Here is a 54,307-nt window from a genome sequence, read left to right as displayed (position 1 = left end):
TGGGCGCCCTGCTGCTCGGCCTGATCGTCAGCCCGATCTGCGTGATCTTCTGCTCGGCGATCAAGAACGCGCTGAAGTACGACGACAGCCTGGACGCCTTCGGTATCCACGGCATCGGCGGCATCGTCGGCGCCCTGGCCACCGGCCTGCTGGTCAACCCCGCCTGGGGCGGCGCGGGCGTCGTCGACTACACCACCTGCGCCGCGGACGGGGTCATCGCGACCTGCGACACCGCCGCCTATGTGTTGTCGACCCAGTTCACCGCCCAGTTCAAGGCGGTCCTGGTCAGCGTCGCCTGGTCGGCTGTCGCCAGCACGATCGTCTTCTTCATCATCAAGTTCACGGTCGGCCTGCGCCCGAGCGCTGACACCGAGGAAGAAGGCCTCGATATCGTCGAACACGGCGAACGCGCCTATCACAGCTAAGCGCGACTGCGATCCGGCCGCTTCGGCGGTCGGCATCCGGAACGGGGGTCCTTCGGGGCCCCCGTTTTTCGTTGCGGGCTACGGCTCGATCCGGCCGGGCGGTGTTCTCAGCGCTCGTCCGGCCAGGGGCCGCCAAGGCGGCAGCGGCGCACCCACCAGTGCGGCGCCATGGCCTCGAGCCGCTCGGCCAGGCCCTCGGCCTCGATGTCGCCGCCGCAGAGCGCGAAACAGGTGCCGCCCGACCCTGAGACGCGCGCCAGCAGAGTCTCGCGCTCGCCCGCCAGGGTCTCCAGCACGGCGCCTACCTCCGGCGCCGTGGCGACCGCCGGCCGCTCCAGGTCGTTGCGCTGGCTCGACAGCCAGCCGGCGAGCTCGGCGGCGGTCTCGAAGGCCTCGGGCATCGACGGTCGCGCGACCTCCCCGAAGCGCCCCGAGGCGTCCAGGGCGCGATAGACCGCCGGCGTCGAGACCGGAACGCCCGGATTGACCAGCACCGCGTCCAGCACGGGCAGCGACGGGGCTCGGGACAACCGCTCGCCCCGCCCCTCCGCCACCACCGGCCGGCCCCACAGGCAGGCTGCGCCGTCCGCGCCCAGCTCGGCCGCAAGGCGCTCCAGATCCGCGTCTTCGATGGCCAGGTCCAGGGCCTCGCGCAGCAGCCTGAGCGCCGCGCCGGCGTCGCTGGAGCCGCCGCCCAGGCCCGCGGCCACGGGCAGCATCTTCTCCAGAACCAGTCCGATCGGGGCGACCGGTCCACGCGCACGCGCCAGCAGGGCGTGGGCCGCGCGCAACACCAGGTTCTCAGCGGTCGCCGGCGCGCCGGCGGCGAACGGGCCCCGAACGTCGAGCCGCAGAGCCACCGCCTCGCGAAGCGTCAACCGGTCCCCGACGTCGGCGAAGGCCATCAGGCTGCAGATCGGATGGTAGCCGTCCGCGCCGGGCGCCCCGACGTGCAGGAAGAGGTTGACCTTGGCGGGCGCGAAAGCCGTGCGCGCCAGCACCCTACTCGCCGGCCATCTTCGCGGGCGGCCCCTCCGGCCCCAGCGGCGAGGCGATCTTGGCCTCCACCACGGCGCGCGCCTTGTCGCTGGGCTTCAGGGTCAGGACCCTGCGCCACTGGAACAAGGCCTCGTCCCGCCGGCCGACCTTCCAGTAGGCGTCGCCCAGGTGGTCGTTGACGTCCGGATCCCCGGCCTCCAGCTCGACCGCCAGCTCCAGCTTCTCGACGGCCTGCTTGTAGTCGCCGAGCTTGAAATAGGCCCAGCCGAGGGAATCAATCATGGCGCCGGAGCGGGGATTGGCCGCGACCGCCTTCTCCACCATGGCCATGGCTTCCTTCAGGCGCACGCCGCGGTCGATCCAGGAATAGCCCAGGTAGTTGAGCAGTTCCGGTTCGTCCGGCCGCAGCTTCAGCGCCGCCTGCAGGTCGGTCTCCGCCTCCGGCCAGCGGCCCAGCTTCTCGAGCGAGACCGCGCGGCCGAAGTAGAGCCGCCAGTCCGCCGGCGACCGCTGGATCAGCTGGCCGACGATCTCGGCGGATTCGGCGTAGCGGTCGTTGGCTCGCAACAGGTCGGCGTAGGTCAGCCGGGCGTCGGCGTCGCCCGAGGCGGCGGCCGCCTGGGCGATCTTCAGCGCCGTGACGTGGTCGTCGGCCTGTTCGTAGGTCCAGGCGAGCTTGCCCTGGGCTTCGAGATATTCCGACGAGCTGGGACGGGGGCGCGCGTAGGCTTGCCGCGCCGCCTCGCTGTCGCCGTCGGCCTGCATGATGTCGCCGACCATCACCCAGGCGTCGTCGCGCCCCGGATCAAGCCGCAGCAGCAGCCGCAGATAGGCGAGCGCGATCTGGTTCTGCTTGGCCGCGACCATGGTCGCGGTCGGCGCCAGCAGCGCCTGGGCCGCACCCTGCTTGATCGTCGGCGCCGCCGGGGCGGGCTTGCCATTGGCCGCACGGGCCTTGGCGAGCGTCATCGCCTCGCTGGGCGCCTCGCCCAGAGCGGATTCGTAAAGCGCCACCGCGTCCAGCCTGCGGCCGCGCCGCTCGAGGAAGGCGCCATAGGTCAGGATGGCGATCTCGCTAGGGGTGTCGCCGCTGGCGGCCGCCTTGAGCTCGGTCTCGGCCTCGTCGTAGCGCTTGGCGCGCTCGAACAGCAGCCCTCGGCCGATGCCGCCGAAATAGTCGACCAGCTTGTCGCCGCGCACCTGCGGTTGCGACAGCGAGCCGGCCACGTCCCCAGCCTGGGCCGCCGCCCATGGCGCGAGCAGGGCCGCGGCCGACTTGTGCGGAAAGGCGATGGCGCTGGAGGTGAGGTCGACCACCGCCTGCTTGCCGCGATCCTCGGCCATGGCCTCGACGCCGCGAACCAGCGCGCCCAGACGCCGGGCCGCCTCGGACGCGTCGGGACCGCTGGGCGCGAGCATCGCCGCGCGCGAAATATCGCCGGAGAGAACGGCTGCGGTGAAGGCCCGTTCGGAGATCAGCACGTCCGCGCCCGGCTGGGCGCGGGCGGCGTCGAAGAAGCGCGCGGCGTCCTGGCTGCGCCCGTGGTTCAAGGCGCCCTGCCCCGCCAGGAACATGCCGTAGGCGGACTCGGCCGGGGGCCCCGCGGCGTCAGCCCCGAGCGGGGTCCGCCCCTGCCCGGCGCACCCGGCGAGGAGCACGAGCGGGCTTACAAACAGGAGAAGCGAACGGCGCATTCAGGGACCTTCGGCGCTACGGCGCGCCGCGGCAAGCGCGGCGGCCGGTCACAGGTTCGGACGGTGTCACATGTTCGGGTAGTTCGGGCCGTCGCCGCCCTGCGGCGTGGTCCAGTTGATGTTCTGCGACGGGTCCTTGATATCACAGGTCTTGCAGTGGACGCAGTTCTGGAAGTTGACCTGGAACCGCGGGTTCTGGCCGGCTTCGTCGTAGAGCACCTCGTAAACGCCCGCCGGACAGTAAAGCCGGGCCGGCTCTCCGTACTTCGGCAAATTGACCGAAATGGGGATGGTCAGGTCCTTCAGCTTCAGGTGCGCCGGCTGGTTCTCGTCGTGGTTGGTGTTCGACAGGAAGACGGACGACAGCTTGTCGAAGCTGAGCACGCCGTCAGGCTTCGGATAGACCAGCGGCTTGTAGTCCTTGGCCAGGCCCGTGGACGCCGCGTCGCTCTTTTCGTGGTGCAGGGTGCCGAAGACCGAGAAGCCGCCGGTCAGCTTGGTCACCCACATGTCGAACATGCCGACCGCCCCGCCGAGGAAGGTGCCCAAACGGCTGATCAGCGGCTTGGCGTTGCGCACCAGCTTCAGCTCCTTGCGGATCCAGGAGGTGTTGAAGGCGTATTCGTATTCCTTCAGCTCGTCGCCGGAGCGGCCCGCCTGGATGGCGGCGAAGGCGCTCTCGGCGGCCAGCATCCCGCTCTTCATGGCGTTGTGGCTGCCCTTGATGCGCGGCACGTTCACCAGGCCGGCGCTGTCGCCCAGCAGAACACCGCCGGGGAAGTAGAGCCGCGGGATCGACTGCAGCCCGCCTTCGGAGATGGCGCGCGCGCCGTAGGCGATGCGCTTGCCGCCTTGTAGGTGCGGGGCGACCTCCGGATGGTGCTTGAAGCGCTGGAACTCGTCGAAGGGCGAGAGCCAGGGGTTCTTGTAGTTCAGGTGCACGACGAAGCCGACGGACACGTAGTTGTCGCCGAAGTGGTAGAGGAAGCTGCCGCCGCCGGTCTTGTCATCGAGCGGCCAACCGGTCGTATGCTGGACAAGCCCCGGCTTGAAGACCGCGTCCGGCACCTGCCAGAGCTCCTTGATGCCGATGCCGAACTTCTCCGGGTCGCTCTTGTCGCCGAGCCCGAACTTCGACTTCAGCACCTTGGCCAGCGAGCCGCGCACGCCTTCGCCGATGAAGACGTACTTGCCGTGCAGCTCCATGCCCGGCTGGTAGTCGGCGCCAGGTTCGCCGTCCTTGTCGAGGCCGAACACCCCGGCCACCACGCCCTTCACGACGCCTTCGGGCGTCATGACCAGGTCCGACACCGACATGCCCGGGTAGATCTCGACGCCCAGGGCCTCGGCCTGCTGCGCCAGCCAGCGGCAGACGTTGCCCAGGCTGGCGATATAGTTGCCGTGGTTGTGCATCATGCCCGGCAGCAGGAACATCGGCAGCTTGGCTGCGCCCTGCGGGCCGAGCAGGTAGAACTTGTCCTCGGTGACCGCGGTCTCCAGCGGCGCGCCGAGCTCCTTCCAGTTCGGGATGAGCTCGTTGAGGGCGATCGGGTCGATCACCGCGCCGGACAGGATGTGCGCGCCGACTTCCGAGCCCTTTTCGAGCACGGCCACGGAGATCTCCGTCCCGGCCGCCTCAGCCAGCTGCTTCAGGCGGATCGACGCCGCCAGGCCCGAGGGACCCGCGCCGACGATGACGACGTCGTACTCCATGGATTCGCGTTCGACGCCTTCGCTCATGCCCCGTAGCTCCCTTGCAGCATTTCCGGCGCCACGCCTTTTCACTGCATGCCGTTGATCAATCGCGGGTCTTATCGGAATGTCACCTAGCGGCGGTCAAGCACGAACCCCGGCCGTATGCGGATTTCCAGGTCCCTGATGAACCCAAGCCAGACTGCGCAGTCCACCGCCGCGATCGAAAGCCTGCTCGCCTTCTGGGCGGACGGGGGCGTCGACGCCATGCTGCTCGACGTCGCCGTAGACCGTATCGAGGCCGGAAAGTTTGTTCCCCCGCCGCCGCCGGCTCGCCTGCCCGCCGTCGCGCCAACGCCGATCCGGCCCGGCCAGCCGGACGTCGGGGTCGCGCTCGCCAAGGCCCAGGCCGCCGCCGCGGCCGCCCAGGACCTCGCCCAGCTGGCCGAGGCGATCTCGGCCTTCGACGGCTGCTCGCTGCGCTTCGAAGGCGCCGCGCGCCAGGCGGTCTTCTATCGCGGCCGGCCGGACGCCCCGCTGGTGGTGGTCGGCGAAGGCCCCGGCGCCGAGGAAGACGCCCAGGGCCTGCCCTTCGTCGGCCGCGCCGGCCAGCTGCTCGACCGGATGCTGGCGGCCGCCGGACTGACCGACCAGGTCTTCATCACCAACACCGTCTTCTGGCGTCCGCCCGGCAACCGCACGCCGACGCCGGCCGAGCAGCTTATTTGCCAACCGTTCGTCGAACGGGCGATCGCCCTGGTGAAGCCGAAGATGTTGCTGCTGGTCGGCGGGGCCTCGGCCAAGTCGATGCTCAAGAAGGAAGAAGGCATCCTCTCCCTGCGCGGCCGCTGGTTCGAGTGGCGCTCCACGACAGGGGAGATGGAGCTGCCGGCCATGCCGACCCTGCATCCCGCCTTCCTGCTGCGCCAGCCTGCGGCGAAGAAGCGCGCCTGGAGCGACCTGCTTACCTTGGCTGAAAGGCTTGATCGCCCGGAGCGGCCCGCCTAGCCTCCGGACCAGCGAGGGGCGCGCTGCGATTCGGGGGACTTAAGGTCCGTATGAGGCTTGCGACGCGTCTTAGGCTCGCGACACGTCATGGGTTCGCGACAGCGGCGCTCGTCTGCGCCCTGGGCATGACCCAGGCCGCGGTCGCCGCCCCGGCCCTCCAGCCGCTTTCCACCGCCGACGCCGCCCGTTACGCCGCCGCCTTCGCCGCCTGCGCGCGCGGCGACTTCATCGACGCCCAGATGCAGGCGGTGGAGATCCAGGACCGCTCCCTGGTCGGCTACCTGGCCTACGACCAGCTGATGCACCCGACGGCGCACAAGGCGAGCTTCGACGAGCTGACCGGGTGGCTGGGAAAATTCCGCGACCTGCCGCTGGCCAACCGCATCTTCGGCCTGGCGGTCCGCCGCAAGCCCGCCGACGCCGTCGATCCTCCCATTCCCTCGGTGGCCGGGCCCGTGGCAGCCGGCCTCGGGCCCGAGACGCGCGGCGTCGCGGCCGCGCCCCTCTCCGACCGGGCCCGCCGGGCGCGGGCGGCCTTCTACGCCGGCGATCTCAAGCGAGCGACGACGCTCGCCTCCGCCGCCGGCGACCGTTGGATCGTCGGCCTCTCCGCCTACCGCCGGCAGTCCTACGACCAGGCGCTCACCGCCTTCCGCAGCCTGTCGCGCGACGAGGGCCAGGACGCCTGGGTGCGCTCCGCCGCCGCCTTCTGGAGCGCTCGCGCCGCCGGCGCCCTCGGCCAGACCGCCGACGCCGTGGACGAGCTGCGGCTCGCCGCCGCCGCGCCGCAGACCTTCTACGGCATGATCGCCGCGCGCCAGCTGCGCGCCCAGCGGGTCGCCGACCGCGAGGCCGGCGGTCCGGCCCGGCTGATGCTGGCCAGTTTCGTCCCGGCCTCCGGCGACGGGGCCGCAAGCTTCGTCGTCAGCGACCCCCGGGCGCACCGCGCCGCGGCCCTGGCCCAGATCGGCCGCCTGTCCGCCGCGGCCGAGGAGCTTCGGGCCGGCCTCACTCTCGCCCGCAGCGCCGCCGAGCGGGAGCGCTGGATCGCGCTCGCGCTCGCCATCGGCGCGCCGCTGACCGCCGCCGCCCCGGCGCTGGCCGCCGCGGCGGAGGACTATCCGACGCCGCTGCTGCAGCCGAAGGACGGCTTCACGGTCGACAAGGCCCTGGTCTACGCCATCGTCCGCCAGGAGAGCCGCTTCAACCCCGAGGCCGTCTCCGGCCGGGGCGCGGTCGGGCTGATGCAGCTCATGCCGGAGGCCGCCGCCCACGCCGCCGGCGACGACAAGCTGAAGGCCGACATGCGGCCGCTGTTCGACCCGGCCTTCAACCTGCGCGTCGGCCAGGACTATGTGACCTGGCTGATGGACCGGGCCGTGGGCTACGACCTGCTGCGCATCGTCGCCGCCTACAACGGCGGCGCCGGCATGGTGCAGCGGACGGCGCAGATGCTCGGCCCCGAGGCCGCCGACCCGTTCCTGCTGCTGGAGGCGCTGCCGCCGGCGGAGACCCGCGCCTACGTCCAGAAGGTGCTGGCCGGCTACTGGACCTACAAGACCATGTTCGGCGAGGAGACGCCGAGCCTCGACGCCCTGGCCGGCGGCGCGCAGGCCGCGGACGCCCGGCTCGACCTGACCGAGCCGGCCCTAACCAATACGAACGGCGCGGCGACCCAGCTTTCGGGCCAGCTCCTGCAGCCCGCCTTGCGCTGAGGCCGCCTTGGCGCGGCCGACCACCACGCCCTGAGCCACCGGACGCAGGAAGCCGTCGCTCGGCCCCTGGAGCCGCGCCTCGCCGCGGCCGTCGCGCAGGTGATCGCCGAGCCGTTCCACCCAGCCGTCCTTCAGCCGCAGCTCCGGCGGCACGATCATCAGCCAGTCGCTGCGGGCGTGCGCCACCGCCTGACCGAAGTCGTCCGCCAGCTTGGCGCCGGTTTCCTCGCACAGGGCGTCCAGCAGGCCAGGGTCGTCGCCGGCCAGCAGGGTGACGTCGCGCACCAGCCCCTCGACCGCGGCCCCGGTCAACGCCGCCAGCAGGCCCGCGAGCCGGGCCGGGTTTCCGCGCGTGACGATCACCGAGAGCATGGAGCTGATAGAGCCGGTTCGCGGGCTGACGGCAAGGTGGTCGAGAGGGCGGAGACGCCGCAACGCCCCCTCAGTCGCTACGCGACAGCTCCCGCGCTGCGCGGTAGAGCATCTACAACCCAGATCCTCCACCGCAACGCGGGGGAGGTGTCGGCGAAGCCGACGGAGGGGGCGTTCGGCGCATCAGTGACCACGCTCCCGCAAAGCCTTCGCCCCGACCTCAGAACAGCGACATCTGGCTCCCCGGCGCCGGCGGGACCGCGAACTGGCTGAGGTCCAGCGGCGGCAAGCGGCCTTCGAGGCCGAAGCGCTTCCGGGCCAGGGCGAAACGCTGGCGCATGGCGTCGGCCACCGGCCCTTCCCCGGTCATCCGCCTGCCCCACTCGGACTGGTAGGCCGCGCCGCCGCGCATCTGCCGCACGAGCGACATCACTCGTTTCGCCCGGTCCGGATGGTCGGTCTCCAGCCACTCCTCGAACAGGTCCTTGATCTCCAGCGGCAGGCGCAGGGCCACATAGCCGGCGCCGATCGCGCCGGCCTCGGCCGAGCGCTGCAGCACCGCCTCCATCTCGTGGTCGTTGAGCGAGGGAATGGCGGGGGCGAACATGACGACGGTCGGTACCCCCGCCTCGGTCAGCCGCCGCACGACCTCGAGCCGGCGTTCGGGCGTCGCCGCCCGGGGCTCCATGCTGCGCGCGAGCTTGCGGTCGAGGCTGGTGATCGACACGGCCGCGCGCGCCAGCCCTGCCCGCCCCATCTCGCCCAGCACGTCGAGGTCGCGCAGGATCAGGGTCGACTTGGTGATGATCGAGAAGGGATGGCGGAACCGCTGGAGGGTCTCGATCACCTCCCGGGTGACGCCCAGCCGCTTCTCGTCCGGCTGATAGGGATCGGTGTCGCCGCCGATATGGATGACGCCGGGCTTGTAGCTGGTCTTCGACAACTCGGCCGCCAGCAGCTTGCCAGCTTCGGGCTTGAAGAACAGCCGGCTCTCGAAATCCAGCCCCGGCGACAGGCCGAGAAAGGCGTGGGCGGGCCGCGCGTAGCAGTAGATGCAGCCGTGACTGCAGCCCCGGTAGGGATTGATCGAGCGGTCGAAGCCGACGTCGGGGCTGGTGTTGCGCGCAATGATGGTTCGCGACTTCATCGGCTGGACCGTGGTGGCGATCTGCCCCGGCTCCTCGTCCTCCTCCCGGACCCAGCCGTCGTCGAAGGCTTCGCGCGCCTGGGATTCGAAGCGGCCGGAACGGTTGGAGCGCGCGCCGCGGCCGCGCGGGACAGGCCCTGATCTGGCGGGTGACGACATCGGCGGACTATGGCTCGCCCACGAGAACATTACAAGAACATGCGGCATCGGGCCGCCGCGTCCCCGCGAGCTCCCACTTAAGCCGTCGCTAAGGGTTGTTCGTCACACTGGAAACAATAAGCAAGAGAGGAACCCCATGGACAGCCTTGGCGAGGTTTTCCCGATCCTGAAGACGGCCAACCGGGCCGAGCGCGCCATTCTGCGCGGCGATCGCGCCATGGCCTATCGCCAGAACCGCGAAGCGCGCGTGGCCCATATCGAGCTGAAGGACGGGCTGGCGATCACCGTGCCGGAACTCGAGCGGCTCACCACCTGCCATCGAATTCAATACCGCCGGCTGGACTGGCGGGCGATCGCCGCGCGGCCCCTGGCGGCGACGCCGGTGCGCGCCCATGAGGACCTGGCGGCCTTCCAGCAAGCCTGCACGGCGGTGGCGATCCACAACACCGAGGTGCTGACCGCACGAAAGCTGCTCGACGGCGACGCCATCGCCACCCGCGAGGTGATCGTGCTCAACACCCGGCTCGCGGAATTGCGCGACGGCATGAACAGCCTGGGCATTGCGGTGCCCGAGGAAGACCGGCTGGTGGCCGTCGTCGACGCGATCGAAGAGGGCGATGTGCCCTATGAGCGGATCACCGACGGCGATCTGCGCACCGCGCGGCGCGAGCCGATCCCGCTGGCCGAGCGTCGGCAAATTCATCTGGCCGCGCTCTGCGCCGCCGCGCTGCGGGTCGGCGCCGAGCTCGTCGGCGTGCTGCCGGAAGAAGCGATCGAGGTCGTCGTCCACGTCGAAATGCTCAGCGACGACAGGACGGAGTCCCTGCCTAGGCCGGTCCTGCAGCTCCTGATGACCACCGAGGCGCTCAAGGATCTCGACTGGAAAGCCGGCGACGCCATCACGCTCGCCACCTCGCTGGGCGCGCGGATGGACTGGTCGATCGAGAGAGGCTTCGCGCCGATCTCCATCGCCCCCCTATCGAGCCTCGGCCGGCCGCTGGCGAAGTCGGCTTAGGTAAAAACCCCGTCATTCCGGACGGCCTGCAACCGATCCGGGACCCAGGGCGGCGCCACGACCCTGGGTCCCGGCTCTACGCGTAGTTTATCCTCGGGCCGGCCTACGGCCGGACCCCGGGGCTTCGGCCGGAATGACGACTGGATTTGATTCCGCCTGGGCCAGTCCGTCGCGGACCTCCGCCAGGATCTCGTAGGAGCGCACCCGCGCGGCGTGGTCCCAGATCTGCGAGGTGACGATGACCTCGTCGGGCTGGTGCCGGGCGATGAAGGCTTCCAGCCCCTGGCGCACGGTCTGCGGCGAGCCGACCACGGCGCTGGCCAGGGGACCGTCGCGCATCGGCTCAGCCTCGGCCACGCGGTCCGCCGGCGGCGGCAGGCGGCCGGGAAGGCCGCTGCGCAGGTTCTGGAAGGCCTGTTCGATCGAACTGAACAGTCGTTTTGCCTCCGCGTCGGTCTCCGCCGCCACCAGGTTCAGGCCCAGCATCACATAGGGACTGGCGAGACGCTCAGACGGTTTGAACTGGGCGCGATAGAGGGCGATCGCCTCCTCCATCTGCGCCGGGGCGAAGTGGGAGGCGAAGCCGTAGGGCAGGCCCAGCATGGCGGCGAGCTGGGCGCCGAACAGGCTCGAACCCAGGATCCAGACCGGGACGCGGGCGCTCTCCCCCGGCACGGCCTGCACCGACTGACCCGGCCGGGACGGCTGCAGGTAGTGCATCAGCTCGACCACGTCCTGCGGGAAGCGGTCGACGTCGCCGACCAGGGTGCGCCGCAGCGCCCGGGCGGTCATCTGGTCGGTTCCTGGAGCCCGCCCCACGCCAAGGTCGATCCGCCCCGGAAAGAGCGCCTCCAGCGTGCCGAACTGCTCGGCGATCACCAGGGGCGCGTGGTTGGGCAGCATGATCCCGCCGGAGCCGACCCGAAGCGTCGAGGTCGCCGCCGCGACCTGGCCGATCACCACCGCGGTCGCCGCACTGGCGATCCCCGGCATGTTGTGATGCTCGGCCAGCCAGTAGCGCTGGTAACCCAGCCGCTCGGCGTGACGGGCGAGGTCGAGGGTGTTGCGCAGCGCCTGGCCCACATCGGAGCCTTCGGGGACGGGCGCGAGATCGAGGACGGAAAGCGGGATCATCCAGCCCATATGGGGATCCGCTCAGACTTGGCCATGCCGCGCACGGGCTCAGCGCTGGAACACCGCCGCCAGCTCGATATGCGACGACCAGAGGAACTGGTCGACCGGCAGCAGTCGCTCAAGCCGGAAGCCCGCGTCGACCAGTTTGCGCGCGTCGCGCACGAAGGTCGCCGGGTTGCAGGAGACGGCGATCACCCGCGAGACCTTCGACCGGGCGAGCTCGGCGGTCTGCTCGGCCGCCCCGGCGCGCGGCGGGTCGAAGACGGCGACGTCCACCTTCTTCAGCTCTTCGGCCAGGACCGGCCGGCGGGTCAGGTCGCGGGCTTCGGGGGTGACGCCCTTGAGGCCCGGCGCGGTCGACATCGCCCCGGCGAGCGCCTGGATGGCGTCGGCGGCGAAGTCGACGGCGTAGACCGGCGCCACCTCGGCCAGACGGAAGGTGAAGGTGCCCACGCCGCAGTAGAGGTCGGCGATGCGCGCAGCGCCGGCTGCCGCCTCGGTGACGAAGGCCGTCAGCGCCGCCTCGGCGCCGGCGGTGGCCTGCAGGAAGGCGCCCGGCGGCAGCCGCACCATGGCCGCCCCCAGACGAACCTGCGGGACCCGCGCGCCGTAGGCGGTCTCGCCGTCCAGGGTGACGCGGGCGAAGTCCGCCGCCGCCGCGCGTTCGGCCAGCTGCATGCGCGCGTCGGCGGAGAGGCCGCCGCTCTTGCGCTCCACCCCGGTGATGTCGATGTCGAGCCCGTTCTCGGTCAGGGTGACGTGCAGGGTCGGGGCGGATTTCGGATGTTCGAACAGCGGGGCGGCCAACCGCTTCAAGGCGGGGATCGCCGCCTGGATGCGCGGATCGGAGATCGTGCAGACGTTGATGTCGACCAGGTCCCACGCGTTGCGGATCTTGTAGCCGAGCCGGGCTGCGTCGCGGGTCCCCCGCCGGGCGTGCAGGGCGACCCGCCGCCGGGTTCCGGGCGCCGCGGCGTAGGCCGGCAGGAAGTCGATCTCCAGCCGCTCTCTGGCGAGCGTCCCGTGCAACCTTTCCAGCTTCCACGCCAGATAGGGCTCGAGCGCCCAGTGCTGCAGGGTGCAGCCGCCGCAGATCCCGAAGTGCGGACAGGGCGGCTCAACCCGGTCCGGGCTCTCCTCCAGCACCTCGACGAGGTCGCGCTGGCCGCCGTCACCCGCCGCCAGCACCCGCTCGCCCGGGAGGGTGAAGGGCACGAAGACCGGCCCGGCGGCGACGCCGTCGCCGTCGCCGCCCACCTGGTCGATGACCAGCTCGACGGGCGGACCTTGCGGCTTCGGTCTGGGCGCGGGACGCGGACGGCGCATGCGGGGGGTATCCGTTTAAGATCTGAGGCGCGGCGGAAGACCCTGACGCCCGAAAGCCGCCGCGAAATGAACGAAGATGAACGGCTTGATCAACGGACGTTCAGCTAGGTCGGCCGATAGTCCAGGTGTCGACGCCGGCCTCGTGGCCGTCGACATACGTCAGAGGGGATACGATGTCCAAACCGTCCACCATCGCTCGGAGCGCGCTGGCCGCCGTCGCCGGCGTCATGGCGCTGAGCGCCCTGGCCGCGCCGCAGATGGCCGCGGCCCAGCCCTACGGCTATTCAGGCCAAGGGGGCTACGGCGACTCCTACTACGATCCCTGCCGTCGCTCCCAGTCCAACCGCAGCGTGGTCGGCGGCCTGCTGGGCGCCGGCATCGGGGCGACCGTGGGCTCGCAGATGGCCGCGCGCGGCCACCGCACCGACGGTTCGGTCCTGGGCGGGGCGTTGGGCGCCGTCGCCGGCGCCGTGGTCGGCAACAAGACCGCCGCCTGCGACTCCAGCTCGCAATATTACGGCTCCCAATCCTATGGCTCGCAGTACCGGGCGCCGCCCCCGCCTCCCCCGCCGCCGGAGGCCTACTACGACCGTGGCTATGCGCCGGCCCAGTACGGCAGCCGCCATGACGACGACGATCGCTGGGCCTACGGCCGTGGCGGCGAACGCTTCCGCATCGCCGAGCGCGAGGTCGGCGCGGACGGCTGCACCCTGGCCGAAAGCCCGATCTATCTGCCGGATGGCCGCGTCCAGAAGCGCTTCGTGCGCGTCTGCCAGGACTCGTCGGGGCGCTACCAGGTCGTCGACTAAGCGCCCGACGCCGCCTTCGAGCATCAACTGGCCGCCCGTCTCCCCGCGGGCGGCCTTTTCTTGTGGATCCTCCCCCTCCGGCAGAGGGGTCGCCTATGCCGCGAACGCCCCCTCCGTCGGCTTTCCCCCGCTACGCAGTGGAGGATCTGGGCCGAAGATGCTCCACCGCTTGCGGGGGAGCTGTCAGCGAAGCTGACTGAGGGGGCGTTCGGCGCAAGCTAAGCCTTCCGCGCCCAGAGCAGGAATTCGCGGTTGCCGTCGCCGCCTTCGATGGGACTCTCGGCGGCGGCCTGCACCGCCCATCCCGTCGCGCCCAGGAAGCTGGTGACGCCCTCGAGCGCCTCGACGCGCGCGGTCTCGTCCTTCACCAGGCCGCCCTTCCCCACCCGTTCGGGCCCAACCTCGAACTGCGGCTTCACCAGGGCGACCAGGTCGGCCTCGTCGGCCGCCAGCGCCAGGGCCGGCGGCAGGGCCTTCTCCAGGCTGATGAAGCTGACGTCGCTGACCACCAGCTGCGGCGGCTCGGGGATCAGCTCGGGGGTCAGCGCGCGGACGTCGGTCGCCTCCAGGCTGACCACCCGCGGATCGGCGGCGAGCCTGGGGTGCAGCTGGCCGCGGCCGACATCCACGGCGTAGACCTTGGCCGCCTCGCGGGCGAGACAGACCTCGGTGAAGCCGCCGGTGCAGGCGCCAACGTCGAGCACGACGCGCCCCTGCACCTCGACCGGCCAGGCGTCCAGGGCGTGGGCCAGCTTCAACGCGCCGCGGCCGACCCAGGGATGGGCCGGGGCCGCGACGATCTCGGCGTCGCGCTTGAGGGTCTCGGACGGCTTGGCGACCAGCCGGCCGTCCGCCGTCACCCCGCCGGCCTCGATCGCCGCGCGCGCCTTGGCCCGGCTCTCGAAGAAGCCGCGCTCCACCAGGAGGACGTCGGCGCGCTTGCGGGGCATGGGGGCTCCGGAGCCAATCCTGACAATTCTGACGCCATCATCACCCTTCTCCCCTTGTGGGAGAAGGTGCGCTTGAATCTACCCGGCGCCGCCCAGCCGCGCGAGCGCGGCTTCGAGCTTGGCTTTCGCGGCCTGGGCCTCGGCGAGGCGTTCGCGGTTCTCCTCGACCACCTCTTCCGGCGCCCGGGCGACGAAGTCGGGGTTGCCGAGCTTCTTGGCCAGCTTGTCGGCTTCCGAGGCGAGGCTTGCGACCTCTTTCGAGAGCCGCGCGCGCTCCGCGGCGAGGTCGATGAACTCGGCGACCGGCAGGGCCAGGGTCGCGCCGGCGACCACATAGGGGATGGCCCCTTCCGGAACCGCGCTCTCGAAGCGCACCTCGGCCACCCGCAGCAGCTGGGCGATCAGCGGCGCGTTCGCCTCCAGCACCTGGCGCTGGGCGTCCGAGGCCTCGACCACCAACAGCGGCGGGCGCGCCGACGGCGGCACGTTCAGCTCCTGGCGCACCGACCGGCCTTCGGAGATGGCGTCGATGATCAGGCCGATCTCCGCGTCTGCGGCGGCGTCGATCAGGCGGTCCGGCAGCTCCGGCCAGCGGGCGGTCATCAGGAAGCCGTCGTGGGCCCGCGCCGCGCCCAGGTCGGCGGTCTGCGCCCACAGCTCCTCGGTCAGATAGGGCATGACCGGGTGCAGCAGCTTGAGGATGACGTCCAGCACCCAGGCGGCGGTCGCCCGGGTCTCGTCGCGGGCGGCCTCGTCGCTCCCGTTGAGGATCGGCTTGGCCAGTTCGACGTACCAGTCGCAGTAGACGTTCCAGATGAAGCGGTAGAGGCTGCCCGCCGCCTCGTCGAAGCCGCAGTCGGCCAGGGAGGCCGTGACGGCTTGCGCCGTCCGCGCCGTCTCGCCGACGATCCAGCGGTTCAGGGTGACCTGCACCTTCGCCGGATCGAAGCCTTCCGCCCGTGCGCAGCCGTTCATCTGGGTGAAGCGGGTGGCGTTCCACAGCTTGGTGCCGAAGTTGCGGTAGCCCTCGATTCGCGGCTTGGAGAGCTTGATGTCGCGCGCCGCCCCGGACATGGCGGTCAGGGTGAAGCGCAGGGCGTCGGCCCCGAACTCGTCCACCAGCTCCAGGGGGTCCATGACGTTGCCCTTGGACTTGGACATCTTCGCCCCGGAGGCGTCGCGCACCAGGGCGTTGATGAAGACCCGCTTGAACGGGACCTCGTCCATGAAGTGGATGCCCTGCATCATCATCCGGGCGACCCAGAAGAAGATGATGTCGAAGCCGGTGATCAGGGTGTGGGTCGGATAGAAGCGCGCGACGTCCGCGGTCTTCTCCGGCCAGCCCAGGGTCGAGAACGGCCAGAGCGCCGAGGAGAACCAGGTATCGAGGACGTCCTCGTCCTGGCGCAGCGGTTCGTCGCGGCCGTAGTGCTCGCGGGCTTTCGCCTTGGCCTCGTCCTCGGTCTCCTCGACGAAGACTGCGCCGTCGGGTCCGAACCAGGCCGGGATGCGGTGGCCCCACCAGAGCTGGCGCGAGATCGTCCAGGGCTGGATGTTCCGCATCCACTCGAAGTAGGTCTTCTCCCAGTGCTTGGGGACGAAGACGGTGTCGCCTTCCTCCACCGCCTTGATGGCGGGCTGGGCGAGCACCTCGGCGTTCACGAACCATTGGTCGGTGAGATAGGGCTCGACGACGACGCCGGAGCGGTCGCCGTGCGGCACGGTGTGGCGGGTCTTTTCGATCCCGCGCAGCAGGTCCTGGGCCTCGAACGCCTCGACGACCTTCTTGCGAGCGACGAACCGGTCGAGGCCGCGATAGGCTTCCGGAACCTCGTCATTGAGGCGCCCGAAGTCGTCCAGGATGTTGATCATCGGCAGGCCGTGCCGCTTGCCGACCTGGAAGTCGTTGAAGTCGTGGGCCGGGGTGATCTTCACCGCGCCGGAGCCCTTTTCAGGATCCGCGTACTCGTCGGCGACGATCGGGATCAGCCGGTCGACGATCGGCAGGCGCACCTGTTTGCCGATCAGGTCCTTGTAGCGCTCGTCATCCGGGTGAACCGCGACGGCGGTGTCGCCCAGCATGGTCTCGGGCCGCGTGGTAGCCACCACGATCTCGCCGGAGCCATCTTCGAGCGGATAGGCGAAGTGCCAGAAGTGGCCCTCCATCTCCCGCTGCTCGACCTCGAGGTCGGAGATGGCGGTCTGGAAGTGCGGGTCCCAGTTCACCAGCCGCTTGTCGCGGTAGATCAGCCCTTCCTTGTGGAGCTGCACGAACACCCGGCGGACGGCGTCCGAGAGGCCCTCGTCCAGGGTGAAGCGCTCGCGGCTCCAGTCGCAGGAGGCGCCCAGCCGCCGCAGCTGGTTGACGATCTGCCCGCCAGACTCGGCCTTCCACTCCCAGACCTTGGCGACGAAGGCTTCGCGGCCCATCTCGCGGCGGCCGACGTTCCCCTCCTGGGCGAGTTTGCGCTCCACCACCATCTGGGTGGCGATGCCCGCATGGTCGGTGCCCGGCAGCCACAGCGCCGCCTTGCCGCGCATCCGCTCGAAGCGGATCAGCACGTCCTGCAGGGTGTTGTTCAGCGCATGGCCGATATGCAGCGAACCGGTGACGTTCGGCGGCGGAATGACGATCGAGAACGGCTCGGCGGCCGGATCGTCGATCGGCGCGAACGCGCCCGAAGCTTCCCACGCGGCGTAGAGGCGCGGCTCGGCGGTCTTGGGGTCGAAGGTTTTTTCAAGCATGGCGAGGTGAGCGGTCCTTACCTTCCCGCTCGGTCGCGCGAAAGCCTGTAACTGTCGATGGGTCGGGAGCGTGGCTCGCGCCTAACGCCCCCTCCCCCCTACCCGCCGCGGGCGATCCGGGAGACCTCGGCGTCGACGGCGCGCTGGACGATGCCCGGCAGGTTTTCGTCGAGCCAGTTCTGCATCAGCGGCCGCAGCAGCTCGCGCACCACGTCCTCCAGCGTCCGGCCGGCCGCCGGCATCAGCATCTTGCCGCTGAGCTGGCCAAAGGCGGCGGCCGCGGCGGCGGCGGCCGGAGCGCTGACCAGGGCGCCCATGACGGCGGCGTCGAGGGTTTCAGCAGGCTCGGGCGCGACGCTCGGTGAATAGACGTCCAGGTCGCCGTGGCTCTCGACCTTCTCGGTCAGCTCCAGCTCATCCTCGTCATCGAAGCTCGAGGCGGCGGCCACCGGCTCCTCCTCCTCGGGAATCGGCAGCTCCTCCGGGACGCTCTCGGCGACCGGCGGCTCTTCCGGCGGCGGCGGCGCGGGCGCGCTCTCGGCCGCCTCCGGCGTGTCGTCCTCGGAGATGATTCGCCGAATGGAGGCGAGAATCTCCTCCATCGTCGGTTCTTGCGAAGAGTCGGACATGAGAGCTGACCGCCGAGTCGATAAGAGAATCCCTATGCGCAGCCTAGGCGGACGGCGGCCATCCTGCAATTTCCACCATGGCGAAGATTACGCCTGACGCGCGAACGCGACGTTTGGTCCGGAAACGGACCGTCGGGGCCCTGGCGACTGCAGGCCTAGTTATACAGGCCTAGCGGAGCCCGCTTGACCGTCGGCGGCTTGGCTTTCGACGGCTGGGCGTCCGCAGGCTGCGCCGGCGCGGCCGCGCCGGGCAGGCCAGGCGCGATCGCCGGTTCGCGGGCGAGATCATGGCTGCGCGGAATCGTCGGGAAGGCCAGGGCGCCGTCGAGCGCGCTGATCGGCTCCTCCCACGGCGTCCATCCCCAGGTGATTCGCAGCTTCCGGAAGTTCGAGCGCGGATCATACTGCGGCTCGCGCGGGATCAGGTTGCGCGCTTCCAGCCGCCCCATGGCGGTCAGGACGGCGGCGGCGGCGGTGTATTCGTCGTGGCGCGCGCTCACCTGGCTGAGCTGCGCGGCGCGAAGCTCCTGCTCGGCGTTCAGCACGTCGAGCGTCGAGCGCAGGCCGACCTGCTCTTCCTGGTGGGTGCCCTCGGCGGCGATCTTGGCGGCGCGCACCTGCTCGTCGGTCGAGACGATGTTGGAGCGGGCGGCGAGCAGCTGGTTCCAGGCCTGGGTGATGGTCTGCAGCACACCGCGCCGCTGAGTCTCAACCGTGATCCGGTCGACGTTGTTGCGCTCGATGGCCTGGCGGATGCGCGAGGTGGTGAGCCCGCCGTTGAACAGCGGAACGGTCACGCCGACGGCGGCGGTGGCGTCACGTCGATAGAGTCCCCGGTCAAAGTTGTCGATCGGGCCTTCGCTGTAGAGGCCGCTCGCCTGGAGGGTCACGTTCGGCATCCGCTCCGCGCGCGCGCCGGCGATCCGGGCCCGGCTGGCCTGCTCGGCGAACAGCTGGGCCCGAAGCAACGGGCTGTTCTGCTCGGCGATGTTGAAGGCGTCGTCGACGTTGCCCGGCATCAGGTAGGCGAGCGAGGGCTCGGGCGCGAGGTCGCCGGGATTGCGGCCGACGAGGGTCGCATAGTTCGACCGGCTGATGGCGAGCTGGGCCTGGGCGCTCTGCAGCAGGGATTGCGAGGCGGCGAGCCGGGCCTGGGACAGGGCGACGTCGGTGCGGGTGATCTCGCCGACGTCGAAGCGCGCCTGGGATTCCTCCAGCTGGGCCTGCAGGACCTTCACGTTCTCCTGCCGGATCAGCAGGCTCTCCTGGTCGCGCCGGACGTCGACATAGGCCTGGATGACCGCCTGCATGACCTGGCTTTCCAGGCGGCGCAGGTTCTCGCGGCCCTGCAGCACATCGGCGTTGGCCGCGGTCACCGCCGCGGCCGTACGGCCGCCGGTCCAGATCGGCTGTCGGAAGGTGAGCTGAAGGGCGCCGCTATTGCCGCGCTCGATCTCGCTCTGGCCGAACGAAAGCGCGCGCGGCGGGGTCCGCCGTTCCTGGTAGGTGGCGCTCGCGTCCAGGGTCAGCGTCGGGCGCCAGCCGGACCGCGCCTGGGCGTAAGTCTCGTCGGTCACCCGCTGGCTGGCGCGCTGGGACTGCAGGTTGGGATTGTTCTGGTAGGCCTCGGCGATGGCGTCATAGAGGGTCTCGGCCGCCGCCGGCGCGACATGGGCCGTCGCGAGCCCAAGGCCCAGGCTGGCGGCCAGCAACCGGTGGTGGCGAAGGCTCTGCGGCATGAACACTTATCCCGAAGCGACTGGAGCGCGTCGAGCCAAGCTTAATAGCCCGGCGCGCGCGTTCACATCACCCCTATAAGGCGAATCCGTGGTGAGTCGCGAAGCCGGCGTTGACCGGCGGGAAGGCGTCGAAGAGGTCGCGGCGGCCCAGGCCGTCTTCCGCGCACACATAGAGCACCGCCTGGCCGACGGCGCCGTCGCGCTCGACCACGCCGAGGCGGCCGCCCAGAGCCAGGCCCGCGAGCCAGGCCGCCGGCGCCCGGCCGACCGCGCCCTCGACCACGATCAGGTCATAGGCGCCCGGGGTCACTTGCGAGAGATCGTCGCCGTCGAGGCGCTCGACCGTGACGCCAAGGGTCTCGATCACCGCCGCGGCGTAGGGCGCGCCGATCGCCAGGCAGCGCTCGCCCGGCATGGGCTTCAGCGCCTGCAGCAGCTTGGAAACGTCGCGCGGCTTCAGCAGCCAACGCCCCGGCGCGTATTCCACCTCCATGTCGGCATAGGCCAGGTAGGCCTTTCCAGGCGGCATGAAGCTCTCGCGCGGGATCGCCCGCATGGCGTCCTGGATGCGCACGTCCGTCACATCCTGGGTGCGCACCTGACTTTCCACCATGTTCAGGCGGGCGGCGGAGAGGTCAGCCATCGAGTCCTCTGGGTTGCGTGTCGCCGGCTTATAGGTCCGCGGCGCAGCCTTAGGCAATCAGCCGCTGCGCGAAGAGGTGATTGCCCCGCAGCGATCGTTCTGTTAGCCATCGCGCCCTCCGGCGGCCTGATGGCGGAGTGGTGACGTAGCGGACTGCAAATCCGTGCACCCGGGTTCGATTCCCGGTCAGGCCTCCAAATCCCCTTCAAGCCCGAAATCCCTCTCCGAAGGCCTGCGCCCGACGCGGGTCGGTCAATCCAGGCGAACCGTCATGGAGAAGGCTTCGGCGGCGCCTGGCGCGAGCTGGAGCAGGTCCGGCCTGTCCGTCAGGGCGCTTGGCGCCTGCGCTTGCGCCGACATGCCATGCCAGGGCTCGATGCAGATGTAGGGCGCGCCCGGCTTGGTCCAGATCCCCAGGTGCGGCAGCCCGGTCCAGGAAATCGCCAGCGACGGCCCGCCCGCGCCGCCGTAGCGCAGGCTTCGGCTGCGCGGCGCTTCGAAGATCAGGGCGTCCTCGACGAACAGCTCGTCGCGCAGCGGCAACAGGCGACCGTCGGTGGGCGCCGGCATCCGCTCGGCGCCGAGCAGGCCGGCCGCGTCGACACGGCGTAATGGCCCCGGCTCCTCATCCGCGAAGGTGATCGCATGGTCGCTGCGTTCGCCGGCGCCGGGCAGCGGCCAGCGAAAGGCCGGATGGAAGCCGAAGGTCGCCGGCATGGGCTCAGCCCCGCGGTTGGCGATGCTCACCGTCGTGCGCAGCTCGGCGTCCTGGATCTCGAACTCCACCTCAAGCACGAAGTCGAAGGGGTAGGCCTCCCGCGTCTGCGCGTCGGCGGCCAGGCGAAACCGCGCCAGGGCGGGCTGCTGGCGGACGACCTCGAAGGCGCGGCGCCGGGCGAAGCCGTGCCGGGGAAGCTCGAAGGTGCGGCCCGCGTGCGTATAGCGGTTGTCCGGCAGGCAGCCGACGATCGGGAACAGCAGCGGCGCACGGCCGGCCCACCAGGCGGGGTCTCCGTCCCACAACAGGTCCCTGCCCTCGCCGTCCTGCAGCCGCCACAGCTCCGCGCCGAAGGGGTTGATCTGCGCGCTCAGCGCGGGCGAGGCGATACGCACCAGGTCCGAAGTCATGGGTGTAGCGATCACGCCGCAGCGGCGAAGGCAAGACGAGGCGCGCAGGTGCGTCCCTCCCAACCTCCGCTCGTCCCCGCGAAAGCGGGGATCCAGGCTTTTTTTGTTCAGCCCTGGAGCCGGCTTCGGCGCCGAAACGAAAAACACCTGGGTCCCCGCTTTCGCGGGGATGACCGGTCGGAGGGGAAATTGGCTCACCGCCGCTCGCGCAGGATCTGCAGCGCCAGCCGCGGCCTAATCAGGAACAGCGCCGTCCACAGCGCATAGGCGGCTGCGCGGCGCGCACGGCTGGCGACCTGGCGGCGCGGGCGGATCTCGGTCTCGAAGACTTCGGCGTAGTCGGCGCAGATGGACATCGGGATCTCCTCGTTCACGAGGAGAGGGTCTAGAGCCCCGCTGCGTCAGAAACGGACGCATGCGCGCGGCGGGCGGTCTCGATCTCGTCGATCAGCGTGCGACGCAGGATCTCCGGCGCCAGCACCCGCACCCGATCGCCCCAGGTGAACAGGTGCCAGGCGAGCTCGCGCATGCCGCTGGCGCGGAAGCGCACGACCACCGAGCCGTCGGGCCTCGGCTCGATCTGCTGGTTGGCGTGGAAGCGCCAGCGCAGGGCGTCGTCCGCTCCCTCCGGCGTCACCGCCAGCACCACGTCCTCCACCGCGTCATGATAGATGCCGAAGCTCTCGTCGGCGTAGTCCTGTAGCGAGAAGCCTTCGAGACGCACGGCGGGGATGCTGAGCACCTCGACGTCATGGATGCGGTCGAGCCGCCAGTTGCGCGGGCCGGACTCCGCATCCTCCTGGGCCACCAGATAGTTGGAGCGCCCGAACAACAGGCCGAAGGGCGCAACCTCCCGCACCCGCCCGGGCGTCGAGCCGCCCTCGTAGCGGAACCTCAGGCCCGACATCGACTTCAGCGCCTCGCGGACGCCCGAGAGCACCGCCTCGTCCTCGAACGGCCGCGGACCGGCGCTGACGGCGATGGTCTCGGCCTGCAGCAGGGCCTCCAGGTCCGGGGCCAACCGGCGCCGGGCCGCGGCGCGGGTGGCCGACAGCACCTTCTGCTCCAGGCTGCGCAGCGCGCCGGCGCGGACCTGCGCGCCCTGGGCGCCGAGCATTTCAGCGGCGGCTTTCAGCGCCGCCAGCTCCTCGGCGGTCGGCGCCTGGAAGAGGCCGTCGAGGCCTGCCGGAATGCGGAAGCGGCGGGTCGGCGGGTCGTCGACCTCCTCCAGCTGCGGAAAGACCTCCCGCACGGCGTCGCGCATCCGCTCGGCGGTGCGCCGGCCGACCTCCAGCCGCTCGGCCATCTCGTCGAGGGTGAGGCCCTCGGCGGTGCTCGCCAGCATCCGCGCGAGCTCCAGCAAACGGCCGGCCTTTTCATGGCGCATCAGGTCTACGTCCGATTCTGTCGCACCGAGGGATCAGAACGGAAACAGACCCGATCTGCAACGGAGATCCCCGATGCGCCGCCGTTTCTCGTCCTCCCGCTCGTTTGCTCCGAAGATGGGCGCCTCGAAGACCGCCCGCGTGGTCCGCTCCACGGCTCAGGCGAGCGCGCCCCTCCCCGGCGCCATCGTCGACGCGGTCCTGCGCTACCACGACGAGGTGCAGGACCAGGGCGGCGGCCGTTCCCTGCTTCGCCTCAGCAAGCGCCGCCTGCACGACGCCGAGGTCGAGGCCGCCCTGGGCGACCTCGCCGACCGCGCCGCGGGCGTGGCAATCCTCTGGAACGAGCGTGAGGGCGAGATCATCCGCGTGCTCGAAACCGCCGCTGCGCGGATGGCCGCCTGAGCCGTCTGGGCGCTACGCCGCCGCTTCCCGCGCCGCGTAGAGGGCGTCAAACGCCCGCGGCAGGGCTTCCGGCAGGCCGAGCAAGGGGCCGGAGGAGAGCAGCAGCACCGCCTCGTCGCCCCGCAAGACGCTGAGCTGGCCGATCGCCTCGTCGGAAGAGCCGACCCCCGCCACCGGGACGCCCGTGGCGGCGGCGCGATCGAGGATCTCCTGGAAGCTCGACTGGTTGTGGCTGCCGGCCCCATGGCTGGGCGGCGGCGCGATCAGCACGCGCGCGGCGCCTTCGAACACGGTGTCGTACCAGGAGAGCGCGTCGCGGCTGCGCCAGGAGAAGGTGTGCGGCTCGAACACCACCACCAGCGGCCGGTCCGGATAGTGCAGCAGCATGGCCTCGATGGCCGAGCGGGCCTTCTCGTAGGAGGAGCCGAAGCCCTCGATCACCGGCACCCGGCTGGCGGTCGTCAGCCGATCGAGCCGGCGGCGAATGCCGCCGAAGCTGGCCACGGCGCGCGCCAAGGCCTGTTCGGTGACGAGGCCGCGCTCCAGCAGATAGGCCGAGACCCCGATGATATTCTCGATGTTGTGTTCGCCGAGCAGGCTGGTCGCCAGGGCGAGCTTGCCGCCGTCGGGCGCGACGAGGGTGAAGCGGGTCGTCTCGCCGAACACCACCTTCTCGCCGTGCCAGCGGGGAGCCTGGGCGCCGGCCGCCTGGGTGTCGTACCAGACCGCCCGCGCGCCGGTCTCCGCGGCGATCGCGCGGATCGCCGGATGGTCGCGGGCCACCAGCAGCCCGTCGGCGGGGATCATCCGCAGCAGTTCGCGGAACGGCGCCTCGTAGTCCGCGAAGGTCGGAAAGACGTTCACGTGGTCGTGGACAAGCGAGGTCAGCAGCACGTCGCGCGGGTGATAGAGTACGAACTTCGAGCGATGGTCGGACGGACCGACGATGTATTCGTCGCCCTCCAGCACCACCTGGGGCGCCTGGCCCCAGTGGCCGGTCGCCGGCAGCGAGGGCGAGATGGCCCCGATCATCCAGCCGGCGTCGACGCCGGCCTCGCGCAGGATATGCGCCATCAGCGCGCTGCAGGTGGACTTGCCGAACGAGCCGGCGACGACGGTGTTGTGTCGGCCTTCCGTCGCTTCGCCGACCAGTTCAGGGAAGGTGGTGATGCGAACCGCGCGGCGGCGCGCCTCGGCGACTTCCGGGTTGGCCTCGCCGCCCAGCTTGGCGCTGGCGCCCAGCACCAGGAGATCGAGTCCCTCCGGCAGGTTGGCGGCGTCGAACCGGCGGCTGAAAGGGAAGCCAAGGGCTTCGACATAGGTCGACATCGGCGGGAAGACGTCCTCGTCCGAGCCGGAGACCTCATGGCCTGCGTCGCGCATCATCAGGGCCGCGGCGCTCATGCCGGCGCCGGCGATCCCGGTGAAGTGGATGCGCATTCGAAGACCCTCCCTGGTCTGACGAAGTCCTGACTACCCTAAACGCGGCTCGCGGCCAGCGCGACGCGCCGCCAAACGGATTTGCATTTCGCCATGAGTCGCGCGGCAGGCGTGACGTGTGCGGAATGAAAATGCGCGACGAACAGGCGCGGCCGCTAGACCTTCTCGTCGAGCAGGTCCTGCACGAAGGGCGGCAGCCACGGGTTCCGACCGGGCTTCATCCGTTCGGCCCGATAGATGTGGACGAGGTCCGCATAGGCCCGGTCGAAGTCCTTGTTCACGACGACGTAGTCGTAAGCGCTCCAGTGGGTGATCTCGCGCTTGCCGAGCGCCAGGCGCGCCTGGATCACCGCCTCGCTGTCCTGGGCCCGCGCATGCAGCCGGCGCGCGAGATCGGGCCAGGACGGCGGCAGGATGAAGATGCGGACGCAGTCGTCCGGCGCCTGGGCCGCCATCTGCTCGGCGCCCTGCCAGTCGATGTCGAACATCATGTCCTTGCCGGCCTCGAGCGCGGCCATCACCGGCGCCTTCGGGGTGCCGTAAAGGTGACCGTTCACCTCCGCCCACTCGAGGAAGTCGCCCGCGGCGATCATGGCTTCGAACTCAGCCCGGCTCTTGAAGAAGTACTCGCGCCCTTCCTCCTCGCCCGGCCGCGGCGCGCGGGTGGTCGCCGACACCGACAGGATCATGTCGGCGAAGTCCGCCACGAGGCGACGCGAGAGCGAGGTCTTGCCGGCGCCGGCCGGACTCGAGACCAGCATCAGGAGTCCCCGGCGCACGGTCTCCCAGGGCTTGGCGTGATGATCGTCCGAGGTCATTCCGCCCTACTCCACATTCTGCACCTGTTCGCGGAACTGCTCGATCACCGCCTTGAGGTCGAGGCCGACGGCGGTCAAGCCGGACAAAGCCGACTTCGAGCACAGGGTGTTGGCCTCGCGCATGAATTCCTGGGTCAGGAAGTCGAGCCGGCGGCCGACCCCGCCGTCCGAGGCCAGCAGGCCGCGGGCGGCGTCGATATGCCCCGCCAGCCGGTCCAGCTCCTCGCGCACGTCGGCCTTCACGGCCAGCGCCGCGGCCTCCTGCAGGATGCGGTCCTCGCTGACGGCGTCGCCGGCGAGCTCCGTCATCCGGCGCTCGAAGCGCTCCTTGATCGCCACGGGTTGGCCGCCGGCGAGATCCTGCGCCTGACCGACCAGCTGCTCGATGCCGGCGACGAGGCCGCCGAGAATACCCAGCAGGGCCGCGCCCTCCTCGCGCCGGGCGGCCAGCAGGCCGTCGAGCGCGACCGCGATGGAGGCGGCCATGGCGGCCTCCAGCTGCGCCTGGGCTTCCGGATCTTCCAGGGCGTCGGCGGCTTCGATCACGCCGCGCAGGGCCAGCAGGCCGTCGAGGCGCGGCGCCACGGCCATGCCGGTCGCCACATAGGGCGCGCCGGCCGCCAGATAACGCTCGAGCTGGTCGATGTTGACCTTCACCGCCGCGGCGGATTCCGTGCGCTTGGCCTGGACGCCGATGGTCACCTGGCCGCGCTGGAAGCGGCTCTGGGCGCCGTCGCGCGCGGCGCGCTCCAGACCCTCGAACCCCGGCGGGCCGCGGAAGCGGACCTCCATGTTGCGGCCGTTGACCGAGCGGGCCTCGACCGCCCAGCTCCAGGCGCCGGACGCCCCTTCCGCCCGACCGAAGCCGGTCATCCCCGAGATCGCCATCAGCCAGCCTTCCCCCGCACGGCATTCCCCTGTGCGCCGCCTAGGGCGGCGGCGCCCGCTTGCACCGCCAGGCGCTGGCGCTCGATCTCGCGCCAGCGGGCGACGTTCCTCTGGTGTTCGGCGAAATTCGCGGCGAAGGCGTGGCCGCCCTGGCCGTTGGCGACGAAGAACAGTTCGTCGGTCTTCGGCGGATCGAGCACCGCCGCGATCGCCGCCTTGCCCGGGTTGGCGATCGGCGTCGGCGGAAGGCCCGCCACCTGGTAGGTGTTGTAGGGCGTCGCCGCCATGAGCTCCGCACGCGTGATCCCGCGCCCCAGCGGGCGACCGGCGGATATGCCGTAGATGGTGGTCGGATCGCTCTCCAGCCGCATGCCGGCGCGCAGGCGGTTGATGTAGACCGCCGCGATCCTCGGCCGTTCCTCCGGCAGCGCCGTCTCCTTCTCGACGATGGAGGCGAGCGTCATGGCCTCCTGCGGCGTCGTGAACGGAAGGCCCGGCTGGCGGCCCGGCCAGAGCTCGGCCAGCAGCTTGACCTGGGCCTCGTGCATGCGGGCCAGAACCGCCGCCCGCGCTTCGCCGCGACGGACCTCGTAGGTCTCGGGCAGGATCGAGCCCTCCGGCGGCGGAACCGCCAGGCCGGTCAGCACCGGCGAGCGGGTCACCGCCGCCGTGGCCATCTCGCTGGTCCAGCCCTCCGGAACGGTGATCAGGTGGCGCACCACGCGGCCGGCGCGCAGCTGCGCCAGGACGCCGGCCATCGAGGCCCGCGACGGGATCTCATACTCGCCGGCCTTCAGCGTTCCCCCGCCGAGCTTGGCGGCCAGCAGGAACAATGGCTTGGAACGGATCACCCCGGCTTCGGCGAGCTGGTCGGCGATCGCCGCGACGCCCGCGCCCCGCGGCAGGACCACGGTCACCGCCCCGGCCTTGGCCTCAGGCCCGGGCCCGGCATAGGTCCAGATCGCCCAGCCCGCGCCGGCCGTCACCAGCAGCAGCAGGACGAGCGCCCCCAGGCCTCCGCCGGCGCGCCGCGCCTTCTTGGGCGGCGCGCTTCGGCGAGGGCGGCGCCTGGCCGTCACGCGACCTTCTTGAAGACCACGGAGGCGTTGGTGCCGCCGAAGCCGAAGGAGTTGGACATGGCCACCTCGATCTTCATCGGCTTGGCCTTATGCGGCGTGAGGTCGATCTCGGTCTCCACCGACGGATTGTCGAGATTGATCGTCGGCGGCGCGATCTGGTCGCGGATCGCCAGGCAGGTGAAGGCCGCTTCGATCGCGCCCGCCGCGCCCAGCAGGTGGCCGGTGGCGCCCTTGGTCGAACTCATCACCATCTTGGCCGCCGCATTGCCGAGCAGCCGCTCGACCGCGCGCAGCTCGATCTCGTCGCCCATCGGCGTCGAGGTGCCGTGGGCGTTGATGTAGTCGAGGTCCTCGGCGACGACGCCGGCGTCCTTGATCGCCGCGCGCATGGCGCGATAGCCGCCGTCGCCGTCCTCGGCCGGCGCGGTGATATGGTAGGCGTCCCCGGCCATGCCGTAGCCCAGCACCTCGGCGTAGATCTTCGCGCCGCGCGCCTTGGCGTGCTCGTATTCCTCGAGCACCAGGACGCCGGCGCCCTCGCCCATGACGAAGCCGTCGCGGTCCTTGTCGTAGGGGCGGCTGGCCTTCTCCGGCTGGTCGTTGAAGCCGGTGGATAGGGCGCGGCAGGCGATGAAGCCGGCGATGCCGACCTTGACCACCGCCGATTCCGCGCCGCCGGCGACCATCACGTCGGCGTCGCCGTACTTGATGATCCGGGCCGCGTCGCCGATGGCGTGGGCGCCCGTCGCGCAGGCGGTCACGACCGCGTGGTTGGGTCCCTTGAAGCCGTGGCGGATCGAGACCTGGCCGCTGGCCAGGTTGATCAGGGCCGAGGGGATGAAGAAGGGCGACACCCGGCGGGGGCCCTTCTCATGCAGCTCGATCGCCGTCTCGGCGATGGGGCCCAGGCCGCCGATGCCGGAGCCGATCATGACGCCAGTGCGCTCGCGCCCCTCGTCGTCCTGCGGCGCCCAGCCAGAATCACGCACGGCCTCGTCGGCCGCCGCGACCGCGTAGAGGATGAAGTCGTCGACCCGCCGGCGATCCTTGGACGACATGGTCTGGTCGGGATCGAACGAGCCGGGGGTGTCCGGACCGCCGCCGCCGCGACCGTCGACGCGCGGCACTTCGCAGGCGACCTTGCAAGCGTAGTCCGTCGGATCGAAGGCGGTGATGGTTCCGGCCCCGGACTTGCCGGCCAGGATCTGTTTCCAGCTGTGCTCGGTCCCCTGGCCCAGGGGGGTGATGAGACCGATTCCAGTGACGACGACACGACGCATGCGCGTTCCTCAAACGAAAGCCGCCGCGGCCAGGGATGAAAGCCCAGCGACGCGGCGGCCAAAAGCTTAAGCGAATCAGTGCGCTTCTTAAGCGCCCAGGCGCTCCTGAATGAACTTCACGGCGTCGCCGACGGTCTGGATGTGCTCGGCGGCGTCGTCGGGGATTTCGATGTCGAATTCCTCTTCGAAGGCCATGACCAGCTCGACGTTGTCGAGGCTGTCGGCGCCCAGGTCGTCGATGAAGCTCGCCTTTTCGGTGACCTTCTCCGGATCGGCGTCGAGGTGCTCGATGACGATCTTACGGACGCGTTCTAGAACGTCGGACATTCGGTAGGTCCCTCAAGGCTTGGTAGTGCGTTTGCATCGGCGACGAAGACGGTGAAGTCAACTGCCGCGGTGATCTAGCGGTTTCGGGCCGCCGGGTAGCATGTTCCTCTGAGGTAGGCGAGCCTCAGATGGCGGCCCCTAGAGCATGGCCTTAAATCATCGCCATGCCGCCGTTGACGTGCAGGGTCTGGCCGGTGACGTAACCGCCCTCCGCGCTCGCCAGATAGACGCAGGCGGCGGCGACATCCGCGCCGCTCCCCAGACGCCCCGTCGGGATGGTCGACAGGATTTGGGTCTTCTGCTGTTCGTTGAGCGCGTCGGTCATCGGGCTTTCGATGAATCCCGGCGCCACGCAGTTGATGGTGATTCCCCGGCTCGCGACCTCCTGGGCCAGCGCCTTGGAGAAGCCGATCATCCCGGCCTTGGACGCGGCGTAGTTGGCCTGGCCGGGATTGCCCGTGACACCCACCACCGAGGTGATGCCGATGATCCGGCCGGTCCGGCGCTTCATCATCCCCTTCACCGCGGCGCGGGAAAGACGGAAGTAGCTCTCCAGGTTGACCTTGATCACCTGCTCCCAGTCGTCGTCCTTCATGCGCAGCAGAAGGCCGTCCTTGGTGATGCCGGCGTTGGCCACCAGCACATCGATCGGCTGGCCGGCGGCGGCTTCGGCCGCGGCGATCAGTCCGTCGACCGCGGCAGGGTCGGAGAGGTTGGCGGCCACCGCCGACGTGCGCTCGCCGAGGCTCGCCGCCAGCTCCTGCAGCACCCCCTCGCGGGTGCCGGACAGCACCACATGGGCGCCTTGAGCATGCATCGCGCGGGCGATCTCGGCGCCGATGCCGCCCGTGGCGCCGGTGACGAGGGCGGTCTTGCCGGTCAGGTCGAACATGACGGCGCTCCTTATAGAGTCTTGGCGAAGGCTTCGAGATCGGCCGGCGTGTTGACCGCCAGCGCCTCGCAGTCGGGCGCGAGCCGTTTGACCATGCCGGTCAGCACCTTGCCGGTCCCGACCTCGGCGAACCGGGTCACCCCGCCGTCGCTGGCCATCCATTGGACGCTCTCGCGCCAGCGGACCCGGCCGGTGACCTGCTCGACCAGCAGGCGGCGGATCGCTTCGGGATCGTGCACCGGCCGGGCCGTCACATTGGCCACCACCGGCGCGCGCGGCGCGACGATCGCGGCCGCGGCCAGGGCCTCGGCCATCTCGTCGGCGGCGGGCTGCATCAGCGGACAGTGGAAGGGGGCGGAGACGTTCAGCGGGATCGCCCGCGCGCCCAGCTCCTTGGCTTTCTCGATGGCGCGATCGACCGCGGCCTTGTCGCCGGAGATGACGACGTTGCCGGCGTTGTTGTCGTTGGCCACCACGCAGACGCCGAGCTCGGCGCCGGCGGCGGCGGCCTGTTCGGCGAGCGCCACGTCGGTCTTGGGCCCGATCAGCGAGGCCATGGCGCCGGCGCCCACCGGCACGGCGCGTTGCATGGCCTGGCCGCGCAGCTTCAACAGTCTGGCGGTGTCGCCCAGGCTGATGGCGCCGGCGGCGGCCAGGGCGGAATATTCCCCGAGGCTGTGGCCGGCGACGAAGGCGGCCTTGTCGATGGCCAGGCTGAACTCCCGGTCCAGCACCCGCATGACCGCGACGCTCACCGCCATCAGGGCGGGCTGGGCGTTCTCGGTCAGGGTCAGCTGGTCTTCAGGACCGTCGCGCATCACCCGGAAGAGGTGCTGGCCCAGCGCGTCGTCCACTTCCTGGAAGACCTCGCGGGCGCTGGCGAAAGCCTCGGCCAGGTCCTGGCCCATGCCCACGGTCTGGCTGCCCTGTCCGGGGAAAAGGAAGGCAAGGCTCATGGGGCGTGCTCCGAACCGGCGAATCCGAGGGGCGAGGGTTAGGGAATTTGTTTCGCGGCCGCAAGGCGGCGGCGGCGGGCGACAGCCGGGTCGCTGTAACTGAGGCGCTGCATTCCGACGGCGCGGAGGCTATCGTGGCGCGGTTCCTTGGGAGGATCTCCATGAAGAAGCGCGTCATCGCCTGCGCCGCCGTCTCAGCCCTGTTCGCCTCGGCGCTGCTCGCGGGGGCGCCCGCCTGGGCGGACCTGCAGCCGGGCGCCAAGGCCCCGGACTTCCAGGCCCAGGCCTATCTGGCCGGCAAGCCGTTCAACTATCGGCTGGCCGATGCGCTGAAGCGCGGCCCGGTGGTGGTCTACTTCTTCCCTTCGGCCCACACCGCCGGCTGCAACATCGAGGCGCGGCTGTTCTCGGAAGCCATCGACCAGTTCAAGGCGCAGAAGGCCTCGGTGATCGGCGTCACCGCCGGCAAGGTCGACGAGCTGGCCGACTTCTCCAGGGAGACCGAGCATTGCGGCGGCAAGTTCCCCGTCGCCGCCGACCCCGGCGCGAAGATCGCCAAGACCTATGACGCGCCGCTGAAGATGGCCGGCGTCAAGGTCCCGAAGGATCTCTCGGCGCGCACCTCCTATGTGATCGCCCCCGACGGCAAGGTGGTCTTCGCCTATTCGGACATGGCCCCCAACGGCCACGTGACCAAGACCCTGGACGCGGTGAAGGCCTGGCGGGCCAAGCATCCTTAGGCGGAGCTAAACGCCCCTGACGGGGTTATCGGCACAACCCACCGTCATCCCGGCCGAAGCGCAGCGTAGAGCCGGGACCCAGGGGCCGTGCGCACGGCCCCTGGGTCCCGGATCGGCCTTGCAGGCCGTCCGGCATGACGGGGATTGTTCAAACACACCTCCCCACCCCCAAAAACCCTTGCTCCAGAAGGCGTTTTCGCCTATGGCCCGCGCCTTCACGGAATGCGGTCTCACGCGGAACGCGAATGGGTCGGGAAACCCCCGGCCGCCGCGCTGAGAGCCATCGCATCCAGGGGACCTTCCGCCCCCGGACGCGCCGCATCCACACAGGAAGAAGGAAATTATGGCTCTATACGAACACGTGGTCATCTCGCGGCAGGATATCTCGCCGCAGCAGGCCGAAGCGCTCAACGACACCCTCAAGGCGCTCATCGAGGCCGGCGGCGGCGCCGTCGCCAAGATCGAGTACTGGGGTCTGCGCAACCTGACCTACCGGATCAAGAAGAACCGGAAGGGTCACTATTCCCTGCTCGCCATCGACGCTCCCGCCGAGGCGGTGAAGGAAATGGAACGCCAGCTGTCGCTCAACGAAGACGTGCTGCGCCACCTGACCGTCCGCGTCGAAGAGCTGGACCTCGAGCTCTCCCCCATCCTCGCCCGCCGCGATCGCGAACGCGAACGCCCGCGCGACGACAACAGCTTCCAAGCCTAAGAAAGGGAGGATCATCGCATGACCGACGAAACCTCCACGGCCGCGGCCCCGGCCGCCTCGGGCGGCCAGCGCCGTCCGTTCTTCCGCCGCCGCAAGGTCTGCCCGTTCTCCGGCGCCAACGCTCCGAAGATCGACTACAAGGACGTGAAGCTGCTGCAGCGCTACGTCTCCGAGCGCGGCAAGATCGTGCCCTCGCGCATCACCGCGGTGTCGGCCAAGAAGCAACGCGAGCTGGCCAAGGCCATCAAGCGCGCCCGCTTCCTCGCCCTCCTCCCCTACGTCGTGAAGTAAGGGAGCCAGGCACATGAAAGTCATTCTGCTCGAACGGCTCGAGGGCTGGGGTGGTCTGGGCGACGTCGTCACCGTCAAGGACGGCTTCGCGCGCAACTTCCTCCTGCCGCGCCAAAAGGCGCTGCGCGCCAACAACGCGAACCTGAAGGTTTTCGACGCCCAGCGCGCCGAGATCGAAGCTCGCAACGCCAAGACCAAGGAAGCGGCGGGCAAGGCCGGCGAAAAGCTGGACGGCACCTCCTACATCCTGATCCGTCAGGCGGGCGAAAGCGGCCAGCTGTACGGTTCGGTCTCCGGCCGTGACGTCAGCGACGCGATCAGCGCCGAAGGCGGCAAGATCGAACGCTCGATGGTCGCCATGGACAAGCCGATCAAGACGATCGGCCTCCACGAGGTGAAGGTCCGCCTGCACCCGGAAGTGACGGTCACCGTCTCGATCAACGTGGCCCGGAGCCAGGACGAAGCCGAGCGCCAGGCGCGCGGTGAAAACGTCATCTCCAGCCAGTTCGAAGAAGAACGCGTCGCCGCCGAAGAGGCCGCGGCCGACCTGCTCGAAGGCGGAGCGGGCCAGATCGAAGGCGACTACTCGCGCGAGTAGTCCAACCTCTCGAATGCAACGATCAGCGGCGCGGGAGCCATCCCGCGCCGTTTTTCTTTGCCGGGTGAGTCGGCGCTTCGACCGGAGCGTTTCGACGAAAGCGCCGGCCAAGCCGCCCGCAGAACGGCCTCGAACGGCCGCAGCCTGCACGCGAAACGGTCAAGCCGGGCCCACGGCTCCTCGCCGCCGCACTGCGCCTGCCGTCCCGGCGCGCTTTGCGGGCCAACTGGCGCCGCTCGCGCCGCCGCTTCGCGCGCGGGGCGAACGAGGACCAGGTCGATGGAGTTCTGTTGAGATGCGATCGGGCGACGGGGGGCCCACGCGGCGTCAGCTGCTGACGGCGATCGGCATGATGGGCGGGACGGTCGCGCTGTACCAGGCGATGACCGCCATGGCGCACGCGGCCGAGACGCAGTTCACCGGGCCGCCAAATCTTTCGGGCGCGCGTCCGGGCGCCTCGGTGATCGTGCTGGGGGCCGGGCTGGCGGGGATGCTCGCCGGCTACGAGCTCAACAAGGCCGGCTACAAGGTGCAGATCCTCGAGTACCAGCAGCGCGCCGGGGGGCGGAACTGGTCGCTGTACGGCGGGGACACCTATACGGAGCTTGGCGGTGCGACCCAGAAGGTCGGCTTCCAGCCGGGCAACTACCTCAATCCCGGCCCCTGGCGCATCCCGCACCACCACGCGACCTTGCTCCACTACTGCAAGGCCTTCGGGGTCGCGCTGGAGCCCTTCATCCAGTTCAACCACGCCGCCTACGTCCACCAGACCGATGCGTTCGGCGGCCGGCCGCAGCGGTTCAGGGCGCTCGCGGCCGACTTCGAGGGCAATGTCGCCGAACTCCTCGCCAAGGCGATCAACCAGAAGGCGTTGGATACGGCCGCGACGACCGAGGACCTCGATCGGCTCCGGGAGGGCCTGCGCGACTGGGGCATGCTCGACAAGGACTTCCGCTATGTGAAGGGCCTGCGGTCCTCCGAGCATCGCGGCTTCGAACGGCCAGGGGGCGGCGGGGTGAACGGCGCGCCGATCCCCTCCGAGCCCTTCGCCCTGCACGACGTGCTGGATTCCCGCATCTGGACGCAGATGTCGTTCTTCATGAACCACGAATTCCAGACGACCATGTTCCAGCCGGTCGGCGGCATGGGCATGATCGGCAAGGCCTTCGCCCGGCAGGTCGCGCCGCTGCTCACCTTCGGCGCCAAGGTGTCCAAGATCCTGCAGGACAAAAAGGGCGTCACCGTCAGCTACGCCGACGCCGCCAGCGGCGAGGCGCGCGAGGCGCGCGCCGACTTCTGCGTCTGCACCATCCCGCTCGGCGTGCTGAACCAGATCGAGAACAACCTCAGTTCCGAAAAGCAGGCGGCCATCGCCGCCGTGCCCTATTCCAGCGCGGTCAAGATCGGCCTGGAGATGCGCCGGCGCTTCTGGGAGGAGGATGCGGCCATCTACGGCGGCCACAGCTTCACCAGCCAGGAGATTTCGCTCATCTCCTATCCCAACTCCGACTATTTCAAGAACAAGCCGGCGGTGCTGCTGGGCGCCTTCGCCGGCGGGCCCAACAGCTACCGGCTGACCGGCATGACGCCGGAGGAACGGATCGAGACGGCCTTGGCGCAAGGGTCGGTCTTCCATCCGGACAGCTACCGCAAGGAGTTCATGACCGGCGCTTCGGTGGCCTGGAGCCGCGTGCCCTGGACCCTGGGCTGCTGCGCGATGTGGAACGAGGAAACCCGCAAGGCGCATTACCAGACGCTGGTGGCGATGGAGGACCGGGTGGTGCTCGCCGGCGAGCACGCCTCCTACGTCGGCTGCTGGATGGAGGGCGCCCTGCTCTCCTCGATCGACGCCATCACGCGCCTGCACCAGCGCGCCCTGGAGGCCTGACCATGATGACCCGGGCCTCCCTTCCGCTGGCGGCGCTGACGCTCGGCGCATTTCTCACGGCCGGCGTCGCGCGCGCCGACGAACCCGGTCCCGGCGGCGTCAGGCCGGTCAAGCCGGCGAACGGCGAGCAGGTCTACCGTTTCGTCTGCCAGGCCTGCCACATGGCCGACGGCAAGGGAGCCACCGGCGCCGCGACGATTCCGGCGATCGCCAGCAACCCCCGGCTTGTCAGCACACCCTACCTCGTCATGACGATCGCCGGTGGGCGCGGCGCCATGCCGCCGATGGCCGGGATGCTCACGTCCCAGCAGATGGCCGAGGTCGCGACCTACGTCCGCACACACTTCGGCAACAGCTACCGCACGCCGGTCACCCCCGCCGAGGTTGAGACGTTCACACCCCGCACGGGCGCGTCTGGACACTAAAACTCCGCTCAGCGCTCCTCCCAAAGCCTCCGCAGCACCTGCGGCGCCAGGCCCGGCAGGTCCTCCGAGATCAGCCCGGGCCCGTGCATCTCGCCCGCCTCGGCGTGGATCCAGGCCGCCGCGCAGGCGGCCTCGAAACTCTCCATGCCTTGGGCGATCAGACCGCCGATGAAGCCCGCCAGGACGTCACCCGAGCCGGCGGTCGCCAGCCACGGGACGCCGTGGATATTGACCGCGGCGCGGCCGTCCGGGGCGGCGACCACCGTGTCGGGCCCCTTGAGCAGGACGACGGCGCCGGCCCGCTGGGCGGCCTTGCGCGCGGCGGTGATGCGGTCCGGCGTGGCCGCCAGCAGTCCCCGGAACAGCCGCTCGAATTCGCCCGGATGCGGGGTGAGCACGTCGTCGCGGTCGAGCACCGAGAACAGCTCCTCCGGATCGTCGCGGAAGACGCTGATGGCGTCGGCGTCGATCACCAGGGCCGCCCCGGTGCGCGCCAGGGCCAGGACGTTGAGCAGGGTGGTCTCGGTGACGCCCGCGGCCGGGCCGATGACGGCGACGTCGACGTGCTCGGCGCCTTCCTCCAGCTCCAGGTCGGTGTCGAAGCCGCGCAGCATCACCGCCTCCAGATGGGCGGCGTTGGAGACCAGGGCTTCCCGGGGGGAGAAGATGGTCACCAGGCCCGCGCCGATGCGCAGGCCGCCGCGCGCGGCCAGACGGGCCGCGCCCGTGCTCCAGGCGTCGCCGCTGACCACGATCAGACGCCCGCGGGCGTGCTTGTGGGCCGTCGCGGCGGGCCAGGGAAAGCGCGGCAGCCAGAGCTCCGGGCCGTTTTCGAACAGCTGGGACTGAGTGGCGCCCAGGCCGATGTCGGCGATCACGATCTCGCCGCAGCGCCCTCGCCCCGGCTCCAGCACGTGGGCGGGCTTGCGGGCGTGGAAGGTGACGGTCAGGCCCGCGCTGACGCTGGGACCGCTCGCCTGGCCGGTGTCGCCCTGGACGCCGCTCGGAATGTCGACCGCCACCACCTTCTCCGGCGTGCTCGCGAGCCGCTGGGCCGCGACGGCGGCCGCGCCCTCGAGCGGACGGGCGAGGCCTGCGCCGAACATGGCGTCGACGAACAGCGCCGGCGGCAGATCGCCCGACAGGTCGCCCACCGGTCCATCCCATTGGTCGCGCGCGGCCTTGGCGTCCTCGCTCGAAGGCGCCGAGAGCGCCTGGACCTCCACCGGCCAGCCCCGCGTCTTCAGCAGGCGCGCGATCACATAGCCGTCCCCGCCATTGTTGCCCGGGCCGCAGAGCACGATCGCCGGCTGCGAGCGGAAGCGCGCGCTGATCGCGTCGGCGACGGCCGCGCCGGCGCGCTCCATCAACACCGTCCCTGGCGTGCCCGCCGCGATGGCGGCGGCGTCGGCCCTGGCGGTTTCGCTGACGGTGAGGATCTGACGCGCGGCCAAGGACAGCCCTCCACAATGGTCGCTCGAAGGATAAGCCGCCCCGCGCCCCACGGCGCCGCCGCCCCGATCGAGGTCTTCTCTTCCGATGCCATCCGCGGCGTCCGGGGGAAAGCCCCCTTTGTCCGGGCCCGTCAGGCACGTTTTCGCCACAACTTTCAGCACGGACGCATAATTATCACCCGCGCCGTGAAGCTTGAGAACGCACCGGAAACTCAGTTTTTTCGAGATTTCAGTGCTGACACGGGCTGCGCCAGTCAATTCGCACCGAGCTAACGTCGATCCGGGAGCGCTGCCGGCGCCAACCGACGCTCCACCCGCCAATGATGCGTAATTGTGCTTGTCGTGCCGATTAAATGGGCGCCGGCATATTCGCATCGCCTGAGGCCGTTATGGAGCAAGAGACACCCTTGCGGCCGCCCCGCCGGGCGTGCTCCGTCCGGCCGCGACCGCCGGGGCTGGCGCGCCCATAAAGCCGACGAGGCCATGAAAAAGATCGAAGCCGTCATCAAGCCGTTCAAGCTCGACGAAGTGAAGGAGGCCCTCCAGGAGTTGGGCGTCCAGGGCATGACGGTGATCGAGGCCAAGGGGTACGGCCGCCAGAAGGGCCAGACGGAACTCTACCGCGGCGCCGAGTACGTCGTGGACTTCCTGCCCAAGATCAAGATCGAGGTCGTCATCGCCGACGATCAGCTGCAGCCCGCGCTCGACGCCATCGCCGGCGCCGCGCGGACCGGCCGTATCGGCGACGGCAAGATCTTCGTCTCAGACGTCATCGACGTGATGCGCATCCGGACCGGCGAGACCGGCCCGGCCGCCATCTGACACCCACACCACCATCGAGATCGTAAAGGGGATCCATACTATGGCCACTGCCCAAGATATCCTGGCCCTGATCAAGGAAAAGGACGTCAAATACGTCGACGTGCGCTTCACCGACATTCGCGGCAAGATGCAGCACGTCACCTTTGATATCGATCTGGTCGACGACGACTTCCTGACCGACGGCACCATGTTCGACGGCTCCTCGATCGCCGGCTGGAAGGCGATCAACGAGTCCGACATGAAGCTGCGTCCGGACCTGGACAGCGCGATCATCGACCCCTTCTACCAACAGACCACGCTGGCGCTGTTCTGCGACGTCGTGAACCCCGACACGGGCACGCCCTACAACCGCGACCCGCGCTCGATCGCCAAGGCGGCGCTGAACTACACCAAGGCCGCCGGCATCGGCGACACGGTCTACTTCGGCCCGGAAGCCGAGTTCTTCATCTTCGACGACGTGCGCTGGAACACCGCGCCGCACGACACCTCCTACTCCTACGACGCCAGCGAGCTGCCGGTGAACACCGGCCGGGTCTATCCGGAAGGCAACATGGGCCACCGGCCCGGCCCGAAGGGCGGCTACTTCCCGGTGAACCCGGTCGACTCCGCCCAGGACCTGCGCGGCGAGATGCTGGCGGTCATGGGCGAGCTCGGCATGAAGCCGGAAAAGCACCACCACGAAGTGGCGCCCGCCCAGCACGAGCTCGGCCTGAAGTTCGACACCATGATCGTCATGGCCGACCGTCTGCAGCTCTATAAGTACGTGATCCACAACGTGGCGCACGCCTACGGCAAGACCGCCACCTTCATGGCCAAGCCGATGTTCGGCGACAACGGCTCTGGCATGCACGTGCACCAGTCGATCTGGGCCGACGGCAAGCCGCTGTTCGCCGGCGACAAGTACGCCGGCCTGTCGGACATGTGCCTGTGGTACATCGGCGGCATCATCAAGCACGCCAAGGCCATCAACGCCTTCTCGAACTCGACGACCAACTCCTACAAGCGCCTGGTGCCCGGCTACGAAGCCCCGGTGAAGCTGGCCTACTCGGCCCGCAACCGTTCGGCCTCGATCCGCATCCCGCACGTGGACAGCCCCAAGGCCAAGCGTCTGGAAGCCCGCTTCCCCGACCCGATGGGCAACCCCTACCTGACCTTCGTCGCCCTGCTGATGGCCGGCCTGGACGGGATCGAGAACAAGATCGATCCGGGCGCGCCCGCCGACAAGAACCTCTACGACCTGCCGCCGCGCGAACAGAAGAAGATCCCGGAAGTCTGCGGCTCGCTCCGCGAGGCTCTCGAGAACCTCGACAAGGACCGCGCCTTCCTCAAGAAGGGCGGCGTCATGGACGACGACTTCATCGACGCCTACATCGAGCTGAAGATGGAAGAAGTCATGCGCTTGCAACTCCACCCGCACCCGGTGGAATTCGACATGTATTACAAGTGCTAGTCGAACGCTCTTAAGCGAAGAGACGAGGGCCGCGGATCACTCCGCGGCCCTTTTTCTTTGCACCCGTCCCATGGAGTCAGGCGCAGCCTCCGGCCTCCGGCGCGCCTAACGGACGCGGCTGTAGAGGGTCGACAGGGCCGGGCTGTTCACCTGGCCCAGCGCGCCTTGGATCGCCTCGGTCTTGCAGCGCTCGTAGTCCCGGAAATCCGGGATGTTCTTCATGTCCGCCACGGGCGTGCAGACCTCCTCGGAGGCCTGGCGGATGCGGCCCAGCAGGGCCTGGCCGCCTTCGGACGTGTTGATGTTGAGATCGCGGAAGTTCACGACCTTGCGCCTGATCTCGACGTTCGGCTGTGGGCGGGCGCGGACGGTGACCTCACTGACCGTCGGCTGGGCGGCCGCCGGCGGCGCCGCCGCCATGGCGGCGGCGAGACCGAGAGCCGCGGTGGACAGCACGGGGAATTTGAACATGGTCGAGCTTCCTCTCGCACCCGAGGTGGCCAGCGCATCCCGTCGCGCCACACGCCGAGGCCACTGGGGATTGAGCCAGATCTCCAGCGCGCCGTCCTTGCTCTCGGTTAAGTGCGACGGCCGAGCCGGCCTTCCGAATGTCCTCGCCGCGGCCCAGCCCTTTGCGCCGGGCCGGCGGCGCGGCTAGATGGCGTGACGGTTACACTCTCCCTATCCGCGAGATTCGCCCCCTTGCAACGCGCCCTCCTCGTCCTCGCCTCGAGCCTGATCCTCGCCGGCGCCGCCCTGGCTCAGCCCTCTTCCGGCCCCCAGCCCCTCGCCCCGCAACCGCCGACCCCGGCGGCCCAGGATGTGGCCTATCCAGGCGTGATCCGGCTCACGGTCGATGCGACCGACCTCGACCGGCGGATCTTCCGGGTGCGGGAAACGATCCCGCTCGCCCCCAATGCACGAGGCGAGGCCGGGCCGGTCACCCTGCGCTATCCGAAGTGGCTTCCGGGCAACCACGCGCCGAACGGGCCGCTCAACGACTTCGCGGGCCTGGTCATCCGGGCGAACGGACAGCTCGTTCCCTGGCGGCGCGATCCCGTGGACGTCTTCGCCTTCCATCTCGACCCGCCGGCCGGGGCGACCAGCCTGGAGATCGAGTTCCAGTTCGTCTCGCCCACGGCGCGCGACCAGGGGCGGATCGTCGTCACGCCCGAGATGCTGAACCTGCAGTGGAACCAGGTGGTGCTCTATCCCGCCGGCTACTTCACCCGCCGCATCACGGTGGAGCCCGGCGTGCGCCTGCCCGCCGGCTGGAAGTTCGCCACGGCGCTGGACGGCCCGAGCCGCTCCGGCGACGAGGTGAGGTTCAAGCCGACCGACCTCGAGACCCTGGTGGACTCGCCGATGTTCGCCGGCCGCCACTTCAAGCAGATCGACCTCGACGCCGGCGCCCGCGCGCCGGTGCGGCTGAACGTCGTGGCCGACAGCCCCGACCTGCTCGACGCCCGGCCCGACCAGATCGCCCTGCACAAGGCCATGGTGGTCCAGGCCGACAGGCTGTTCGGCGCGCGCCACTTCGACCACTACGACTTCCTGTTGGCCCTCACCGACCGGATGGGCGGCATCGGCCTGGAGCACCATCGCTCCAGCGAGAACGGGACCACGCCGCGCTATTTCACCGACTGGAGCAAGAGCGCGCCTGGCCGGGACCTGCTGCCGCACGAGTTCGTCCACTCCTGGAACGGCAAGTTCCGCCGGCCCGCAGACCTCTGGACCCCCGACTACGCCACGCCGATGCGCGACAGCCTGCTCTGGGTCTACGAGGGCCAGACCCAGTACTGGGGCCAGGTGCTGGCGGCGCGCTCGGGCCTGTGGTCGCGCCAGGAGGCGCTGGACGCCTTGGCCATGACGGCGGCCCTCTACGGCCAGCGGCCCGGCCGGTCCTGGCGCTCGGTCGAGGACACCACCAACGATCCGATCATCAACGCGCGCCGGCCGGTCCCGTGGCTCAGCTGGCAGCGGTCTGAGGACTATTATTCGGAGGGCCAGCTGGTCTGGCTGGACGCCGACACCCTGATCCGCGAGCGCTCTGGCGGAAAGCGCTCGCTCGACGATTTCGCCCGCGCCTTCTTCGGCGTGAACGACGGCAGCTGGACGCCGGTCACCTATCGGTTCGACGACGTGGTGGCGGCGCTGAACACGGTGGAGCCCTACGACTGGGCGGCCTTCCTGCGGGCCCGCCTGATCGACGTCGCCCCCCAGCCGCCGCTCGACGGCCTGGCCCGCGGCGGCTGGCGGCTGACCTTCAGCGACAAGCCCAGCGAGTTCTGGAAGGACAACGAGGCGCGCCGGCGCAACGCCGATTTCAGCTATTCGCTTGGCCTGTCGATCGGCCGCGACGGCATGATCGACGGGGTTCTCTGGGACGGCCCGGCGTTCAAGGCCGGGCTGACGACGGGGGGCAAGCTGCTGGCGGTGAACGGCGTGGCCTACGAGGCCGACGACCTGAAACAGGCGATCCGAGACGCCAAGACCGGGACCGAGCCGATCCAGCTGCTGGTGCAGACCGGCGACCGCTTTAGGACGATCCCGATCGATCACCACGGCGGACTGCGCTACCCGCGGCTGGAGCGCATCGAAGGGACGCCCGACCGCCTCTCGGCGATCCTGGCGCCGCGCAAATAGGACCGAAGGACCGCCCGGCTCAGAGCCGCTGGTCGATCCACCAGTAGACGGCGAAGGCCACGGCGGCCGGCGCGCCGTAGGCTGCGGCGAAGAGCCAGGGCGAAACCGACTCCGGCAGGGCGGCGGAAATGCCGGCCCCGGCCGCCACCACGGCCAACAGGGCGCCGCAGGTTCCCAGGATATTCGCCAGCTCGGCCGGAATGGCGCGGCGGCGCCCCGCCCTGCTTGCCGCAGCGTCGCGCGGAACGGCAGATAGGGTCCGCATGTCGTCTCTCTCCCATCGCGCACTCGCCTGATCTTCGTCGGCGAGCATCGTTCTATGGCGAAGCTCGCGCTAATTTCAGGCCATGGCAAGCGACCCGCTGTGGGGGGCCGCCTGCGCCGCATTGCCTTAAGCGCGCCAGGAACCCATACGAGGCTCCAGAATCGCCCCATTTTCCCAAGAGCCATGCCCAGCAAAGCCACCGCCCAAGCTTCGCTCTTTGACGACGCGCTGAACCCCGCGCCGGCCTCACCCCTGGCCGAAACGCACGAACCGCGTCCAGATCCCGCCGTCCTAGGCCTGAAACCTGCCGTTTCGGGCTATTCCGCCGCCGACATCGAGGTGCTCGAAGGCCTCGAGCCCGTGCGCAAGCGCCCCGGCATGTACATCGGCGGCACCGACGAGCGGGCGATGCATCACCTGTTCGCCGAAGTGCTCGACAATTCGATGGACGAGGCCGTCGCCGGTCACGCCAAGGTGATCGAGGTGACGCTCGACGCCGACGGCCTGCTGACGGTCCGCGACGACGGCCGCGGCATTCCGGTCGATCCGCACCCGAAGCATCCGGGCAAGTCGGCGCTGGAGGTCATCATGACCGTCCTGCACTCCGGCGGGAAATTCTCCGGCAAGGCCTACGAGACCTCCGGCGGCCTGCACGGAGTCGGCGTCTCGGTGGTCAATGCGCTGTCCGAACACGTCGAGGTCAACGTCTGGAAGGACGGCTTCGAGTGGCGCCAGACCTTCAGCCGCGGCAAGCCTCTGGGCGCCATCGAGAAGATCGCGCCCACCAAGAAGAAGGGCACGGCGATCAGCTTCCGGCCGGACCCGGTGATCTTCGGCGACGCCTGCAACTTCAAGCCCGCCCGCCTCTACCGGATGGCCCGCTCCAAGGCCTACCTGTTCGGCGGCGTCGAGATCCGCTGGAAGTGCGACCCCTCGCGGATCCATGACCAGACCCCGCCCGAGGCGGTGTTCCGCTTCCCCAACGGCCTGGCCGACTTCCTGGCCGAGCGGGTCAAGGACATCGAGACCGTCACTCCCGAGCCCTTCGCCGGCCGCTACGCGCGTCCCGGCGAGGCCGGCAAGGTCGAGTGGGCCATCACCTGGACCCCCGCCGGCTTCGGCGAGGCCGACGGCTTCATGCAGTCCTACTGCAACACCGTACCCACCCCGGAGGGCGGCACCCACGAGGCCGGCCTGCGCGCCGCCCTGACCCGCGGCCTTAAGGCCTACGCCGAGCTCTCCGGCGAGAAGCGCGGCGCGCTGATCACCGCCGAGGACGTGATCGCCCAGGCCGGCGCCCTGATCAGCGTCTTCATCGCCAATCCGGAATTCCAGGGCCAGACCAAGGAGAAGCTCTCCACCGCCGACGCCGGCCGCCTGGTCGAGAAGGCGCTGGCCGACCCGTTTGACCACTGGCTGACCGCCCAGCCCAAGGCCGCCACCGCCCTGCTGCAGTTCGTCATCGAACGCGCCGAGGAGCGTCTGAAGCGCCGCAAGGACAAGGAGGTCGCCCGCGCCAGCGCCACCCGCAAGCTGCGGCTTCCCGGCAAGCTGGCCGACTGTTCGGGCAACGCCATCGACGGGGCCGAGATCTTCCTCGTCGAAGGGGATTCGGCCGGGGGTTCGGCGAAACAGGCGCGCAACCGCAAGACCCAGGCGATCCTGCCGCTGCGCGGCAAGATCCTCAACGTCGCCTCGGCCTCGCTCGACAAGACCGGCGGCAACAAGGAGCTGGCCGACCTGATGCTGGCGCTGGGCGTCCAGGGCGGGTCGAAGTTCAAGGAAGAAGAGCTGCGCTACGAGCGCGTGATCATCATGACGGACGCCGACGTCGACGGCGCCCACATCGCCAGCCTGTTGATCACCTTCTTCTACCGTACCATGCCCGACATGATCCGCTCGGGACGGCTCTACCTGGCGCTGCCGCCGCTCTATCGCCTCAGCCATGGCGGCAAAGCTGTCTATGCGAGGGATGACGCCCACCGCGACGAGCTCTTGAACACCACCTTCAAGAACAAGAAGCCGGAGATGAGCCGGTTCAAGGGCCTGGGCGAGATGATGCCGGCGCAGCTGAAGGAGACCACCATGGATCCTTCCAGCCGCACCCTGGCCCGCGTCACCCTCCCCCGCGCGGAAGAGGCGGTGCAGGACCTGGTCGAGGCGCTGATGGGCCGCAAGCCCGAGTTGCGCTTCCGCTTCATCCAGGAAAACGCCGAGTTCGCCCTGGCCGACCTGGACGTCTAGCCGGAGCGACTCCTACCGCCTGTTCTGCGCCGGAGCGCCCTCGGCGGTCCGGCGTTCGAACACATAGGCGGTCGGCACGAGCCTCGCCGCGCCCAGGACGCCGATCTCGTAACGCGGGAAGGTTCGCACCGAGATCTCGCCGGGGGGCGTCCCTGCGATCACGGAGATGTCATTCGCCAGGCTGGCGGCCGAGATTCCATCCCAGTTCGAGACGTGGACCGCCCAGGCCAGTACGGGGCAACCGGTCCCGACGCCGCGCGCCGCCCACAGCGCGGCCAGGTCCGGCGGGGCGCGCTCCGGCGAAAGATCGCCGAGCGTGAACGGGACCAGCCGGTCCGGCCGGGCGTCGTAGAATCCGTAGAAATTCACCTTCGCCAGCGACCGGTAGAAGGGCGTCGGCGGACCGAAGGTCGGCGGCAGGACCACCGGGATCAGAGCGCTCTCGCATGAGGGCTCCGCGCGCACATAGGCGGCTGATCCGCGCCAGTCCTCCTGCCGGGGCAGCTGTCGGTAGCGCAGCACCAGCAGGTTGGATGCGGTAAGCATCACCACGACGCCGAGCAGGACGCGCGCCGCGACAGGCCGTCGCCGGGACGACATCGCCACGTCGAAGAAGCAGCCCGCCAAGACCCAGAGGAAGGGGGCCAGCACGATCAGGTTGCGCTTGCCGAACGAGGGCGCGACGACGAACGACACGATCAGCGCAGCCAGCAGAGTGACGGCTATGACCATAACGCAAAGGCGGGCCAAGGGAAGCCGATCGACCTCCCGGTTGCGCGGCGCCGCGACCGCGACAAGCGCCAGCAAGGCGACGGCCAGGCTTGCCCCCCAGCTCCAGGATTGCAGCACCCCCGCCACCGCCTGCCGAAGAAGCTCGGACGGGCTGTTCGAAAACCAGGTGTCGGTCCGCGACGCTTCGCCAGACGACATCATAGCCAGGACATAGATCGCCACCGCCGCGGCGATGACGGCGCCCGACGCGAGAAGCAGGACGCGATCCCGAACCGTCCGCGCGCCGGCCAGCAGAACCAGGTGCGTCGCGCCCACGACAAGGAAGAGGTAGAAGTGGGTGAAACTCGCAAGCAGCGAAACCAGGCCGAAGGCCAGCCAGGTCCAGGTCCTGAATTCCCGCGCGGCGGCCTGACGCCGCAGCATCAAGGCGAGCGACAGCAGGACGGTCGCGAGAAGGACGACCAGCCCATACGATCGCAAATTCTGACTTTGCTCGAAGTAGACCCGCGAGCCGCCCGCGAGCGCGACGACAAAGGCGCGCGCCGTCGGCGTCAGCTCTCCGCGAAGGCCGAAAAACAGAATGGGAAGGCTCGCCGCCAGCAGTCCGGCGCTCAGCGCGCGCGCGCTGGCCTCGCCAGCCCCGACCAGTCCCGTCCAGATATGCGCCAGGAAATAATAGCCCGGCGGATGGTTGTCCGTCAGCGCGCGGCGAAGAACCTCCGACCATCCGACTGTGGGGTCGACCACGTAAAGGGTGAAGAGCTCATCGATCCAGTAGCTGGAATCGCCGAGACCAACAAAACCTCCGACGAGGAACAATGTCGCAAGGACAATGAATCCTGCAAAAGCAACCACATCGTAGATGTTTCTGCTGGTCATGATTTTTGTTTTTTCTGTAGATCATACGCAGACGCATCGTCCCTAATCGATGCGGTGGCGGCCGCCACGCCGGCAACATACGCCACACTTTCAATTGGCCAAGCTGCAGACTGGTGACGGTCCGCGCGACTCTTCGGGGCGGCGCCCATAATCATCGACGGCGGCGAGCGACTTCACCCGTCGTCGGCGGTGAGCTTCGATCCCGCCGTTCGTCCGCGACCGGCTGAACGGCGCCCGAGCGCGGGAAACGTTGACTTGCTGGCGGCTGGCCCTATCTTCCGCGCGCGCAGCGATCTCCGTCCGCGCCGCCGCAGGAACGCCAGCCCTCCTCTTTTAGGATGCGGCAGGCCCCGCTTCAATCGTAGTTCATGACCGAATTTTCCGAACTAGGCCTTTCGCCCGCGACCCTCCAGGCCGTCGCGGACACCGGCTACACGACCGCCACGCCGATCCAGGCCGAGGCCATTCCACACGCCCTCGCGGGCCGCGACGTGCTGGGCATCGCCCAGACCGGCACCGGCAAGACCGCCGCCTTCACCCTGCCGATGATCGACCGGCTGAAGGCCGGCCGCGCCAAGGCCCGCATGCCGCGGGCGCTGGTGATCGCGCCGACGCGCGAACTGGCCGACCAGGTGGCCTCCTCCTTCGAGAAGTACGCCAAGGGCCAGAAGCTCTCGTGGGCGCTGCTCATCGGCGGCGTCTCCTTCAGCGACCAGGAGCAGAAGCTCGACCGCGGCGTCGACGTCCTGATCGCCACGCCCGGCCGCCTGCTCGACCATTTCGAGCGCGGCAAGCTGCTGATGACCGGCGTGCAGATCATGGTGGTCGACGAGGCCGACCGCATGCTCGACATGGGCTTCATCCCGGACATCGAGCGGATCTTCAAGCTCACCCCGCCGAAGCGCCAGACGCTGTTCTTCTCTGCGACCATGCCGCCGGAGATCACCCGGCTCACCAAACAGTTCCTCAACGACCCGGTGCGGATCGAGGCGTCGCGGCCCGCGACCACCGCCGAGACCATCCACCAGTTCGTGGCGCGCATCCCGAGCTCCGATCCGAAGGCCAAGCGCACCGCGCTGCGGGCCCTGATCGAGCGGAGCGACGTGAACAACGGCATCGTCTTCTGCAACCGCAAGTCGGAAGTCGACATCGTCGCCAAGTCGCTGCAGAAGCACGGGCTGGACGCCGCCGCCATCCACGGCGACCTCGACCAGCAGACGCGCATGCGCACCCTGGAGAGCTTCCGCAAGGGAACGCTGAAGCTGCTGGTGGCCTCCGACGTCGCCGCCCGCGGCCTCGACGTCCCGGCGGTCAGCCACGTCTTCAACTATGACGTGCCGCACCACGCCGACGACTATGTGCACCGCATCGGCCGGACCGGCCGCGCCGGGCGCAGCGGCCAGACCTTCATGATCGTCACGCCGGACGACAGCCGCAACCTCGACAAGGTGCTCAAGCTGATCGGCAAGACGCCGGACGAGTGCGTGCTCGACATCGACTGGTCGACCATCCAGTCGGAGCCGCGCCAGGGTCGTTCCGATCGCTCGGGCCGCGGCCGTGAGCGCGGCGATCGCGACCGCAGCCCGCGCGGACGCGGCCGTCACGTCGAAGCCACCGGCGCCGGTGAAGCCTCGACCACGCCGATCGCCCAGCCGGTCCAGCCGACCGCGCCCCAGCCTCAGCCCAGGACCGAGGAGGACGTTCGCCCCCCGCGGCGCGCCCGTCCCCCGCGCGAGGTCGTCCTGCCCGCGGGGCCCGAAGCGGCGGCCCCGGCCCCGCGCCCGTCTCGCGACCGTTCGCCCCGTCCCGAGCGGCAGCACGAGCCGGCGGCGCGCGCCGAGCGGTCGGAACGTCCCGTGCGGCACGAGCGGAGCGAACGCGTCGAGCGGTCGGAACGGCCCGAACGGGATCGTCGCGATCGCGAGCATGACGGGGACCGGGTGGTCGGCTTCGGCGCCGATACGCCGGCCTTCCTGATGCGCGCCGTGGCGCCGCGTCCTGCGGACGATTAACACTCCCGCTTAACTCGGCGTTTGCCGCCGGCAGTTAGCTTGCTTCACGAGAGACGGACGTCGGCCACGAGCCGGTCGGCGCCGCTTCAAGGAAGAAGAGATGGCGGCCGACATCGAAGTCCTGCTACGCGGTCCCAAGGCCTACGGCCTGGCACGTCGGGCGATGGAGGCGATGGAGGCGCACAATGTGTGGCCGACGCCGCTCAACTTCGAGCTCTGGCTGCACTATGTGGCCGACGCGGACACGCCGCTCGGCAAGGCGATCGCCGGGACGGTCGACAAGGGCGAGGCCTTCACCGACGGCTTGGGCGAAGCCCTCGCCGCCCAACACCTGCCCAGCGCCAAGCTGAACGGCGAACTGCTCACCGCCGGCGACGCCCTGTCGAAGGAATTGGACACGGTCTCGCGGGCCATCGAGTCGGCGCGTGAGAGCAGCGAGGCCTATGGCGAACAGCTGGCCACCGCCAGCCAGTCGCTCGGCTCTTCGACGCCGCCGGCGGTCAAGGCCATGGTCGACAGCCTGACCAGCGCCACCCAGCGCGTGCAACGCGAGAACCAGGCGCTGGAAGACCGGCTCGCCGACACCACCGCCGAGGTGACCCGCCTGCGCAAACACCTCGAGGCGGTGCGCCGCGAGGCGATGACCGACGGGTTGACCAATCTCGCCAACCGCAAGGCCTTCGACGAAGCCCTGGACCGCGCCCTGCAGGCCGCCGACGTCAGCGGCGAACCGCTGACCCTGGCGGTTCTCGACATCGACCACTTCAAGGTCTTCAACGACACCTGGGGCCACCAGACCGGCGACCAGGTGATCCGCTATGTCGCCGGCGTCATCGCCCGTTCCGGCGCCGAGCCGCGCACCGCGGCGCGCTACGGCGGCGAGGAGTTCGCCCTGATCCTACCGGGCGAGGACGTCAGCGCCGCGCTCGCCATCCTCGAGAGCGTCCGCGAGGAAGTGGGCTCGCGCATGTTGAAGCGCCGCTCGACCAACCAGGACCTGGGCATGGTGACGGTCTCGGTGGGCCTGGCCGAACGCCTGCCGGGCGAGCCCCAGGGAAGCCTGATCGAGCGCGCCGACGCCGCCCTCTACGCCTCCAAGCGCAGCGGCCGCAACCGCACCACCCGCGCCGAGATGATTTCCGCGGCGGCTTGAACGCGAGGCTGGAGACTGCGGCGACAGCGGATCAGGGCCCCGGGCCGGTCCGCCCAATTTCCCCGCCGCCACCGCAACGGGCGGGATCGGCGGGGGCGGCCGTGGGCGCAAACTCCGGCGGGTCGAGCCATCGCAAGGCGGTGATCGGAGGCTCCGCGGCCGCGCCGGCCGCGCCGGCCCCAATCTCGCCCTGCGCCCACGCCTCCTGCGCCCATCGGCTCCAGTCCGGCGCCAGGCCCAGGTCCTGGCACACCAGGGCGATGATCTCGCGGACGGGTCTGGCCAGGAGGTCGCCGTAGATGTCGTCGTGGTCGAGCCGCTCCCAGGCCTCCTCGGCCAGCCGGTCGGCCTCGGCGCCGTCGCCCGCCTCGGTCCGGATCAGCCGCTCGACGATACGCTCCACCTGCTCCTTGCGCGCGGACTGAAGGATCCTGCGTTCCCGGCCGGCGTCGGCCTGTTGGCCGGCCGCCCTGCGGGCCGCGGTCGCGTCCAGGTCCTGGAGATCCTTCACCAGCTGCGACTGCAGGGCGATGGTCAGCCGCACCGCCCGAGACACCCGCCCGTAGGCCAGGGCGAGGGCCTGCATCCGCTGAACCGCCTCGCCCGAACCTGCTTCAGGCGAGCCCGCTTCGGGCGAGGCCTGCTCGACCGCCATCACCTGCCGTTCGACGGCGAGCGCGATGTTAAGCCCCGCCTCGGCCAACCGGCCCAGCACCTCCAGCTGGCGCCCGATCAGGACTCGCACCGCCTCCGCGTCCCCGGCGGTCGCCGGGCGCTCGCCGGGGTCTGGAAGAGCTGAGACTGGGGCGGCGTCGAGCATGTTGGAACAAAAAGTGAACAACAAACGCCGATTTGTCAAGGCGCCACGCGCCCTGAACCCCCTTGGGTCTGATGGGCGCCATCACCGGACCTTCGAGTGAGTCCGGACTCCGGACGTTCGGGGCAATCGACGATTCTCTTAGGAGCGGGGGGTTTCAGAGGGTCAACTTCACGTGGTGATGGGAGGGCGCCATGCTCAAGTCGATGATCGGCGCCGCGGATGCCGTCGTTTCAACGCCTCTACGCCGCCAGGGGATCTCCATGAAGCTGCGCTTCAGGCGCTCGACGCTTGTCACAGTGGCGAGTGTGCTCCTGCCTGCTTTACCGGCCTCCGCGGCGGATCAGCTGACGAGCCGTGACGTGGTAGTCAGAGAGCGCGGAACTCTCGGCGGCCGCAATTACCCGGAGGTCGCACAGAAAGCGGGCGTCGAAGGGTCCGCGGAGGTCATCTGCCAGATCTCCGCCAAGCACACCCTGGAGGCCTGCCGCGTCATCTCCGAAACGCCACTAGACTGCCGCTTCGGAGACGCCATCGTAAGGTTCGCCAGCGACCTTGAACTAAGCCCCCGCAAACGGTCCGGCCAAACAATCGTGGGGCGAGAGTTCAGGTTTAAGATGCGTTTTCAGCTACCGGGGGAAGTGCCCGTCGGCGAAGGAAAAACCTGCGCCGAAGTGGCGGCCGAGCTCGCGGCAAAAACGCAGTAGAGGCTTTCGCGGATTGGCCGAGCTGCGCCATTTCCGGACCTTGGCGCACCGCCAGATTCCAGACGTTCCCTGCCGAGCCCGTCAATTTCTGGATGCCCCTATCCGCGTAGGATTTTCTCCATTGGCTTTCCCTTGGCGAGTTCGTCGATGAGCTTGTCCAAGTAGCGAATCTCTCGCATCAGCGGCTCGGCGACGTCTTCGACGCGAACGCCGCAAACGACGCCCTTAATTTCAGCCCGGGCCGGGTTGGGTCCGGGCGCCTGAGCGAAGAAGGTCTCGAAGTCCGATTTCTTGGCAAGATGGGCGTCAAGCTCCTGCTGGCTAAAGCCGGTCAGCCAGAGGATGATCTCGTCGACCTCGGCCTTGGTGCGCCCCTTCTTCTCCGCCTTGGCCACGTAGTGTGGATAGACGCTCGCGAAGCTGGTTGTGTAGATTCGGTGCTTGGTCACGATGGTCTGATCCGCGTCGGTTCGGGCTCGCTTTAGCCGACTATTCAACGGGCGATTGGCCAATCCCATCGCGAATTCAGCTTCGCGCCGATTTCGTTGAAAAAGGCCGAGGTTGGTTCGGCGGCTGAGGAGCCGTGACGCGCCGACGCCGCGCCGCCTCAGGCGATCGTAGGCGTCGCCGGCGGGATGAGCTTGGAGAGTTTGCGTAGGTTCTGGGCTGTGGCGGCGAGGTGGAACTCATCTCGGGCGCCGCAGGGACCGCGAAGGCGTACGTGCTGCTCGCGCATGCGCTCGATCATGGTCCGCGCCGCGGTGACTTCCGCCGTGCGCACGGCCGTCGACGGCTCGACGTCGACGATCACCGCGTGGTCGAGGTCGATCAGGTAGTTGGTGGCGTAGGCGAAGAAGGCGAGCCCCTTGTTGGCGCCGGTCCAGCGCGAGGCCGGATCGGCCGGCGAGATAAACTTCGGCGTGACCGGCGTCGCCGCGCCGAAGGCGGCGTCATCCAGCACCGCCAGGTACTCGTCGATGGCCCGGCTGGCGGCCTCGGGCGGGCGGCCCTGGTCGCCGGGCACGCTCGCAGAGCCGCCGCTCGGAGCGGATGCCAAAACAGTAGCCCACCAGCAGCATGCGGATCAGCAGCTCGGGATCGATCGAGGGCCGGCCGATCGAGGGTATCCTCAGGGCCCTTGTCGCGCCGTGCACGGGCGGACCGATTGTTGAGTCCGGTTCACGGGCCCAGAATGGCGGTCTGCGCGCCGCGCCGTTGTGAGGACCAGACATGCAGTTTCGGCGCTCCGATTTCGCGGACCTCTCCTACTTCCTGGAGATCGCCAAGCACCGGAACTTTCGGCGCGCGGGTCTCGAGTTGGGTCTGAGCGCGTCGGCGCTGAGCCATGCCTTGCGCGGCCTCGAAGAGCGGTTAGGTGTCCGGCTGTTCAATCGCACCAGCCGCAGCGTGACGCTCACCGCGGCCGGCGAGGCGCTGCAGTCGGCGATCCAGGAACCGTTCAGCGAGATAGGCCGGGCGCTGGACGTCGTGAACCGCTTCCGCGACGCGCCGATGGGCCGCGTCCGGCTCAGCGTCCCCAACGACGCCGCTGACCATCTGGTGGCCCCTGTCCTGCCGACGTTCGTCGAGCGCTACCCCGACGTCGAGCTGGAGGTTTCGGTCAGCAACCGCATGATCGACGTGATCGAAGCCGGCTACGATGCCGGCATCCGCTATGGCGGCGCCGTCCCCGAGGACATGATCGCGCAGCGGCTCTCGGCGGACATCCGCTGGATCGTCGTCGCCGCGCCGTCTTATCTGGAGCGCTTCGGCAGCCCGAAGCATCCGAACGACCTGCTGTCGCATCGCTGCATTCGCATCCGGATTGGCGACGACAGCATCTACCGCTGGGAGTTCGAGCAGGGCGAGGAGCACCTCGCCGTCGCTGCGCCCGGCAGCCTGATCGTCGACGATGGCCGTCTCGGCGTCGCCGCCGCGCTGCAGGGCGCCGGGCTCATGTACGTCGCCGACACCATGGTCCGGGACGAACTTGCGGGCGGACAGCTCCGCACCGTCCTCGACGCTTGGGCCCCGGTGGGGGGCGGCTACCACATCTACTACTCCAGTCGCCGCCAGCTGCCCGCCGCCCTGCGGCTGTTCATCGACCTGGTGCGGGAACTTCGGCCCCTCGGTCTCTGATCGTTGAGTTCTGCGCAACGGTTCATCGCATGATCTCCGGCTTATGGAGCGGCCCCCCGATGGCTATCTCACCGCCTCGCAAGAAGCCCGCCGCCGTGAGAGTCCATGTCCGTCCAAGCCGCATCCGCGACTGAGGTCCCAAGGCCCCGCCAGGGGTGGGGCGCCGTCTACGCCCTGACGCTCTGCGTCTCGGCCCTGATCGCGTCCGAATTCCTCCCCGTCAGCCTCCTGACCCCGATCGCCGCCGATCTCCATGTGACCGAAGGCCAAGCCGGCCAGGCCATCGCCATCTCCGGCGCCTTCGCCGTGATAACCAGTCTTCTGATCGCCAGGGTCACCCGTGGCGTCGACCGCCGGCGTGTGCTGCTGGTTCTGACCAGCCTCATGATCCTGTCCGGCCTGATGGTCGCCTTTGCGCCCAACGCCCGCGTCTTCATGGCCGGCCGCGCGCTGATCGGCGTGGTCGTCGGCGGCTTCTGGTCGATGTCCGCCGCCACCGTGATGCGGCTGGTCCCGGAGGACGAGGCGCCGCGCGCCCTTAACCTCCTCAACGGTGGCAACGCCCTGGCGACCACCATCGCTGCGCCGCTGGGCGCCTTCCTCAGCCAGTACATCGGCTGGCGGGGCGCGTTCTTTCTGGTGGCGCCGCTCGGCGCGGTGACGCTCGCTTGGCAATATCTCACTCTGCCCGCCCTGCCGCAGACCTCGAGGCCACGCGCGAGCGGCGTGTTCAGCGTGCTGCGCTACCCCCGGGTGGCGATCGGCATGGTCGCCGTCGCGGCGCTGTTCGCCGGGCGGTTCGCGCTCTTCACCTATTTGCGGCCGTTCCTTGAGACCGTGACGCAGGTCGGCCCTGAGATGCTCTCGCTGTTCCTGCTCCTGATCGGCGGCGCGGGCCTGGTCGGGTCGATCCTGATCGGCCCGTTGCTGAGGACGCGCCTGCAGATCACCCTGGTCGGGCCGCCGCTGGCCATGGCGGCGCTGGCGCTAGGCCTAATCCTGCTGGGCGCGTCGCCCGTGGTCACCGCGGCCCTGCTCGTCCTCTGGGGCCTTATCAGCACGCCCTCGTCCGCCGCATGGTGGACGTGGCTCAGCAGGACCCTGCCGGAGGACGCGGAGGCCGGCGGCGGACTCATGGTCGCCGTGATCCAGCTGGCGATCACCCTGGGCGCGGCGCTCGGCGGCGGGCTGGTGGACGCCAGCGGCTACGCCGCCGCCTTCGCGGCCGGAGCCGTCATTCTGCTCGCCTCAGCCGCGCTCACGGCCGCCGCCGCCCGGACGAAGACCTAAGCCATGCCCGCCATCCCAGGAGCCCCCGACATGCCGAACCCTACCGTCTCCGCGGCGGCGTCCGGCCGCCGCGACGTCCTCAAGCTCGCCGCCGGCCTCGGGGCCATCGGCCTGGCCTCACTCCTCAACCCGATCACAGCAAAGGCGCAAACCATGTCAAAGGAATGGGACAAGACCTTCCCCAAGAGCGACAAGGTCGACCACCGGAAGGTGACCTTCAAGAACCGCTACGGCGTGACCCTG

51 protein-coding genes, 1 tRNA gene and 1 pseudogene (2 of these 53 cut by a window edge) are annotated in these 54,307 nt (G+C 69.7%); 23 read left to right on the top strand and 30 right to left on the bottom strand.

Going from position 1 to position 54,307, the window contains the following annotated elements; translation table 11 throughout:
* Positions 1 to 425: the end of an ammonium transporter gene (locus ACSQ2B_RS01905; protein WP_436046845.1), read on the top strand. It extends 1,111 nt beyond the left edge of the window; only the last 425 of its 1,536 coding nucleotides appear in the window; its start codon lies beyond the left edge, outside the window; its stop codon occupies positions 423 to 425.
* A gap of 107 nt (positions 426 to 532) precedes the next feature.
* Here the strand turns inward: ACSQ2B_RS01905 and ACSQ2B_RS01900 are convergent, their stop codons facing one another.
* The 3 genes from ACSQ2B_RS01900 to ACSQ2B_RS01890 all read right to left on the bottom strand — a co-directional run bounded on the left by ACSQ2B_RS01900 (position 533) and on the right by ACSQ2B_RS01890 (position 4,859).
* Complete coding sequence (locus ACSQ2B_RS01900) at positions 533 to 1,423, bottom strand: 4-(cytidine 5'-diphospho)-2-C-methyl-D-erythritol kinase (RefSeq protein ID WP_436049552.1); 891 nt, start codon at positions 1,421 to 1,423, stop codon at positions 533 to 535.
* A 4-nt stretch (positions 1,424 to 1,427) separates the two neighbouring features.
* Positions 1,428 to 3,119 carry a tetratricopeptide repeat protein gene (locus ACSQ2B_RS01895; protein ID WP_436046844.1) on the bottom strand — a complete coding sequence of 564 codons (1,692 nt, stop codon included), beginning with the start codon at positions 3,117 to 3,119 and terminating at the stop codon, positions 1,428 to 1,430.
* A 66-nt stretch (positions 3,120 to 3,185) separates the two neighbouring features.
* Positions 3,186 to 4,859: an electron transfer flavoprotein-ubiquinone oxidoreductase gene (locus tag ACSQ2B_RS01890; RefSeq protein ID WP_436046842.1), complete on the bottom strand. Its 1,674-nt coding sequence runs from the start codon at positions 4,857 to 4,859 to the stop codon at positions 3,186 to 3,188.
* Positions 4,860 to 4,997: 138 nt separating this feature from the next.
* On the opposite strand from ACSQ2B_RS01890, the gene ACSQ2B_RS01885 reads away from it, so the two are divergent.
* Both ACSQ2B_RS01885 and ACSQ2B_RS01880 read left to right on the top strand, forming a co-directional pair.
* On the top strand, positions 4,998 to 5,819 hold the full coding sequence (locus tag ACSQ2B_RS01885) for a uracil-DNA glycosylase (RefSeq protein ID WP_436046840.1): 822 nt from the start codon (positions 4,998 to 5,000) through the stop codon (positions 5,817 to 5,819).
* Between the two features lie 125 nt (positions 5,820 to 5,944).
* Positions 5,945 to 7,534: a lytic transglycosylase domain-containing protein gene (locus tag ACSQ2B_RS01880; RefSeq protein WP_436046838.1), complete on the top strand. Its 1,590-nt coding sequence runs from the start codon at positions 5,945 to 5,947 to the stop codon at positions 7,532 to 7,534.
* Here ACSQ2B_RS01880 and ACSQ2B_RS01875 read toward each other — a convergent pair.
* Entirely contained in the window at positions 7,469 to 7,906 is a 438-nt protein-coding gene (locus ACSQ2B_RS01875; protein ID WP_436046836.1) for a hypothetical protein, read from the bottom strand. The genes ACSQ2B_RS01880 and ACSQ2B_RS01875 overlap by 66 nt on opposite strands.
* Before the next feature lie 220 nt (positions 7,907 to 8,126).
* On the bottom strand, positions 8,127 to 9,212 hold the full coding sequence (locus ACSQ2B_RS01870; RefSeq protein WP_436046835.1) for a PA0069 family radical SAM protein: 1,086 nt from the start codon (positions 9,210 to 9,212) through the stop codon (positions 8,127 to 8,129).
* A gap of 136 nt (positions 9,213 to 9,348) precedes the next feature.
* On the opposite strand from ACSQ2B_RS01870, the gene ACSQ2B_RS01865 reads away from it, so the two are divergent.
* Positions 9,349 to 10,227 (top strand): hypothetical protein, encoded by an 879-nt coding sequence (locus ACSQ2B_RS01865; protein WP_436046833.1) that lies wholly within the window; start codon positions 9,349 to 9,351, stop codon positions 10,225 to 10,227.
* 87 nt (positions 10,228 to 10,314) lie between these two features.
* Here the strand turns inward: ACSQ2B_RS01865 and ACSQ2B_RS01860 are convergent, their stop codons facing one another.
* Positions 10,315 to 11,361: an LLM class flavin-dependent oxidoreductase gene (locus tag ACSQ2B_RS01860; protein ID WP_436049550.1), complete on the bottom strand. Its 1,047-nt coding sequence runs from the start codon at positions 11,359 to 11,361 to the stop codon at positions 10,315 to 10,317.
* A 48-nt stretch (positions 11,362 to 11,409) separates the two neighbouring features.
* A complete protein-coding gene (locus ACSQ2B_RS01855) occupies positions 11,410 to 12,687 on the bottom strand; it encodes a class I SAM-dependent RNA methyltransferase (RefSeq protein ID WP_436046832.1) in 1,278 nt (425 codons plus the stop codon).
* A gap of 173 nt (positions 12,688 to 12,860) precedes the next feature.
* Between ACSQ2B_RS01855 and ACSQ2B_RS01850 the strand changes: the two genes are divergently transcribed.
* Positions 12,861 to 13,496, top strand: a complete 636-nt coding sequence (locus ACSQ2B_RS01850; RefSeq protein WP_436046830.1) for a glycine zipper 2TM domain-containing protein — start codon at positions 12,861 to 12,863, stop codon at positions 13,494 to 13,496.
* A gap of 218 nt (positions 13,497 to 13,714) precedes the next feature.
* Here ACSQ2B_RS01850 and ACSQ2B_RS01845 read toward each other — a convergent pair whose 3' ends face one another.
* The 5 genes from ACSQ2B_RS01845 to ACSQ2B_RS01825 form a co-directional block, all read right to left on the bottom strand.
* Positions 13,715 to 14,446, bottom strand: a complete 732-nt coding sequence (locus tag ACSQ2B_RS01845; RefSeq protein ID WP_436046829.1) for a TlyA family RNA methyltransferase — start codon at positions 14,444 to 14,446, stop codon at positions 13,715 to 13,717.
* Between the two features lie 78 nt (positions 14,447 to 14,524).
* On the bottom strand, positions 14,525 to 17,191 hold the full coding sequence (locus ACSQ2B_RS01840) for a valine--tRNA ligase (protein ID WP_436046827.1): 2,667 nt from the start codon (positions 17,189 to 17,191) through the stop codon (positions 14,525 to 14,527).
* A gap of 98 nt (positions 17,192 to 17,289) precedes the next feature.
* On the bottom strand, positions 17,290 to 17,793 hold the full coding sequence (locus tag ACSQ2B_RS01835) for a DUF2497 domain-containing protein (RefSeq protein ID WP_436046826.1): 504 nt from the start codon (positions 17,791 to 17,793) through the stop codon (positions 17,290 to 17,292).
* Between the two features lie 182 nt (positions 17,794 to 17,975).
* The gene (locus ACSQ2B_RS01830) at positions 17,976 to 19,559 is read right to left on the bottom strand and encodes a TolC family outer membrane protein (RefSeq protein WP_436046824.1); all 1,584 of its coding nucleotides are present in this window, start codon (positions 19,557 to 19,559) and stop codon (positions 17,976 to 17,978) included.
* 73 nt (positions 19,560 to 19,632) lie between these two features.
* Complete coding sequence (locus ACSQ2B_RS01825) at positions 19,633 to 20,202, bottom strand: protein-L-isoaspartate O-methyltransferase family protein (RefSeq protein WP_436046822.1); 570 nt, start codon at positions 20,200 to 20,202, stop codon at positions 19,633 to 19,635.
* 123 nt (positions 20,203 to 20,325) lie between these two features.
* On the opposite strand from ACSQ2B_RS01825, the gene ACSQ2B_RS01820 reads away from it, so the two are divergent.
* Positions 20,326 to 20,399: transfer RNA gene (locus tag ACSQ2B_RS01820), tRNA-Cys, on the top strand.
* 55 nt (positions 20,400 to 20,454) lie between these two features.
* On the opposite strand, the gene ACSQ2B_RS01815 is transcribed toward ACSQ2B_RS01820, so the two are convergent.
* The 3 genes from ACSQ2B_RS01815 to ACSQ2B_RS01805 form a co-directional block, all read right to left on the bottom strand.
* Positions 20,455 to 21,330 carry an aldose 1-epimerase family protein gene (locus tag ACSQ2B_RS01815; RefSeq protein ID WP_436046820.1) on the bottom strand — a complete coding sequence of 292 codons (876 nt, stop codon included), beginning with the start codon at positions 21,328 to 21,330 and terminating at the stop codon, positions 20,455 to 20,457.
* A 194-nt stretch (positions 21,331 to 21,524) separates the two neighbouring features.
* Positions 21,525 to 21,686, bottom strand: coding sequence for a hypothetical protein (locus tag ACSQ2B_RS01810; protein WP_436046818.1), 162 nt, complete (start codon positions 21,684 to 21,686; stop codon positions 21,525 to 21,527).
* Positions 21,687 to 21,715: 29 nt separating this feature from the next.
* Complete coding sequence (locus tag ACSQ2B_RS01805) at positions 21,716 to 22,717, bottom strand: helix-turn-helix transcriptional regulator (protein WP_436046816.1); 1,002 nt, start codon at positions 22,715 to 22,717, stop codon at positions 21,716 to 21,718.
* A gap of 73 nt (positions 22,718 to 22,790) precedes the next feature.
* Here ACSQ2B_RS01805 and ACSQ2B_RS01800 point away from each other — a divergent pair, with 73 nt between their 5' ends.
* Complete coding sequence (locus ACSQ2B_RS01800; RefSeq protein ID WP_436046815.1) at positions 22,791 to 23,120, top strand: hypothetical protein; 330 nt, start codon at positions 22,791 to 22,793, stop codon at positions 23,118 to 23,120.
* A gap of 12 nt (positions 23,121 to 23,132) precedes the next feature.
* On the opposite strand, the gene ACSQ2B_RS01795 is transcribed toward ACSQ2B_RS01800, so the two are convergent.
* The 8 genes from ACSQ2B_RS01795 to fabD form a co-directional block, all read right to left on the bottom strand.
* Entirely contained in the window at positions 23,133 to 24,560 is a 1,428-nt protein-coding gene (locus ACSQ2B_RS01795; RefSeq protein WP_436046813.1) for a Mur ligase family protein, read from the bottom strand.
* A gap of 155 nt (positions 24,561 to 24,715) precedes the next feature.
* A complete protein-coding gene (gene gmk / locus ACSQ2B_RS01790) occupies positions 24,716 to 25,378 on the bottom strand; it encodes a guanylate kinase (RefSeq protein ID WP_436046812.1) in 663 nt (220 codons plus the stop codon).
* 6 nt (positions 25,379 to 25,384) lie between these two features.
* Complete coding sequence (locus ACSQ2B_RS01785) at positions 25,385 to 26,266, bottom strand: YicC/YloC family endoribonuclease (RefSeq protein ID WP_436046810.1); 882 nt, start codon at positions 26,264 to 26,266, stop codon at positions 25,385 to 25,387.
* The gene (gene mltG / locus ACSQ2B_RS01780) at positions 26,266 to 27,345 is read right to left on the bottom strand and encodes an endolytic transglycosylase MltG (protein ID WP_436046809.1); all 1,080 of its coding nucleotides are present in this window, start codon (positions 27,343 to 27,345) and stop codon (positions 26,266 to 26,268) included. Before mltG ends, ACSQ2B_RS01785 begins: the two co-directional genes overlap by 1 nt.
* Entirely contained in the window at positions 27,342 to 28,625 is a 1,284-nt protein-coding gene (fabF, locus tag ACSQ2B_RS01775; RefSeq protein ID WP_436046808.1) for a beta-ketoacyl-ACP synthase II, read from the bottom strand. Before fabF ends, mltG begins: the two co-directional genes overlap by 4 nt.
* 87 nt (positions 28,626 to 28,712) lie before the next feature.
* A complete protein-coding gene (locus ACSQ2B_RS01770) occupies positions 28,713 to 28,952 on the bottom strand; it encodes an acyl carrier protein (protein WP_012522113.1) in 240 nt (79 codons plus the stop codon).
* A gap of 151 nt (positions 28,953 to 29,103) precedes the next feature.
* Entirely contained in the window at positions 29,104 to 29,844 is a 741-nt protein-coding gene (fabG, locus tag ACSQ2B_RS01765) for a 3-oxoacyl-[acyl-carrier-protein] reductase (protein ID WP_436046806.1), read from the bottom strand.
* Positions 29,845 to 29,855: 11 nt separating this feature from the next.
* Entirely contained in the window at positions 29,856 to 30,800 is a 945-nt protein-coding gene (fabD, locus tag ACSQ2B_RS01760) for an ACP S-malonyltransferase (protein ID WP_436046805.1), read from the bottom strand.
* A 161-nt stretch (positions 30,801 to 30,961) separates the two neighbouring features.
* Between fabD and ACSQ2B_RS01755 the strand changes: the two genes are divergently transcribed.
* The 6 genes from ACSQ2B_RS01755 to ACSQ2B_RS01730 all read left to right on the top strand — a co-directional run bounded on the left by ACSQ2B_RS01755 (position 30,962) and on the right by ACSQ2B_RS01730 (position 35,454).
* Positions 30,962 to 31,540, top strand: a complete 579-nt coding sequence (locus ACSQ2B_RS01755; RefSeq protein WP_436046803.1) for a peroxiredoxin — start codon at positions 30,962 to 30,964, stop codon at positions 31,538 to 31,540.
* Positions 31,541 to 31,883: 343 nt separating this feature from the next.
* Positions 31,884 to 32,252 carry a 30S ribosomal protein S6 gene (rpsF, locus tag ACSQ2B_RS01750; RefSeq protein WP_436046802.1) on the top strand — a complete coding sequence of 123 codons (369 nt, stop codon included), beginning with the start codon at positions 31,884 to 31,886 and terminating at the stop codon, positions 32,250 to 32,252.
* 18 nt (positions 32,253 to 32,270) lie between these two features.
* Positions 32,271 to 32,543, top strand: coding sequence for a 30S ribosomal protein S18 (gene rpsR / locus ACSQ2B_RS01745; protein ID WP_436046800.1), 273 nt, complete (start codon positions 32,271 to 32,273; stop codon positions 32,541 to 32,543).
* Between the two features lie 13 nt (positions 32,544 to 32,556).
* Complete coding sequence (rplI, locus tag ACSQ2B_RS01740; protein WP_436046799.1) at positions 32,557 to 33,141, top strand: 50S ribosomal protein L9; 585 nt, start codon at positions 32,557 to 32,559, stop codon at positions 33,139 to 33,141.
* 295 nt (positions 33,142 to 33,436) lie between these two features.
* Positions 33,437 to 35,029, top strand: coding sequence for a flavin monoamine oxidase family protein (locus tag ACSQ2B_RS01735; RefSeq protein ID WP_436046798.1), 1,593 nt, complete (start codon positions 33,437 to 33,439; stop codon positions 35,027 to 35,029).
* Positions 35,030 to 35,031: 2 nt separating this feature from the next.
* Positions 35,032 to 35,454, top strand: coding sequence for a c-type cytochrome (locus ACSQ2B_RS01730; RefSeq protein WP_436046797.1), 423 nt, complete (start codon positions 35,032 to 35,034; stop codon positions 35,452 to 35,454).
* Between the two features lie 8 nt (positions 35,455 to 35,462).
* Here ACSQ2B_RS01730 and ACSQ2B_RS01725 read toward each other — a convergent pair whose 3' ends face one another.
* A complete protein-coding gene (locus tag ACSQ2B_RS01725; protein ID WP_436046795.1) occupies positions 35,463 to 36,908 on the bottom strand; it encodes an NAD(P)H-hydrate dehydratase in 1,446 nt (481 codons plus the stop codon).
* Between the two features lie 483 nt (positions 36,909 to 37,391).
* Between ACSQ2B_RS01725 and ACSQ2B_RS01720 the strand changes: the two genes are divergently transcribed.
* A complete protein-coding gene (locus tag ACSQ2B_RS01720) occupies positions 37,392 to 37,730 on the top strand; it encodes a P-II family nitrogen regulator (protein WP_436046793.1) in 339 nt (112 codons plus the stop codon).
* A gap of 40 nt (positions 37,731 to 37,770) precedes the next feature.
* A complete protein-coding gene (gene glnA, locus ACSQ2B_RS01715) occupies positions 37,771 to 39,180 on the top strand; it encodes a type I glutamate--ammonia ligase (RefSeq protein ID WP_436046791.1) in 1,410 nt (469 codons plus the stop codon).
* A gap of 105 nt (positions 39,181 to 39,285) precedes the next feature.
* On the opposite strand, the gene ACSQ2B_RS01710 is transcribed toward glnA, so the two are convergent.
* Positions 39,286 to 39,651 carry a UrcA family protein gene (locus tag ACSQ2B_RS01710; RefSeq protein WP_436046789.1) on the bottom strand — a complete coding sequence of 122 codons (366 nt, stop codon included), beginning with the start codon at positions 39,649 to 39,651 and terminating at the stop codon, positions 39,286 to 39,288.
* A gap of 231 nt (positions 39,652 to 39,882) precedes the next feature.
* Between ACSQ2B_RS01710 and ACSQ2B_RS01705 the strand changes: the two genes are divergently transcribed.
* Positions 39,883 to 41,826, top strand: coding sequence for a peptidase M61 (locus ACSQ2B_RS01705; protein ID WP_436046787.1), 1,944 nt, complete (start codon positions 39,883 to 39,885; stop codon positions 41,824 to 41,826).
* 19 nt (positions 41,827 to 41,845) lie between these two features.
* Here ACSQ2B_RS01705 and ACSQ2B_RS01700 read toward each other — a convergent pair whose 3' ends face one another.
* Positions 41,846 to 42,091 (bottom strand): hypothetical protein, encoded by a 246-nt coding sequence (locus ACSQ2B_RS01700; protein ID WP_436046785.1) that lies wholly within the window; start codon positions 42,089 to 42,091, stop codon positions 41,846 to 41,848.
* A gap of 183 nt (positions 42,092 to 42,274) precedes the next feature.
* On the opposite strand from ACSQ2B_RS01700, the gene parE reads away from it, so the two are divergent.
* Positions 42,275 to 44,335: a DNA topoisomerase IV subunit B gene (parE, locus tag ACSQ2B_RS01695; RefSeq protein ID WP_436046783.1), complete on the top strand. Its 2,061-nt coding sequence runs from the start codon at positions 42,275 to 42,277 to the stop codon at positions 44,333 to 44,335.
* A 12-nt stretch (positions 44,336 to 44,347) separates the two neighbouring features.
* Here the strand turns inward: parE and ACSQ2B_RS01690 are convergent, their stop codons facing one another.
* A complete protein-coding gene (locus ACSQ2B_RS01690; protein ID WP_436046781.1) occupies positions 44,348 to 45,946 on the bottom strand; it encodes a hypothetical protein in 1,599 nt (532 codons plus the stop codon).
* Between the two features lie 368 nt (positions 45,947 to 46,314).
* On the opposite strand from ACSQ2B_RS01690, the gene ACSQ2B_RS01685 reads away from it, so the two are divergent.
* Both ACSQ2B_RS01685 and ACSQ2B_RS01680 read left to right on the top strand, forming a co-directional pair.
* Positions 46,315 to 47,958 carry a DEAD/DEAH box helicase gene (locus tag ACSQ2B_RS01685; RefSeq protein ID WP_436046779.1) on the top strand — a complete coding sequence of 548 codons (1,644 nt, stop codon included), beginning with the start codon at positions 46,315 to 46,317 and terminating at the stop codon, positions 47,956 to 47,958.
* A 100-nt stretch (positions 47,959 to 48,058) separates the two neighbouring features.
* Positions 48,059 to 49,111, top strand: a complete 1,053-nt coding sequence (locus ACSQ2B_RS01680) for a GGDEF domain-containing protein (RefSeq protein WP_436046777.1) — start codon at positions 48,059 to 48,061, stop codon at positions 49,109 to 49,111.
* A 31-nt stretch (positions 49,112 to 49,142) separates the two neighbouring features.
* Here the strand turns inward: ACSQ2B_RS01680 and ACSQ2B_RS01675 are convergent, their stop codons facing one another.
* Positions 49,143 to 49,856: a hypothetical protein gene (locus ACSQ2B_RS01675; protein ID WP_436046776.1), complete on the bottom strand. Its 714-nt coding sequence runs from the start codon at positions 49,854 to 49,856 to the stop codon at positions 49,143 to 49,145.
* Between the two features lie 266 nt (positions 49,857 to 50,122).
* Here ACSQ2B_RS01675 and ACSQ2B_RS01670 point away from each other — a divergent pair, with 266 nt between their 5' ends.
* A complete protein-coding gene (locus tag ACSQ2B_RS01670) occupies positions 50,123 to 50,635 on the top strand; it encodes an energy transducer TonB (protein WP_436046774.1) in 513 nt (170 codons plus the stop codon).
* Between the two features lie 98 nt (positions 50,636 to 50,733).
* On the opposite strand, the gene ACSQ2B_RS01665 is transcribed toward ACSQ2B_RS01670, so the two are convergent.
* Positions 50,734 to 51,084 (bottom strand): DUF2200 domain-containing protein, encoded by a 351-nt coding sequence (locus tag ACSQ2B_RS01665; protein WP_436046772.1) that lies wholly within the window; start codon positions 51,082 to 51,084, stop codon positions 50,734 to 50,736.
* Positions 51,085 to 51,359: 275 nt separating this feature from the next.
* Positions 51,360 to 51,753: pseudogene (locus ACSQ2B_RS01660) on the bottom strand (transposase); the annotation flags it as partial.
* Between the two features lie 112 nt (positions 51,754 to 51,865).
* Here ACSQ2B_RS01660 and ACSQ2B_RS01655 point away from each other — a divergent pair.
* The 3 genes from ACSQ2B_RS01655 to ACSQ2B_RS01645 form a co-directional block, all read left to right on the top strand.
* Positions 51,866 to 52,774, top strand: coding sequence for a LysR family transcriptional regulator (locus tag ACSQ2B_RS01655; protein ID WP_436046770.1), 909 nt, complete (start codon positions 51,866 to 51,868; stop codon positions 52,772 to 52,774).
* A gap of 105 nt (positions 52,775 to 52,879) precedes the next feature.
* Positions 52,880 to 54,064, top strand: coding sequence for an MFS transporter (locus tag ACSQ2B_RS01650; protein ID WP_436046768.1), 1,185 nt, complete (start codon positions 52,880 to 52,882; stop codon positions 54,062 to 54,064).
* A gap of 30 nt (positions 54,065 to 54,094) precedes the next feature.
* Positions 54,095 to 54,307: the 5' end (the start) of an alpha/beta hydrolase gene (locus ACSQ2B_RS01645; protein ID WP_436046766.1), read on the top strand. The gene runs 867 nt beyond the window's last position; only the first 213 of its 1,080 coding nucleotides appear in the window; the start codon lies at positions 54,095 to 54,097; its stop codon lies off the right edge, out of view.

It is taken from the genome of Phenylobacterium sp. LjRoot225, from assembly GCF_964252855.1.
Taxonomy (GTDB): Bacteria; Pseudomonadota; Alphaproteobacteria; order Caulobacterales; family Caulobacteraceae; genus Phenylobacterium.
This window is presented reverse-complemented; position numbering and strand designations above follow the sequence as displayed.

Excerpts from the sequence above, each read along its gene's own strand:
- ACSQ2B_RS01895 (WP_436046844.1), bottom strand. The coding sequence starts at position 3,119 with ATGCGCCGTTCGCTTCTCCTGTTTGTAAGCCCGCTCGTGCTCCTCGCC.
- ACSQ2B_RS01890 (WP_436046842.1), bottom strand. The coding sequence starts at position 4,859 with ATGAGCGAAGGCGTCGAACGCGAATCCATGGAGTACGACGTCGTCATC.
- ACSQ2B_RS01885 (WP_436046840.1), top strand. The coding sequence starts at position 4,998 with ATGAACCCAAGCCAGACTGCGCAGTCCACCGCCGCGATCGAAAGCCTG.
- ACSQ2B_RS01880 (WP_436046838.1), top strand. The coding sequence starts at position 5,945 with ATGACCCAGGCCGCGGTCGCCGCCCCGGCCCTCCAGCCGCTTTCCACC.
- ACSQ2B_RS01875 (WP_436046836.1), bottom strand. The coding sequence starts at position 7,906 with ATGCTCTCGGTGATCGTCACGCGCGGAAACCCGGCCCGGCTCGCGGGC.
- ACSQ2B_RS01870 (WP_436046835.1), bottom strand. The coding sequence starts at position 9,212 with ATGTCGTCACCCGCCAGATCAGGGCCTGTCCCGCGCGGCCGCGGCGCG.
- ACSQ2B_RS01865 (WP_436046833.1), top strand. The coding sequence starts at position 9,349 with ATGGACAGCCTTGGCGAGGTTTTCCCGATCCTGAAGACGGCCAACCGG.
- ACSQ2B_RS01860 (WP_436049550.1), bottom strand. The coding sequence starts at position 11,361 with ATGATCCCGCTTTCCGTCCTCGATCTCGCGCCCGTCCCCGAAGGCTCC.
- ACSQ2B_RS01855 (WP_436046832.1), bottom strand. The coding sequence starts at position 12,687 with ATGCGCCGTCCGCGTCCCGCGCCCAGACCGAAGCCGCAAGGTCCGCCC.
- ACSQ2B_RS01850 (WP_436046830.1), top strand. The coding sequence starts at position 12,861 with ATGTCCAAACCGTCCACCATCGCTCGGAGCGCGCTGGCCGCCGTCGCC.
- ACSQ2B_RS01845 (WP_436046829.1), bottom strand. The coding sequence starts at position 14,446 with ATGCCCCGCAAGCGCGCCGACGTCCTCCTGGTGGAGCGCGGCTTCTTC.
- ACSQ2B_RS01840 (WP_436046827.1), bottom strand. The coding sequence starts at position 17,191 with ATGCTTGAAAAAACCTTCGACCCCAAGACCGCCGAGCCGCGCCTCTAC.
- ACSQ2B_RS01835 (WP_436046826.1), bottom strand. The coding sequence starts at position 17,793 with ATGGAGGAGATTCTCGCCTCCATTCGGCGAATCATCTCCGAGGACGAC.
- ACSQ2B_RS01830 (WP_436046824.1), bottom strand. The coding sequence starts at position 19,559 with ATGCCGCAGAGCCTTCGCCACCACCGGTTGCTGGCCGCCAGCCTGGGC.
- ACSQ2B_RS01825 (WP_436046822.1), bottom strand. The coding sequence starts at position 20,202 with ATGGCTGACCTCTCCGCCGCCCGCCTGAACATGGTGGAAAGTCAGGTG.
- ACSQ2B_RS01815 (WP_436046820.1), bottom strand. The coding sequence starts at position 21,330 with ATGACTTCGGACCTGGTGCGTATCGCCTCGCCCGCGCTGAGCGCGCAG.
- ACSQ2B_RS01810 (WP_436046818.1), bottom strand. The coding sequence starts at position 21,686 with ATGTCCATCTGCGCCGACTACGCCGAAGTCTTCGAGACCGAGATCCGC.
- ACSQ2B_RS01805 (WP_436046816.1), bottom strand. The coding sequence starts at position 22,717 with ATGCGCCATGAAAAGGCCGGCCGTTTGCTGGAGCTCGCGCGGATGCTG.
- ACSQ2B_RS01800 (WP_436046815.1), top strand. The coding sequence starts at position 22,791 with ATGCGCCGCCGTTTCTCGTCCTCCCGCTCGTTTGCTCCGAAGATGGGC.
- ACSQ2B_RS01795 (WP_436046813.1), bottom strand. The coding sequence starts at position 24,560 with ATGCGCATCCACTTCACCGGGATCGCCGGCGCCGGCATGAGCGCCGCG.
- gmk (WP_436046812.1), bottom strand. The coding sequence starts at position 25,378 with ATGACCTCGGACGATCATCACGCCAAGCCCTGGGAGACCGTGCGCCGG.
- ACSQ2B_RS01785 (WP_436046810.1), bottom strand. The coding sequence starts at position 26,266 with ATGGCGATCTCGGGGATGACCGGCTTCGGTCGGGCGGAAGGGGCGTCC.
- fabF (WP_436046808.1), bottom strand. The coding sequence starts at position 28,625 with ATGCGTCGTGTCGTCGTCACTGGAATCGGTCTCATCACCCCCCTGGGC.
- ACSQ2B_RS01770 (WP_012522113.1), bottom strand. The coding sequence starts at position 28,952 with ATGTCCGACGTTCTAGAACGCGTCCGTAAGATCGTCATCGAGCACCTC.
- fabG (WP_436046806.1), bottom strand. The coding sequence starts at position 29,844 with ATGTTCGACCTGACCGGCAAGACCGCCCTCGTCACCGGCGCCACGGGC.
- fabD (WP_436046805.1), bottom strand. The coding sequence starts at position 30,800 with ATGAGCCTTGCCTTCCTTTTCCCCGGACAGGGCAGCCAGACCGTGGGC.
- ACSQ2B_RS01755 (WP_436046803.1), top strand. The coding sequence starts at position 30,962 with ATGAAGAAGCGCGTCATCGCCTGCGCCGCCGTCTCAGCCCTGTTCGCC.
- rpsF (WP_436046802.1), top strand. The coding sequence starts at position 31,884 with ATGGCTCTATACGAACACGTGGTCATCTCGCGGCAGGATATCTCGCCG.
- rpsR (WP_436046800.1), top strand. The coding sequence starts at position 32,271 with ATGACCGACGAAACCTCCACGGCCGCGGCCCCGGCCGCCTCGGGCGGC.
- rplI (WP_436046799.1), top strand. The coding sequence starts at position 32,557 with ATGAAAGTCATTCTGCTCGAACGGCTCGAGGGCTGGGGTGGTCTGGGC.
- ACSQ2B_RS01735 (WP_436046798.1), top strand. The coding sequence starts at position 33,437 with ATGCGATCGGGCGACGGGGGGCCCACGCGGCGTCAGCTGCTGACGGCG.
- ACSQ2B_RS01730 (WP_436046797.1), top strand. The coding sequence starts at position 35,032 with ATGATGACCCGGGCCTCCCTTCCGCTGGCGGCGCTGACGCTCGGCGCA.
- ACSQ2B_RS01720 (WP_436046793.1), top strand. The coding sequence starts at position 37,392 with ATGAAAAAGATCGAAGCCGTCATCAAGCCGTTCAAGCTCGACGAAGTG.
- glnA (WP_436046791.1), top strand. The coding sequence starts at position 37,771 with ATGGCCACTGCCCAAGATATCCTGGCCCTGATCAAGGAAAAGGACGTC.
- ACSQ2B_RS01710 (WP_436046789.1), bottom strand. The coding sequence starts at position 39,651 with ATGTTCAAATTCCCCGTGCTGTCCACCGCGGCTCTCGGTCTCGCCGCC.
- ACSQ2B_RS01700 (WP_436046785.1), bottom strand. The coding sequence starts at position 42,091 with ATGCGGACCCTATCTGCCGTTCCGCGCGACGCTGCGGCAAGCAGGGCG.
- parE (WP_436046783.1), top strand. The coding sequence starts at position 42,275 with ATGCCCAGCAAAGCCACCGCCCAAGCTTCGCTCTTTGACGACGCGCTG.
- ACSQ2B_RS01690 (WP_436046781.1), bottom strand. The coding sequence starts at position 45,946 with ATGACCAGCAGAAACATCTACGATGTGGTTGCTTTTGCAGGATTCATT.
- ACSQ2B_RS01685 (WP_436046779.1), top strand. The coding sequence starts at position 46,315 with ATGACCGAATTTTCCGAACTAGGCCTTTCGCCCGCGACCCTCCAGGCC.
- ACSQ2B_RS01680 (WP_436046777.1), top strand. The coding sequence starts at position 48,059 with ATGGCGGCCGACATCGAAGTCCTGCTACGCGGTCCCAAGGCCTACGGC.
- ACSQ2B_RS01670 (WP_436046774.1), top strand. The coding sequence starts at position 50,123 with ATGCTCAAGTCGATGATCGGCGCCGCGGATGCCGTCGTTTCAACGCCT.
- ACSQ2B_RS01655 (WP_436046770.1), top strand. The coding sequence starts at position 51,866 with ATGCAGTTTCGGCGCTCCGATTTCGCGGACCTCTCCTACTTCCTGGAG.
- ACSQ2B_RS01650 (WP_436046768.1), top strand. The coding sequence starts at position 52,880 with ATGTCCGTCCAAGCCGCATCCGCGACTGAGGTCCCAAGGCCCCGCCAG.